General features: G+C 68.8%; 50 protein-coding genes (1 of these 50 running past the window's edge). 22 read left to right on the top strand and 28 right to left on the bottom strand.

All coding sequences use genetic code 11. The features are described from left to right. Positions 1-107 precede the first annotated feature (107 nt). From V6M51_RS09280 to V6M51_RS09270, 3 genes are all read left to right on the top strand, one after another. Complete coding sequence (locus V6M51_RS09280) at positions 108-878, top strand: MOSC domain-containing protein (protein WP_332766555.1); 771 nt, start codon at positions 108-110, stop codon at positions 876-878. Further along, positions 875-1,744, top strand: a complete 870-nt coding sequence (gene prmC / locus V6M51_RS09275) for a peptide chain release factor N(5)-glutamine methyltransferase (RefSeq protein WP_332766554.1) — start codon at positions 875-877, stop codon at positions 1,742-1,744. The genes V6M51_RS09280 and prmC overlap by 4 nt, the downstream gene beginning before the upstream one ends. A 241-nt stretch (positions 1,745-1,985) precedes the next feature. Next, positions 1,986-3,059 (top strand): DUF4167 domain-containing protein, encoded by a 1,074-nt coding sequence (locus V6M51_RS09270; protein ID WP_332766553.1) that lies wholly within the window; start codon positions 1,986-1,988, stop codon positions 3,057-3,059. 143 nt (positions 3,060-3,202) lie between these two features. Here the strand turns inward: V6M51_RS09270 and V6M51_RS09265 are convergent, their stop codons facing one another. Next, on the bottom strand, positions 3,203-5,185 hold the full coding sequence (locus tag V6M51_RS09265; RefSeq protein ID WP_332766551.1) for a TonB-dependent receptor: 1,983 nt from the start codon (positions 5,183-5,185) through the stop codon (positions 3,203-3,205). 127 nt (positions 5,186-5,312) lie between these two features. Here V6M51_RS09265 and V6M51_RS09260 point away from each other — a divergent pair, with 127 nt between their 5' ends. Beyond that, positions 5,313-5,798, top strand: a complete 486-nt coding sequence (locus V6M51_RS09260; protein ID WP_442957695.1) for a Fur family transcriptional regulator — start codon at positions 5,313-5,315, stop codon at positions 5,796-5,798. 147 nt (positions 5,799-5,945) lie between these two features. On the opposite strand, the gene V6M51_RS09255 is transcribed toward V6M51_RS09260, so the two are convergent. After that, entirely contained in the window at positions 5,946-6,440 is a 495-nt protein-coding gene (locus V6M51_RS09255; RefSeq protein ID WP_332766549.1) for a GNAT family N-acetyltransferase, read from the bottom strand. Positions 6,441-6,645: 205 nt separating this feature from the next. Here V6M51_RS09255 and arfB point away from each other — a divergent pair, with 205 nt between their 5' ends. The 3 genes from arfB (at position 6,646) to V6M51_RS09240 (ending at position 8,137) form a co-directional block, all read left to right on the top strand. After that, the gene (gene arfB / locus V6M51_RS09250; protein WP_332766548.1) at positions 6,646-7,071 is read left to right on the top strand and encodes an alternative ribosome rescue aminoacyl-tRNA hydrolase ArfB; all 426 of its coding nucleotides are present in this window, start codon (positions 6,646-6,648) and stop codon (positions 7,069-7,071) included. Positions 7,072-7,123: 52 nt separating this feature from the next. Beyond that, positions 7,124-7,669 carry a hypothetical protein gene (locus tag V6M51_RS09245; protein ID WP_332766546.1) on the top strand — a complete coding sequence of 182 codons (546 nt, stop codon included), beginning with the start codon at positions 7,124-7,126 and terminating at the stop codon, positions 7,667-7,669. Between the two features lie 72 nt (positions 7,670-7,741). Next, positions 7,742-8,137, top strand: a complete 396-nt coding sequence (locus V6M51_RS09240) for a hypothetical protein (RefSeq protein WP_332766544.1) — start codon at positions 7,742-7,744, stop codon at positions 8,135-8,137. Between the two features lie 58 nt (positions 8,138-8,195). Here the strand turns inward: V6M51_RS09240 and clpB are convergent, their stop codons facing one another. The 8 genes from clpB to V6M51_RS09200 form a co-directional block, all read right to left on the bottom strand. Continuing rightward, complete coding sequence (clpB, locus tag V6M51_RS09235) at positions 8,196-10,778, bottom strand: ATP-dependent chaperone ClpB (RefSeq protein ID WP_332766542.1); 2,583 nt, start codon at positions 10,776-10,778, stop codon at positions 8,196-8,198. 108 nt (positions 10,779-10,886) lie between these two features. Continuing rightward, positions 10,887-12,794, bottom strand: coding sequence for an alpha/beta hydrolase family protein (locus V6M51_RS09230; RefSeq protein ID WP_332766540.1), 1,908 nt, complete (start codon positions 12,792-12,794; stop codon positions 10,887-10,889). Positions 12,795-12,861: 67 nt separating this feature from the next. Continuing rightward, positions 12,862-15,087 carry a sulfatase-like hydrolase/transferase gene (locus tag V6M51_RS09225; protein ID WP_332766538.1) on the bottom strand — a complete coding sequence of 742 codons (2,226 nt, stop codon included), beginning with the start codon at positions 15,085-15,087 and terminating at the stop codon, positions 12,862-12,864. Positions 15,088-15,098: 11 nt separating this feature from the next. Further along, positions 15,099-16,508, bottom strand: coding sequence for a M20/M25/M40 family metallo-hydrolase (locus V6M51_RS09220; RefSeq protein WP_332766536.1), 1,410 nt, complete (start codon positions 16,506-16,508; stop codon positions 15,099-15,101). Positions 16,509-16,676: 168 nt separating this feature from the next. Continuing rightward, a complete protein-coding gene (locus tag V6M51_RS09215) occupies positions 16,677-17,105 on the bottom strand; it encodes a DUF1178 family protein (protein ID WP_332766534.1) in 429 nt (142 codons plus the stop codon). Further along, positions 17,102-17,935, bottom strand: coding sequence for a carbon-nitrogen hydrolase family protein (locus tag V6M51_RS09210; RefSeq protein ID WP_332766532.1), 834 nt, complete (start codon positions 17,933-17,935; stop codon positions 17,102-17,104). The genes V6M51_RS09215 and V6M51_RS09210 overlap by 4 nt, the downstream gene beginning before the upstream one ends. A gap of 38 nt (positions 17,936-17,973) precedes the next feature. Continuing rightward, positions 17,974-18,231, bottom strand: a complete 258-nt coding sequence (grxC, locus tag V6M51_RS09205) for a glutaredoxin 3 (RefSeq protein ID WP_332766530.1) — start codon at positions 18,229-18,231, stop codon at positions 17,974-17,976. Between the two features lie 32 nt (positions 18,232-18,263). Continuing rightward, entirely contained in the window at positions 18,264-19,049 is a 786-nt protein-coding gene (locus V6M51_RS09200; RefSeq protein WP_442957847.1) for a ComF family protein, read from the bottom strand. Between V6M51_RS09200 and V6M51_RS09195 the strand changes: the two genes are divergently transcribed. Beyond that, on the top strand, positions 19,049-19,960 hold the full coding sequence (locus V6M51_RS09195; RefSeq protein WP_332766529.1) for a methyltransferase domain-containing protein: 912 nt from the start codon (positions 19,049-19,051) through the stop codon (positions 19,958-19,960). The genes V6M51_RS09200 and V6M51_RS09195 overlap by 1 nt on opposite strands. Here V6M51_RS09195 and V6M51_RS09190 read toward each other — a convergent pair. After that, positions 19,957-20,568, bottom strand: a complete 612-nt coding sequence (locus V6M51_RS09190) for a TetR/AcrR family transcriptional regulator (protein ID WP_332766528.1) — start codon at positions 20,566-20,568, stop codon at positions 19,957-19,959. The genes V6M51_RS09195 and V6M51_RS09190 overlap by 4 nt on opposite strands. Before the next feature lie 75 nt (positions 20,569-20,643). Here V6M51_RS09190 and V6M51_RS09185 point away from each other — a divergent pair, with 75 nt between their 5' ends. Together V6M51_RS09185 and V6M51_RS09180 are read left to right on the top strand one after the other, a co-directional pair. Next, positions 20,644-21,873 (top strand): serine hydrolase domain-containing protein, encoded by a 1,230-nt coding sequence (locus V6M51_RS09185; protein ID WP_332766527.1) that lies wholly within the window; start codon positions 20,644-20,646, stop codon positions 21,871-21,873. A 166-nt stretch (positions 21,874-22,039) separates the two neighbouring features. Beyond that, positions 22,040-22,414, top strand: a complete 375-nt coding sequence (locus V6M51_RS09180) for a DUF4168 domain-containing protein (protein WP_305676436.1) — start codon at positions 22,040-22,042, stop codon at positions 22,412-22,414. Positions 22,415-22,485: 71 nt separating this feature from the next. Here the strand turns inward: V6M51_RS09180 and V6M51_RS09175 are convergent, their stop codons facing one another. The 5 genes from V6M51_RS09175 to V6M51_RS09155 all read right to left on the bottom strand — a co-directional run bounded on the left by V6M51_RS09175 (position 22,486) and on the right by V6M51_RS09155 (position 26,824). After that, the gene (locus tag V6M51_RS09175) at positions 22,486-23,073 is read right to left on the bottom strand and encodes a hypothetical protein (protein ID WP_332766525.1); all 588 of its coding nucleotides are present in this window, start codon (positions 23,071-23,073) and stop codon (positions 22,486-22,488) included. Between the two features lie 2 nt (positions 23,074-23,075). Beyond that, positions 23,076-24,308, bottom strand: coding sequence for a M48 family metallopeptidase (locus tag V6M51_RS09170; protein WP_332766523.1), 1,233 nt, complete (start codon positions 24,306-24,308; stop codon positions 23,076-23,078). A 3-nt stretch (positions 24,309-24,311) separates the two neighbouring features. Beyond that, positions 24,312-24,989, bottom strand: coding sequence for a hypothetical protein (locus V6M51_RS09165; protein ID WP_332766522.1), 678 nt, complete (start codon positions 24,987-24,989; stop codon positions 24,312-24,314). 84 nt (positions 24,990-25,073) lie between these two features. Next, the gene (locus V6M51_RS09160) at positions 25,074-25,958 is read right to left on the bottom strand and encodes a kinase (RefSeq protein ID WP_332766521.1); all 885 of its coding nucleotides are present in this window, start codon (positions 25,956-25,958) and stop codon (positions 25,074-25,076) included. Beyond that, entirely contained in the window at positions 25,955-26,824 is an 870-nt protein-coding gene (locus V6M51_RS09155; RefSeq protein WP_332766520.1) for a LysR substrate-binding domain-containing protein, read from the bottom strand. The genes V6M51_RS09160 and V6M51_RS09155 overlap by 4 nt, the downstream gene beginning before the upstream one ends. 94 nt (positions 26,825-26,918) lie before the next feature. Between V6M51_RS09155 and V6M51_RS09150 the strand changes: the two genes are divergently transcribed. Further along, positions 26,919-28,373, top strand: a complete 1,455-nt coding sequence (locus V6M51_RS09150) for a catalase (protein ID WP_332766519.1) — start codon at positions 26,919-26,921, stop codon at positions 28,371-28,373. Between the two features lie 61 nt (positions 28,374-28,434). Here the strand turns inward: V6M51_RS09150 and V6M51_RS09145 are convergent, their stop codons facing one another. From V6M51_RS09145 to mutT, 4 genes are all read right to left on the bottom strand, one after another. Next, the gene (locus V6M51_RS09145) at positions 28,435-28,851 is read right to left on the bottom strand and encodes a secondary thiamine-phosphate synthase enzyme YjbQ (RefSeq protein ID WP_332766518.1); all 417 of its coding nucleotides are present in this window, start codon (positions 28,849-28,851) and stop codon (positions 28,435-28,437) included. A 20-nt stretch (positions 28,852-28,871) separates the two neighbouring features. Next, positions 28,872-29,951, bottom strand: a complete 1,080-nt coding sequence (gene rsgA / locus V6M51_RS09140) for a ribosome small subunit-dependent GTPase A (protein ID WP_332766517.1) — start codon at positions 29,949-29,951, stop codon at positions 28,872-28,874. 192 nt (positions 29,952-30,143) lie between these two features. Continuing rightward, on the bottom strand, positions 30,144-30,275 hold the full coding sequence (locus tag V6M51_RS09135) for a hypothetical protein (RefSeq protein ID WP_332766515.1): 132 nt from the start codon (positions 30,273-30,275) through the stop codon (positions 30,144-30,146). A 32-nt stretch (positions 30,276-30,307) separates the two neighbouring features. Next, positions 30,308-30,712, bottom strand: coding sequence for an 8-oxo-dGTP diphosphatase MutT (gene mutT, locus V6M51_RS09130; protein ID WP_332766513.1), 405 nt, complete (start codon positions 30,710-30,712; stop codon positions 30,308-30,310). Between the two features lie 324 nt (positions 30,713-31,036). Between mutT and V6M51_RS09125 the strand changes: the two genes are divergently transcribed. The 4 genes from V6M51_RS09125 to V6M51_RS09110 all read left to right on the top strand — a co-directional run bounded on the left by V6M51_RS09125 (position 31,037) and on the right by V6M51_RS09110 (position 37,353). Further along, positions 31,037-32,563 carry a M10 family metallopeptidase C-terminal domain-containing protein gene (locus tag V6M51_RS09125; RefSeq protein ID WP_332766512.1) on the top strand — a complete coding sequence of 509 codons (1,527 nt, stop codon included), beginning with the start codon at positions 31,037-31,039 and terminating at the stop codon, positions 32,561-32,563. Positions 32,564-32,857: 294 nt separating this feature from the next. Further along, positions 32,858-34,333, top strand: coding sequence for a DEAD/DEAH box helicase (locus tag V6M51_RS09120; protein ID WP_332766511.1), 1,476 nt, complete (start codon positions 32,858-32,860; stop codon positions 34,331-34,333). A gap of 247 nt (positions 34,334-34,580) precedes the next feature. Beyond that, positions 34,581-36,182: a hypothetical protein gene (locus tag V6M51_RS09115; protein WP_332766509.1), complete on the top strand. Its 1,602-nt coding sequence runs from the start codon at positions 34,581-34,583 to the stop codon at positions 36,180-36,182. 181 nt (positions 36,183-36,363) lie between these two features. Continuing rightward, entirely contained in the window at positions 36,364-37,353 is a 990-nt protein-coding gene (locus V6M51_RS09110; RefSeq protein ID WP_332766507.1) for an N-acetylmuramoyl-L-alanine amidase, read from the top strand. Positions 37,354-37,357: 4 nt separating this feature from the next. Here the strand turns inward: V6M51_RS09110 and V6M51_RS09105 are convergent, their stop codons facing one another. The 3 genes from V6M51_RS09105 to V6M51_RS09095 form a co-directional block, all read right to left on the bottom strand. Further along, complete coding sequence (locus V6M51_RS09105; protein WP_332766505.1) at positions 37,358-39,580, bottom strand: S9 family peptidase; 2,223 nt, start codon at positions 39,578-39,580, stop codon at positions 37,358-37,360. Positions 39,581-39,645: 65 nt separating this feature from the next. Then, on the bottom strand, positions 39,646-41,103 hold the full coding sequence (gene argJ / locus V6M51_RS09100; protein ID WP_332766503.1) for a bifunctional glutamate N-acetyltransferase/amino-acid acetyltransferase ArgJ: 1,458 nt from the start codon (positions 41,101-41,103) through the stop codon (positions 39,646-39,648). Beyond that, complete coding sequence (locus tag V6M51_RS09095) at positions 41,100-42,071, bottom strand: peptidylprolyl isomerase (RefSeq protein ID WP_442957846.1); 972 nt, start codon at positions 42,069-42,071, stop codon at positions 41,100-41,102. Before V6M51_RS09095 ends, argJ begins: the two co-directional genes overlap by 4 nt. Positions 42,072-42,224: 153 nt before the next feature. Here V6M51_RS09095 and V6M51_RS09090 point away from each other — a divergent pair, with 153 nt between their 5' ends. The 4 genes from V6M51_RS09090 (at position 42,225) to V6M51_RS09075 (ending at position 48,685) form a co-directional block, all read left to right on the top strand. Beyond that, complete coding sequence (locus V6M51_RS09090) at positions 42,225-43,400, top strand: acetyl-CoA C-acyltransferase (protein WP_332766501.1); 1,176 nt, start codon at positions 42,225-42,227, stop codon at positions 43,398-43,400. A 201-nt stretch (positions 43,401-43,601) separates the two neighbouring features. Beyond that, positions 43,602-46,361, top strand: coding sequence for a preprotein translocase subunit SecA (secA, locus tag V6M51_RS09085; RefSeq protein ID WP_332766500.1), 2,760 nt, complete (start codon positions 43,602-43,604; stop codon positions 46,359-46,361). Next, positions 46,362-47,159: a class I SAM-dependent methyltransferase gene (locus tag V6M51_RS09080; protein ID WP_332766499.1), complete on the top strand. Its 798-nt coding sequence runs from the start codon at positions 46,362-46,364 to the stop codon at positions 47,157-47,159. A gap of 29 nt (positions 47,160-47,188) precedes the next feature. Next, the gene (locus V6M51_RS09075; RefSeq protein WP_332766497.1) at positions 47,189-48,685 is read left to right on the top strand and encodes a serine hydrolase domain-containing protein; all 1,497 of its coding nucleotides are present in this window, start codon (positions 47,189-47,191) and stop codon (positions 48,683-48,685) included. Between the two features lie 6 nt (positions 48,686-48,691). Here the strand turns inward: V6M51_RS09075 and V6M51_RS09070 are convergent, their stop codons facing one another. Together V6M51_RS09070 and V6M51_RS09065 are read right to left on the bottom strand one after the other, a co-directional pair. Then, positions 48,692-49,156 carry a hypothetical protein gene (locus V6M51_RS09070; protein ID WP_332766495.1) on the bottom strand — a complete coding sequence of 155 codons (465 nt, stop codon included), beginning with the start codon at positions 49,154-49,156 and terminating at the stop codon, positions 48,692-48,694. An 8-nt stretch (positions 49,157-49,164) separates the two neighbouring features. Then, on the bottom strand, positions 49,165-49,965 hold the full coding sequence (locus V6M51_RS09065) for a DUF4198 domain-containing protein (RefSeq protein ID WP_332766494.1): 801 nt from the start codon (positions 49,963-49,965) through the stop codon (positions 49,165-49,167). Positions 49,966-50,128: 163 nt separating this feature from the next. Between V6M51_RS09065 and V6M51_RS09060 the strand changes: the two genes are divergently transcribed. Together V6M51_RS09060 and V6M51_RS09055 are read left to right on the top strand one after the other, a co-directional pair. Then, entirely contained in the window at positions 50,129-52,201 is a 2,073-nt protein-coding gene (locus tag V6M51_RS09060) for a TonB-dependent receptor domain-containing protein (protein WP_332766492.1), read from the top strand. Between the two features lie 2 nt (positions 52,202-52,203). Then, positions 52,204-52,872 carry an energy transducer TonB gene (locus V6M51_RS09055; protein ID WP_332766490.1) on the top strand — a complete coding sequence of 223 codons (669 nt, stop codon included), beginning with the start codon at positions 52,204-52,206 and terminating at the stop codon, positions 52,870-52,872. 41 nt (positions 52,873-52,913) lie between these two features. Here V6M51_RS09055 and V6M51_RS09050 read toward each other — a convergent pair whose 3' ends face one another. From V6M51_RS09050 to V6M51_RS09040, 3 genes are read right to left on the bottom strand one after another with little or no spacing between them, the layout of a single operon-like run. After that, positions 52,914-53,288 (bottom strand): nuclear transport factor 2 family protein, encoded by a 375-nt coding sequence (locus V6M51_RS09050; protein ID WP_332766488.1) that lies wholly within the window; start codon positions 53,286-53,288, stop codon positions 52,914-52,916. A 45-nt stretch (positions 53,289-53,333) separates the two neighbouring features. Continuing rightward, positions 53,334-54,722, bottom strand: a complete 1,389-nt coding sequence (locus V6M51_RS09045) for a carotenoid oxygenase family protein (RefSeq protein WP_332766486.1) — start codon at positions 54,720-54,722, stop codon at positions 53,334-53,336. Positions 54,723-54,747: 25 nt separating this feature from the next. After that, complete coding sequence (locus V6M51_RS09040; RefSeq protein WP_332766484.1) at positions 54,748-55,797, bottom strand: DUF2855 family protein; 1,050 nt, start codon at positions 55,795-55,797, stop codon at positions 54,748-54,750. Between the two features lie 90 nt (positions 55,798-55,887). On the opposite strand from V6M51_RS09040, the gene V6M51_RS09035 reads away from it, so the two are divergent. Further along, positions 55,888-56,096, top strand: the 5' end (the start) of a protein-coding gene (locus V6M51_RS09035; protein WP_305676735.1) for a TetR/AcrR family transcriptional regulator. 391 nt of this gene lie beyond the right edge of the window; the window shows 209 of its 600 coding nt (coding positions 1-209); the start codon lies at positions 55,888-55,890; its stop codon lies beyond the right edge, outside the window.

The raw sequence follows: 56,096 nt of genomic DNA, 5'->3' as shown, positions 1-56,096 counted from the left end.
CCAAGTTCCCGCGCCGTTCCTGGAGACTCAACGATCGGGGTTTGCAGAACCTGCCCGCCGCGCAGCTTGAACTTGTGGATCGGCCGGGATTGCGGCTACCAGGGGCCATGACCGGTCATATCGCCGCCCTCTACCGCCATCCCGTCAAGGGGTTCACCCCGGAGCGGTTGGACCACGCCGACCTGACCCTGGGCGGGCCGTTCCCCTGTGACCGGCTCTATGCCGTGGAGAACGGGCCGTCGGGCTTCGACCCCGCGGCGCCCGGCCATATCTCCAAGCAGAAGTTCACCGTCCTGGCGGCCATTCCCGAGGTCGCCAAGGCCCGCACCGCCTATGACGAGGCGACCCACACCCTGCGCGCCACCGCTCCGGGCCAGCCGGATTTCGCCGGCGCCATGTCGGACGCGGCGGGCCAAGCCGCCTTCACGGCCTGGCTGGGCGGACTGCTGGGCGAGGAGGCCCAAGGGCCGCTTCGCGTCGTCCAGGCGCCGGGCCACCGGTTCATGGACCACCCACTGGGCCATGTCTCGATCATCAATCTGGCCACGGTGCGCGACCTTGAGGCCAGGATCGGCCGGCCGGTCGATCCGCTGCGCTTCCGCGGCAATGTCTATGTGGAGGGCTGGCCCGCCTGGGTGGAGAACGAGTGGGCCGGCCGCGAATTGATGGTCGGCTTCGCCCGGGTGAAGGTGTTCAAACCCATCGTCCGCTGCGCGGCGACCCATGTGGATCCCACGACCGCCGAACGCGACATGGATGTGGTCAAGGCCCTGTTCGACAACTACGGCCACATGAACCTGGGCATCTATGTCCACGTGGCCGACGGCGGCCGTCTCACCGTGGGCGACGCCTGCACCGAGCCGGAGCCCGCGGCATGAGCCTGAACCTGCTCCAGGCCTGGCAGAGCGCCAAGGCGCGGCTGGAGGCCGCGGGGCTGCCCGGCCCGGTCATCGACGCGCGCCTGATGGTCGAGGCCGCCGCCGACGCCACCCGGGCCGACATCGTCTCCGATCCCTATCGGCCGCTCACCGAGGAGCAGGAGGCGACCCTGGCCGACTACCTGGCCCGCCGCGAACGTCGTGAGCCGGTCAGCCACATCCTGGGCCGCAAGGGCTTCTGGAAGATCATGCTGGCGGTGACCCCCGACGTGCTCACCCCGCGGCCTGACACCGAGGTGATCGTCGACTATGTGCTGAAGGGCTGGCCCGAGCAGATGGCCTTCAGCATCCTGGACCTGGGCGTGGGGTCAGGCGCGATCATCCTGTCGATCCTGGCCGAGCGGCCCGCCGCCAAGGGCCTGGGGGTCGATGTCTCCGCCGAGGCCCTGGCCGTGGCCAGGGAGAACGCCGCCAATCTGGGCCTGGCCTCACGCCTGGCCCTGCTACGCGGCGACTGGACCGCGGGTCTGGGCGACGCCAGCTTCGACGTGGTGGTCTCCAACCCGCCCTATATCGCCACCGATGTGATCGAAACCCTCGAGCCCGAGGTGAAGGACCACGAACCCCGGATCGCCCTGGACGGCGGGCCGGACGGCCTGGACCACTATCGCCGCCTCGCCCCGGAGATCCTGCGGGTGCTGAAGCCCGGCGGAATGTTCGCCGTGGAGATCGGCTACGACCAGAAAGACGCCGTCGAAGCCCTGTTCACGGAGGCCGGCGGAAGCGACGTCTGGACCATCAAGGACCTGTCGCTGCATGACCGCGTGGTGGTCGGTACGAAAAACCCCTTGGAAACTCGCGTTTGAATCGCTAAGTCTTTGTCCTGTCTCCACCCAATTCGCCGGGTTTCGGACGTTCTGAAAACCGGAACGGACAAACGCTTCGGCAGGCGCGCGAATTGCGTGTCACGCGCCTAGATGACAGGGCGGATGACGGGGAACACACACGTCTTCAACACGGATTTCGGACGATGGCGTCCGACCCAAGGCGAGAGGATAGACCGCGCGCCGCCGGCATAGCCGGGGCGCAGCGGGATGATCACAAAGAATGAGAGATTTCAAGGGTATGAAGCGCCAGCGCGGCCGCAATCGCGGCGGCGGCGGTGGTGGTGGCGGTAAGCCACAGCAGCAGAACGCCAACCGCGCCTTCGATTCGAACGGCCCGGAAGGCGCGAAGGTGCGCGGCAACGCCCAGCACGTTTTCGAGAAATACCAACAGCTCGCCCGCGACGCATCGTCAGCCGGCGACCGGGTGCTGGCGGAGAACTACCTGCAGCACGCCGAGCACTATTTCCGGGTGGTTCGGGCCATGCAGCCCACCCGCCCGGCCAGCGATATCCTGGGCCGCGACAGCATCACCTCCGGATTCGACATCGATTTCGAGGATGAGAGCGGCGCCCAGGCCGCCGCAGCCGCGGACGCCGCGGCCGCTGAGGCGGAAGGCGACAACCCCGAAGGCGGCGACAGCGAGGGCCAACAACCGCGCGGCGAACGCTGGCGCGACGAACGCCCCCGCGACGACCGTCAACGCGACGATCGGCCCCGGGATGACCGCCAGCGCGACGATCGGCCGCGCGCCGACCGCTTCGAAGGCCAGGGTCAAGGCCAGAACCGCGGCCGCGACCGTTGGCGTGACCGCGACGATCGCCCCCGCGGCGACGGCCAACCGCAACAACGCGACGACCGTCCGGCTCGCGCCGACGACCGGCCCCGGGATGACCGCCCGCGTGACGATCGTCCCCGGGATGATCGGCCGCGCGACGAACGTCCCCGCGAGGACCGGGCCGCCCAGGACGACCGTCCGCCGCGCCGCGAGCGTTTCGAACGCGACCGCGACCGCGCCGACCGTCCGGACCGCGATCCCCTGGCGGTGGTCGAGCCCAAGGCGTCGCCTCTGGTCGCGCGCGAAGAGCAGGCCTCTCCGGTCCTGCGCGACGACGATGGCGGTGAGAGCCACGCCCCGGCCTTCCTGAAGGCCCCCAAGCCGCCGCGGGCCGCCGCGCCCAAGGCGCCGGTGGAGGAGGTCGCCGCCGAGGACAAGCCCAAGGCCCGGCGTCGCCGCGCCCCGCGCAGCTTCGAGGGCGGCGAAGGCTCGGCCTCGAACGAGACTGAGGAAGCCTAGGGCTTCAAGGCGAGGCTCCTGGCCCTGCGAGACAATCAATCCCTCCCCGCCGGGGAGGGATTTTTTGTGTCGGCGAAGCGGCTTCTGAAACCACCTCGACGCCCCAGGCGCCGAGATCCCCGCGGCAAGCGCCGCCGTGCGCCCTAGAAGGTGTAGCCCGCACCGATCCGGAAGCTCCGTCCGGGCAGGGGCGCCAGGTCTTTCAGGAATGAGGCGTGCTCCCGCGCCTCGGCGTCATTGATGTTCCGCGCGTCGACGAAGACCTTCAGGCCCTTGTCGGCGAACGGCCGCATCACCAGCGAGGCGTTCAGCATCCGGTAGCTGTCGGTGGGAATCTCGAAGGCCGCCACGCGATCCTGCTCGCCGACCTGGCGCAGTTCCAGCTTGCCGGTCCACCAGCCGCCCTCGAACACCGCCCGGCCGGTCACCGACCAGGGCGGGATCCGCACGGCCGGTCCCAGGTCGGTCTCGCCGTGCACATAGTCGGCGGCGCCTTCCAGGCTGAAGTTGCGATCACCGTCTTCCCACAGCCGGTAGGAGGCCTCGAACTCGGTTCCGTAGAACTCCGCGTCGGTCTGCACGAAATTGTAGATTTGGAAGCCGGAATCCGGGTCGTCGACGCCCGTGGCCTCCAGGTCGATGAAGCCGTCGTACTTCACACCGAACAGGTGGGCGTCGACCGACCAGGGGCCGGCGGAATAATGGACCGTGGCGTCGAGGGCGTAGGAAATCTCCTTGGCCAGGGTGGCGTCGCCGACCTCGAACTGCTGGGTGGCGGGGTGAGCGCCTTCGGAAAACAGCTCTTCCTCGGTGGGCGCGCGGCTGGTTCGCGAGGCGCTGAGTCCAAGGAACCAGCCCTTCGCCGGCCGCACGAACAGCCCGGCCGAGGCCGATATGTTGGTGAAGTCGCGCTCGCCCGCGACGCTGTCGAGTTGGCGTCGGTCGAGCCGCAGTCCGCCCTCGACGCCCCAGCTGTCCCGGTCCAGCCGCTGCAGGGTGAAGACGCCCTGCTCGGTGATCTTGGTCTTGGGGATCAGGGCTTCTTCGCCGATGGCGTCGAAATTGCGCAGCAGGGCCTGGACGCCCACCGCGCCTTGCCAGCCGTTGCGCTCGGGCTGGACGAACTCGGCGCGGCCTTCCCAGCCATCGGAGAGGAAGGTGGTGCCCACCTCGTCGCCCTCGAATTCGGTGTGGGTGTAGTCGGCCCAGCCAGCCGACAGCTTGACCTTGTCGAAGGGGCCGAGGTCGATATCGATCTCGCCCTGCGCGTCGACGCGGGTCTGCTCCAGCCCGATCGTCACGTCTTCCTCGGCCGCGATGCCGTAGGTGGTGTCTGTCTTCTTGATCGACAGGCCGCCATATCCGCGCGAGCCCACATAGGAGACCCCCGCGCCATAGGCCGAGAGCTCGACGGCGCTGTTGACCACCTTGGTTCCTGACCGCTCGGGCTCGGGCAGCCCCTCGACGGCGGCGAGGCGGCGCGAGATCTGGCCCACCGGGATCTCGTAGTCCTCGCCGGTCTTGCGCAGGCCGTCGACGCTGAACACCCAGTCGCCGATCCCGGCCTTGAAGGCGGCCGAGGCGAGCTGGCCCTCATCGACGCTGGACGCCGAGGCCAGCATCCGGCCATGGACGCCGTCCACGACCTTGCTGGGAATGCGGTCGTCGATGATGTTGACGATGCCGCCGATCGCCGAGCCGCCATAGGCCAGGGCCGAAGGCCCGCGCAGCACCTCGATCCGCTCGGCTTCCTGCGGATCGGTGGCGACCTGGTGGTCTGGCGACAGGGCCGAGGCGTCGATCATGCCGACCCCATTGGTCAGGACCAGCACCCGCGGCCCCGCCAGGCCGCGGATCACCGGGCGGCTGGCGCCAGGGCCAAAGAAGGTGGAGCGCACGCCGGGCAGGCCCGACAGAACATCGCCCAAGCCGCCGGGAGCGGCGGTGTCCAGGTCGTCGCGCTTGACCACGTTGACGGCGGTGGTGGTGGAGTCCATCGAGACCACATAGGGCGCGCCGGTGACCACCACTTCGGAGACCTCGCGCGGCGCGGCGTCGGCCGCCAGGGCCGGGCCGGCGATCAGGGCGAGGACGCCGGCGGCGGCGAACAGGGCGGTCTTGGGCATGCGGCGATCCTGCAATCCAGGGCGGCGCTCCAGCGGCCCTGTTACGAAATAACATCCCCTGTTATGAGATAACATAACCTGCCGTCAAGCGGCCATGGTTGCGAACCAGCCAGGAGGTGGTTAGCTGATGAATATGGGAGCAGAGTGTCACCACGCCGACGGCGCGCATCCGGGTCTGAGAGGCCACGCGCTGAGCCATGCCCTGGGCGCGGCCGAGAGCCGCTGCGCCGCAACCCAGGAACGCCTCACCGCCCCGCGCCGTCGGGTGCTGGAGCTGCTGCTGGAATCGAATGCGCCGCAGAAGGCCTATGACCTGATCGCCGCCTTCGGCGCCCAGGGTGAGCCCGCCAAGCCGCCCACGGTCTATCGCGCGCTGGAGTTCCTGGAGCGTCTGGGCTTCGCCCACCGCATCGAGAGCCTGAACGCCTATGTCCCCTGCCGCATCGACGGCCAGAGCCATCGCGCGGCGTTCCTGATCTGCGACTGCTGCGGGGCGGCCGAGGAGTTCGAGCCGGACTTCACCGCCCAGCTCGCCGCGGCCCGGACCGCCGGCTACGAGGTCGCCAGCATCACCCTGGAAGCCCGCGGCCGCTGCGCCGCCTGCCGGACCTAAGGGCATTCTCAATTCCGCTCATCCCGGCGAAGGCCGGGACCCAGATCTCCTAGCGCCGACGTGGGCGGGACAAGCTCTCAGCCCATAGAATCCGCGTCAGACCATGCCACCTGGGTCCCGGCCTTCGCCGGGATGAGCGGTGTTTCATCAAGGCCGCAGCCGCCCCATCCACAAGGCGTCGATGTACTCCCCGTCCCGCCAGGCGTAGCTCCGCAGCACCCCTTCCCGCTCGAAGCCGAACCGCTCGTAGAGAGCGATGGCGCGGGTGTTGTCGACCCACACCGACAGCTCGATGCGCTTGAGGTTCAGCCACTTGTCGGCCTGGTCGACCGCCGCGGCCATCAAGGCGGTTCCGATCCCTCGCCCGGCATAGGCGTCGTGGACGGCCATGCCGATCGTGCCCACATGCGCGCGCCGTCCCTCCAGCCGGTTCATGCCCAGGGTTCCCACGACCTTGCCCTCGATCACGCCCACGAAATTGGTGTGGCCCGCCGGCAGGGCCGCCATCCGTTTTCGCCGCTCGTCCACGCTGGTGAACGGGGTCTGCAACGTGCCCCAGACCGCCTTGGGCTGATTCAGCAGTTCGGCGACGTCGGCGGCGTCCTCAGGCTCGCGGGCGCGGACCTCAATGTCCTGACTCATCTCGTCTCTCCTTGAAGCCGGGTGAGACGGAGCCAAAGAAAAAGCCCCGTCCGTCGCCGGCGGGGCTGGTGTTCGAAGGCGACGCTGGTCCTCAGCGCACGACGTCTCCCACCGGCCCGGCCTGGGTGGTGCAAAGCGTTACGTGCATGAAGATCGCGGCGCGCATGGGCTAAGCTTAGGTCGGAAAAGGGAATCGGAAAAGCCGGTGATCGAAGTCACCCCCACCATCAGCCTGTCGGACGACGAACTCATCGAGCGGTTCATCCGCGCGGCGGGCCCCGGCGGCCAGAACGTCAACAAGGTCTCCACCGCCGTGGAACTGCGCTTCGACGTGCGCGGTTCGCCGTCCCTGCCCAACGATGTGGCCATCCGGCTGATGAAGCTGGGCGGGCGCAAGGTGACCCAAGACGGGGTGCTGGTCCTGGTGGCCATGACCCACCGCACCCAGGAGCGCAACCGCGCCGACGCCCTGGCGCGCCTGCTGGAGCTGATCCGCAAGGCCGCAGAGCCGCCGCCGCCGCCGCGCAAGAAGACCAAGCCGACCAAGGCCTCCAAGATCCGCCGGGTGGACGCCAAGGTCCGGCGCGGCGGCATCAAGTCGAACCGCGGCCGGGTGACCGGCGAGGATTGATCGCGGAAGCCCCTTGGCGCGCAGCCCTCGGCTTGCCTATGGTGCGCCCGCCATGTTCCGACCTCTCGCCTCCGCCCTCGCCGCCCTCGTCCTGGTCGCCGCCTGCGCGCCCACCCTGGGTCCCCCGCCGCCCCCGCCGCCGCCTCGCGACAGGGCGCCGCCGCCGGCCGCCGGCGGCTTCCGGGCCGGCGACTTCTCCTGGTCGGCCGTGCCAGGCCCCGGCCGCGTCGATGGCCGGCTGACCTATCGCGCCGGCCCGGTCCGCTACAGCTGCGCTGGCGCGGGCGTGGTGCTGACCCCGGAGACCGCCTGGACCCGGCGCCGGATGAGTATCCTCTACCTGTCGCCCGATCGCGCGGCCCTGCCGGCGGCCGACGTGCGCGCCCGCACCCCTTCTGCGCCCAGCGGCGACTATTCGGCCTTCGTCAAGCGGACGGTCTGCGACGCGGGCAGCCGCTTCGCGTTCTCCGGCCTCGCCAACGGCGCCTGGTTCGTAATCACGGTCGCCAAGCCGATCGCGCCCGGCAAGGGGCCCGACATCGCCATCATGCGCCGCATCGAGATCCGCGGCGGCAAGCCGGTGGGCGTCGATCTGTAGTTTCGCGGAACCTCCACCACGGGCTCGCGCGTTAACCTTCCGAGGGACGCGCAAATCCGCACGGAGGCGAAGATGCGCAAATTTATCGCCACCGGCCTGGCGGTCCTGACCTTCGCCGGCGCCCTGGCCACGGGCGCGGACGCCGCCGACCGCCGCCGCTATCACCATGACAACGACGATGGCGCGGCCATAGCCGCCGGCATCGCCGGCCTGGCCATCGGGGCGGCCCTGGCGTCCGGCAGCCGTGACCGAGGGTACTATCGCAACGACTACTACTATCGCGATGGCTACTATGACCGACGCTACTACGATTGGGACTACTATCCGCGCGGCTACTATGAGCGGCGCTACTACCGCCCGCCCGTCTATGGCTACTATGCTCCGCGCTATCGGCGTTCGAGCTGCCGCACCTACTCGCAGTGGGACCCCTATTATGGCGGCTATGTGCGGGTGAGGCGCTGCTGGTAGCCGACAGCAAAACGCCCCGGAAGTGATCCCGGGGCGTTCGCCATTTCAGCGTGCGCGCCTAGTGCACCTTGGCCTTGCCGATCTCCAGGCCGTCGGCCGAGGCGCCGACCTGGATGACCGATCCGTCTTCCAGGTCTCCGGCCAGCAGCTTGCGGGCGATGGGGTCCACCAGATCCTTCTGGATCACGCGCTTCAGCGGACGGGCGCCATAGACCGGGTCGTAGCCCTTCTCGGCCAGCCAATGGGTTGCGGCGGCGTCCAGGGCGATGGACATCCGCCGGTCGGCCAGCAGCTTCTCCACCCGGGTGAGCTGGATCTTGACGATGTCGTCCATGGCGCCGCGGCCCAGGCGCTTGAACAGGATGATCTCGTCGATCCGGTTCAGGAACTCCGGCCGGAAGTGGCGGCGGACCACGTCCATGACCATCGGCCGGACCTCGTCGACGTCCTCGCCCTCGGCCTGGTTGGCCAGGAACTCGGAACCGAGGTTCGATGTCATGATCAGGATGGTGTTGCGGAAGTCGACCGTTCGGCCCTGGCCGTCGGTCAGGCGGCCGTCGTCCAGCACCTGCAGCAGGATGTTGAACACGTCGGGGTGAGCCTTCTCCACCTCGTCGAACAGCACCACCTGATAGGGCCTGCGGCGCACCGCCTCGGTCAGCGCCCCGCCCTCGTCGTAGCCGACATAGCCGGGGGGTGCGCCGATCATCCGGCTGACCGAGTGCTTCTCCATGTACTCGCTCATGTCCATGCGGGTGATGGCGGCCTCGTCGTCGAACATGAAGTCGGCCAGGGTCTTGGTGAGCTCGGTCTTGCCGACGCCAGTGGGACCCAGGAACAGGAACGAGCCGATGGGCCGGTTGGGATCCTGCAGCCCGGCGCGGGCGCGGCGCACGGCGTCGGAGACGGCGACCAGCGCCTCCTCCTGGCCGATCACGCGGCCGCGCAGGGCGTCCTCCATCTTGAGCAGCTTGTCGCGCTCGCCCTCCAGCATCTTCTCGACAGGGATGCCGGTCCAGCGGGAGACGACGGCCGCGATCTGCTCGGCGTCGACCACCTCGGGGCTGATCGGATCCTCGGCGGCGGCGGCCTCCTCGGTCTCGAGACGGCGCTCCAGGGCGGGGATTTCGCCATAGGCGATCTCCGACGCACGCTGCAGGTCGCCGCGGCGCTGGACGGTCACCAGTTCGGCGCGCAGCCGATCCAGGGCTTCGCGGGCCTGGGCGGCGGAGGAGACCTTCTCCTTTTCCGAGCGCCAGCGGGCGGTCATCTCGGCCGACTGGCCTTCCAGGTCGTCGAGCTCCTCTTCCAGCTTTTCAAGCCGGGCCTTGGAGGCCGCGTCGGTCTCTCGGGCCAGGGCCTCGCGCTCGATCTTCAGCTGCACGATGCGCCGGTCGATCTCGTCCAGCTCCTCGGGCTTGGAATCCACCGCCATGCGCACCCGGCTGCCGGCCTCGTCGATCAGGTCGATGGCCTTGTCGGGCAGGAAGCGGTCGGCGATGTAGCGGTGCGACAGGGTCGCGGCGGCCACGATGGCGGCGTCGGAGATGCGCACTCCGTGGTGGACCTCGTACTTCTCCTTCAGGCCGCGCAGGATCGAGACGGTGTCCTCCACCGTCGGCTCGGAGACGAACACCGGCTGGAAGCGGCGCGCCAGGGCGGCGTCCTTCTCCACGTGCTTGCGGTACTCGTCCAGCGTGGTGGCGCCGACGCAGTGCAGCTCGCCGCGCGCCAGGGCGGGCTTGAGCAGGTTTGAGGCGTCCATGGCCCCGTCCGACTTGCCCGCGCCGACCAGGGTGTGCATCTCGTCAATGAACAGGATGATCGAGCCCTCGGCGGCGGTGACCTCGTTCAGCACCGCTTTCAGCCGCTCCTCGAACTCGCCGCGGTACTTCGCGCCCGCGATCAGCGAGCCCATGTCCAGGGAGTGGAGCTGCTTCTCCTTCAGACTCTCGGGCACGTCGCCATTGACGATGCGCAGGGCCAGTCCCTCGACGATGGCGGTCTTGCCGACCCCGGGCTCGCCGATCAGCACCGGGTTGTTCTTGGTGCGGCGGCTCAGCACCTGGATGGTGCGGCGGATCTCCTCGTCGCGGCCGATGACCGGGTCGAGCTTGCCGTCGCGGGCGGCCTGGGTCAGGTCCCGCGCATAGCGCTTGAGCGCGTCATAGCCCTCCTCGGCCGAGGCCGAGTCGGCGGTCTTGCCCTTGCGCATGGCCGTGGCGGCCTCTTCCAGCGCCCCGGCCTTGACGCCGGACTCAGCCAGAACCTTGGCCGCGTCGCCGCCTTCCTTGGCGATGGCGATCAGCAGCCGTTCGGTGGTGACGAAGGCGTCGCCGGCGGCCTTCGCCCCGGCCTCGGCGTCGGCGAAGATGCGGGCGACTTCCGGCGTCATATAGAGCTGGCCCGACCCGCCCTCGACCTTGGGCCGCTTGGCCAGGAGGGTGTCGGCGGCCGTGTCGGCGGCTTCGGGCCGGCCGCCCGCGCTCTGGATCAGGGCGCGGCTCAGGCCGTCTTTTTCCTCAAGCAAAACCTTCAGCAGGTGCTCAGGCGCGAGCTGCTGATGGCGCCTCGCGAGCGCGAGGCTCTGCGCCGACTGGATCGCCTGCTTGGCGCGGTCTGAATAGAGATCGATGTTCATGGCGTCCCCTGGATAGGCGGATTTGCAGGCATCGCCTTGATCAAGCGCAACGCCGGCATGACCCGATGTAGTGTGGCCTCAACGCCACACAAGGGACCGCGATCCCGCCTAGTTGGGCGGATTGTGCTTCTCCAGGAAGGCGACGACGGCGTTCAGCATCGCAAGCCGTGTCTCGCCCCGCGAGAGCCAGTGGTCCTCCCCCGGCAGGGACACGAGTTGGACGGATTTCCCGGCCTTGATCAGAGCATCGTTCATTAGGCGGGATTGCTGGAACGGCACGACGGTGTCGTCGCGGCCGTGGATCAGCAGGATGGGGGTGTCGACCTTGGCCGCCTGGACGACGGGAGAGATCTCGGCCAGGCGGGGATCGTTGGTGTCCTTGGCCCCCATGAACCGCAGCCAGTAGCGGCGCGCGGCGACCCCGCTCTTGTCGCGTGACCATTCGACCATCGATTTCGGGTCGGCGACGCCACCAAAGGATGCGGCGCAGCGGTAGACGCCGGGGTCCAGGCTGGGACCGGCCAGGGCCGCATAGCCGCCATAGCTTCCCCCCACGATGCATACCCGTTTCGGATCGATGACACCCTGGCCCGCCAGGTGACGCACGCCGTCCGACAGGTCGGTCTGCATCTTACGGCCCCATTCGCCATAGCCGGCGGTCAGCAAGTCGGCGCCTAGACCATCGGATCCGCGAAAGTTGACCTGCAGCACCGCATAGCCCCGCGACGCCAAGGCCTGAGCCCACCAGTCGAAGACCGGGGTGTCTCGCGCCGCTGGACCGCCGTGCGGCAGCACGACCAGCGGAAGGCCCTTCGCCGGACGCCCGAGCGGCGTGGTCAGATAGCCCGACAGCTCCAGGCCGTCCTTGGCCTTGAACTTCAGCGGGCGGACCGGGGCGACGTCGCCCGCGCCAAGGTTTTCGTAGAGCCCGCCGATCCAGGTGGCCTTCTTCGCCCCCAGGTCCACCAGGGCGTAGTCCGGCCCCTCGGTCTTGGAGTCCACCAGCACGACGAGCTTCTTGCGGTCCGCCGACCAGGAGATCAGGTGCACGGCCTCGCCGGGATAGGCGGCTTCCACCGACCGCCAGGTCCGCTGGTCACGGGGATCGAAGAAGGTGTAGCGCAGGTCGTCGCCGACCCGCTCGCTATGGCCGATCAACTGGTGGGTGGCGGGATCGCGGACCGGCGTGGCGTCGCCCGGGATCAGCGGTTCGCTCCAGGTCCCGTCGCGGCGCAACTCGCGGACGAGGGCGAGGTCCTGGTCGTCCTGGGTGCCCACCAGCAAGGTGTCGGCGCCCCGCCCCAGGCCCATCAGAGACACACCGCCGTGCAGGGCGGTGCCGCCCGCCAGCTCACGCCATGCGGCGCCGTCCTTGATGCGGACCTGCCAGCGGCCGCTGGCGGGATCCTGGCCGCTCTCGGCCAAGGCCTCGCCGTCCTGCGCCACCAGCCAGTCGCGGGTGCCGGGAAACCCGCCGTGCACGACTTTGGATTCGCCGCGCTTCAGCTCGATACGGAACAGGGCGATGCGGCCCCGGTGCGTGCTGTCGAACCGCCAGCCCTCGGCAAAGACCAGCGGCTCATTGTCGACCATGCGCACACTGAACGATCCGGCCAGGACGTTCAGTCCATTGTCGGCGTCACGCAGCAGTTGCCGCATCTTCTGCGTCTTGACGTCGTACGAAAACAGCATGCGCCATTCACCCCGAGGGGCGATGACGTCCTGGATCCTCGCCGTGGTGGAGGTGGTGATGAGCAGGTGATCGGAGCTCGCCCAGCGCAAGTCGCGCACCTTGGCCTCGCCGACGATCATCCCGGTCACTTGACCGGTGGCGAGATCCTTCATCACGATCCGCCGCTGCTCGCCGTTGGTGGCGATCAAGGCCAGGCGCGCGCCGTCCGGCGATATCGTCACGTCCTCGATGGACGGCAGCTTTCCATAGACTTCCAGCGGCGCGGCGAAGGCCGGCGTCGCACATACGGCCAGGATGAAGGCCGCCAAACGTCGCGCGATCATGAACAGCTCCCCCGAGACATGCATGTTGGCCCAGGAGCGGTCGCCCAATCAACCACAAGTCGCGGCGCTATTGCCGGGCCATCTCCGCCTGGCCGACCGCTTCGCCGTCCAGGTCCTGCTCGCCGTCCATGGTCACGGTCACCTTGCGCAGCTTGCCGGTGAAGCTGAAGGGCGCAGGATAGTCCCCGACCGCGCTGCCGCGGTCGCGGCCGATGTCCAGGCCCGACCAGGAGATCAGGGTGGCGAAGCCCAGATAGGTATGGACCTGGCCGGCCGCCTGGTCGTCGACGGTCAGGGTGAAGGTCCGCCCATCGCCCTGCTTGCAGACGACGCCCAGCCTGCGCCAGCCGGCCGCCAGCGGCGCCTCGGAGCTGACCGTGGCCCGGCTTCCGCCGATATTGATCGTGTGGTGCAGACGCCCGTCGCGGACGAACAGGGAATAGCCGCAGGTGGCGTCGCCGTGGGCGATTAGCACGCCCTCGCAGCCGGGCTCGATCCTGGCCTCGGCGACGATGCGGTAGTCGCGCGAGCGCACGTCGGGGGCGCAGTCGGTGGGCAGGTGGCCCATGCCCTGGTGGAACACGAAGCGCTTGCGCGGGCCGGAATAGCGCGCGGCGTTCTCCGCAAAGCGTTGGGCGAAACGGTCGTCCAGCGGCAGGACCTTGCAGGCCTCGGCCTCCTTCCACCACAGCGCCTGAAGTTCGGCGAGCTTCTCAGGCTGCGCCTGGGCCAGGTCGTCGGTCTCGGAGAAGTCGGCGTCCAGGTGGAACAGTTCCCACCGGTCGTCGTCGAACGATAGGCCGGGCGGGTGGTAGGCCACCGCCTTCCAGCCGTCCTTCCAGAGGCCGCGGTGGCCGAACATCTCGAAATACTGCGCCCGGCGGCGGGCCGGGGCGGCGGGATCGGCGAGGGACGGGGCGAAGCTCACCCCCTCCATCGGCATCTGGGCCACGCCGTTGATGCTGTCCGGCGGGGTCAGGCCGAGCAGCTCGAGCAGGGTCGGGGTGAAGTCGCTGGCGTGGGCGAATTGGGGCCGCAGCTCTCCGCGCGCGGCTATGCCCTTGGGCCAGGAGATCACCAGCGGGTCACGGATGCCGCCCCCGTGGGTGTTCTGCTTGTAGCGCCGCAGCGGGGTGTTCGAGGCCATGGCCCAGCCGTGCGGGAAGTTCGAGTGGCTGTCGGGCCCGCCGATCAGGTCGATCCGCGCCAGCTTCTCGGCCACCGGCTCGGGCTTCATGTTGTAGGGGCCCATGGCGTTGACGAAGCCGAAGGGACCGCCCTCCTGGCTCGCCCCATTGTCCGACAGCACCAGGATCAGGGTGTCGTCGCGCAGGTTCGCTTCGTCGAGGAAGGCGACCAACCGCGCCAGGTGGCGGTCGGCGTGGTCCAGCATGCCGGCGAAGGCGCTCTGCAGCCGGGTGAATATCCGCTGTTCGTCGGGGCTGTGGTCGGCCCAGGCCTTCACCCCGTCGTTGCGGTCGGGAAGCCGCGTGTCCGGGGGCACGATCCCTAGGGCCTTCTGCCGCGCCAGGCGGCGTTCGCGCTCCAGGTCCCAGCCGCCCTCGAAGACCGCGTCATAGCTCTCGATGATCTCCTTGGGCGCCTGGTGTGGGGCGTGGCAGGCCCCAAAGGCCAGCCACAGCAGCCAGGGCTTGTCGGGCGCATCGGCCACGTGGTCGGCCACATAGCGGATCGACTGGTCCACCAGGTCGGCGGTCAGGTGATAGCCCTCGGGATAGGTGGCCGGTGGATCGATCGGCGTGTTGTCGCGCACCAGCTCGGGCGAATACTGGTCCGTCTCGGCGTCCATGAAGCCGTAGTAGCGGTCGAAGCCCCGGCCCAGCGGCCAGCCGTCGAAGGGCCCCGCCGACCCGGTTTCGGTCAGCGGCGTCGCGTGCCACTTGCCGACCATGTAGGTCCCATAGCCGTTGGCCCGCAGCATCTCCTGCAGGGTCCCGGCCTCCTTGGCGATCTTGCCGCGGTAGCCGGGGAAGCCTGAATCGAAGTTGGCGAGGCAGCCCATGCCCACCGAGTGGTGGTTGCGCCCGGTCAGCAGGGCCGCCCGCGTGGTGGAGCACATGGCCGTGGTGTGGAAGCCGGTGTAGCGCAGCCCCTGCCCGGCGATGGCGTCGATGGTCGGCGTCCTGATCGGCGAGCCGTAGCAGCCGAAATCCGAGAAACCGACATCGTCGAACAGCACCACCAGGATGTTGGGCGCGCCCTTCGGCGGCGAGGGCCGCTCAGGCCAATGCGGGGTCGAGTCCGCGAGCGTCCGACCGATCTTCGCCACCATCTTGGTCTCGCCTACTTCTGGTTGGCGTAAAGCTTGACCACCTCGAAGAGGAAGTCGCGGCCTTCATAGAGGGAGCGCACCCGCATCTTTTCATTCAAGCCGTGGGCGCCATTGCCCTCCGGCTCGCCGAACAGGCCCGACAGGCCGTAGGTCGGGATGCCCACCGCGTTCAGGAACCGTCCGTCGGTGGCGCCGGTGGCCATGACCGGGACCAGGGGCACGCCCGGCCACATCTTCTTGGACACCTGCTCCACCGGACCGGTGATGTTCTTGCCCAGGCTGGGGGGCGGCGAGACGGGGCTCGGCACGCCCACCGTGGTCACCTTGATGGCGTCGTCGGCCAGCACCTTGACCAGGGTCTGACGCACATCCTCAACGCCCTCGCCCGGCAGGATGCGGCAGTTCACATTCGCCCGCGCCCGCTGCGGCAGGGCGTTGGGCGCGTGGCCGGCGGTGACCATGGTGGCCACGCAGGTGGTGCGCATCATCGAGTTGCGGCCGGGATCCTGGGCTACCTTCGCCACGGCAGCGACGTCGGCCGGGTTCTTGGCCACCGCGGCCATGGCCGCGCCGGACTCCCCGCCCTCGATCACCGCCATGCGTTCGAAATTGCCGCGCACGGCGTCGTTGAGCTTCACCGGGAAATCATGGACGCCCAGCCGCGCGAGGCCGGAGGACAGGTGGTAGATGGCGTTGTCGCGGACCGGCACGGACGAGTGGCCGCCCTTGTTGGTCACTTCCAGGGTGTAGTCCTGGTAGACCTTCTCGCCGGCTTGGATGCCCAGGGAGACGCGGGCGCCGTCCTTGTCCAGCCGTCCGCCGGCGCCCTCGTTCAGCACGAACTCGGCGTCCATCAGGTCCTTGTGGTTGGCGATCAGGTACTGGACGCCGTTGAAGGTGTCCGGGGTCTCCTCGCCGCAGGTCAGCGCCATCCTGAGGGTCCGGCGGGGTTTGAAGCCCTCCTTTTTGTAGCGCGCCAGGCTGTCGGTCCAGATCGCCGCCTGGGCTTTGTCGTCGCCGGCGCCGCGGGCGTAGAAGAAGCCGCCCTCCTCCACCAGCTTGAACGGGTCGCGCTCCCAATCGGCGCGATTGGCCTCGACCACGTCGATATGGGCGAGCAGCAGAATCGGCTTGGCCTTGGCGTCGGTTCCCTTCAGCGTGGCGATCAAAGCGCCGTCCTTGGGGCGTTCGGGCGGGGCGACGATCTTCAGGTCCTCGTCGGCGAAGCCGGCGGCCTTCAGGCGGCTGGCCATGGCTTCGGCCGCGGCGGTGCAGCTCCCCGAGGAGAGCGTCGTATTGATCTCGATCAGCTCCTTGTAGAGGTCGCGGAAAGCGAGCTGGTCGGGGCGGGCGGTTTGGGCCGCGGCCGGGCCGGCCAGCGCCAACGCCGCGAACGCCGCGGCGGAAAACAGACGGATCATGAAGCACTCCAAGCGAGGTGGAGCGACCCTATGGGGCGGCCGTTTCAACCGCAACGGCCATGGTGAGGCTTCGTCCGCGAGCCGCAGCACGCCGACTATCGGCTCCTCTCCCCGCGGAAGACGGGTGGAGAGGAGAACTCGTCCGGCCGCGCAGCGATTCCGGTCAGGTCAGTTCATTTCCGACTTCTTCGGCGCGGCGGGCGGAAGCGGGGCGATCCTCACCCCGTCCTCGGTGAGCGCCTTGACCTCGGCGGGGGTGGCCTCGCCATAGATGCCGCGGTCCTCCGAGCGCCCCTCGTGGATGGCGCGGGCCTCGCCGGCGAAGGCGTCGCCCACATAGTCGAAGTTCTCCTCGACGTGCCGGCGCACCTGGCCCATGGCCTCCATCACCATGGAGCGCATCGGCGAGGGCAGGTCGGGGGTGTTCTTCTTCGTGCCGGCCACGTTGGGAGCCATGATCTGCTTGGCCACCGCCTTGGAGTCGCAGATCGGGCAGGCCACCAGGCCGCGGGCCAGCTGATCGTCGAAATCGTCCGACGACCCGAACCAGCCCTCGAACTCATGGGCGGCCTCGCAGGCCAGGGCGTAGCGGATCATAGGATAGATATAGGGGCTTCAAAGGCCATCGCATTGGCCAGCGCCGGGATCGCCGCGCGGGCCTTGGCCACAGCGGTCAGATCCAGGTCGACCACCAGGACCCCGGGCTCGTCGTGATCCAGCTTGCCCAACACTTCGCCCCACGGGCCGACGGCCAGGGTTCGACCGTAGGTGCCGCGGCCGTCCTCATGGAAGCCGCCCTGGGCCGGGGCCAGGACGAAGCTGCCGGTCTCGATGGCCCGGGCGCGCAGCAGGATCTCCCAGTGGGCTTCGCCGGTCGGCCGGGTGAAGGCCGCGGGGGTCACGATCACCTCGGCGCCGGCGAGCGCCAGGGCGCGGTAGAGGGCCGGGAAGCGGACGTCGTAGCAGACGGTGAGGCCGAGCTTCATTTCGCCGGCCTGCACCGCCACCGCCCGGTCGCCGGGTTCGTAGACCGCACTCTCCCGCGCCGTCTCCCCGGTGGGCAAATCAACATCAAACATATGGATTTTGTCATATGTCGCAGTGATTTCACCGCGCGGTGAAATCAGCGCCGATCGGTTGGCCACTTTGCCGTCCTCGCGTTTGACCAGGGCCGAGCCGATCAACACACCTATCGAAAGTTCGTGCGCAAGCGCCTGGAGGCCGGCGACCACCGGATCGTCTTCCAGTAGCGTCAGTTGCGGCAGCAGGGCCGCCTTGTCCCGCTGCAGGATGTTGGTCCCCTCGGGGGTGGCGACGAAGGTCGCGCCCTGGGCCGCGGCCTCGCGCACCAGAGGCGCCACATGGGCCAGGGCCGCGGCGTGGGTCGCGGGGGTGCGGGTCTGGATCAGTCCGACGCGGAGGCTCATGGCATGAGCGTTAGGTCAGACGCGCGCCGGGCTCAAGCTCAGGCGGCGAGGAGCGCGTCCAGCTTGCCGTCATATTCCAGGGCCATCATGTCGTCGCAGCCGCCGATGTGGCGCTCGTCGATGAAGATCTGCGGGAAGGTCGCCCGGCCGCCGGAGCGCTGGATCATTTCCTGGCGCTTGGCGGGATCGAAGGCGGCCTCGATCTCGGTGAAGGGCGCGCCCTTCTTCTCCAGCAGCGAAACCGCGCGGATGCAGTAGGGGCAGTACGGCTTTGTGTAGATGGTGATCTGGGCCATGGCTCAATGAACGCAGAGGAATCTTAAGGGCTTCATATGGAGCGGTTCGCGGATTCTTTCACCCTCGCGATGACCGCCACATCGACGCAGGCGGCTCCGGCGGCCAGCAAGGCCCGCGAACAGCCTTCCAAAGTGGCGCCCGTGGTCATGACGTCATCGATCAGTAGGACGCGCTTGCCCGCCACCTGGGACGCGCGGCGCGCCGGCACGCCGAAGGCCGCGGCCACGTTGCGCCGCCGGCCGGAGCCGGACTTGCCGCCCTGGGTCCCGGTGGCCCGCAGCCGCACCAGGGCGTCCGGCAGATAGGCCACGCCCGCCAGGCGGCTGAGCGGCCGGGCGATCTCGGCGGCCTGGTTATAGCGCCGGCCCAGCAGGCGGCTCGGATGCAGCGGCACAGGCGCGATGGCCTCGGCCTCGGCCAGCAGGTCGCGGGCCGCCCGCGACAGCCAACGGGCGAACAGCGGCGCCAGGTCGGTGCGGTCGGCGTGCTTCAGTTGCAGGATCGGGCCGCGCGAGGCGTCGTCATAGAGGCAGGCGGCGCGGGCGCGGGCGAAGGCCCTTGGCTTGGCCAGGCAGTCGGCGCAACGCACCCCCTTCCCCTGATCGTATTCGAACGGCGTCCCGCAGCCGTCGCACAGCGGGCCGTCGATGAAGCTGATCCGGCTCCAGGCCTCGGCGGAAAAGCCCGGCGACTGCGGCAGCGGCCCGGCGTCGAGGGATTGCGGTGGGAAAATGAGGTCCAGCGCGGTACGAACCGCGGCCTCCACACGCAGGCCCGGTTTCCATCGGCCCTCCGCGTCATCATCTTGCAGAGACAATGTCCGTTCCGCCCCGCCTCTTCGACCGCGCCCTGCTGCGCACCCGCCTCGATCGCGCCGCGTCGGCCTATCCGACCGCGGACTTCCTGAAGCGCCGGGCCGCCGAGGACGCCGTGGTCCGCCTCGAGGCGATCATGCGCGAGTTCCCGCGCGCCGTCGACCTTGGGTCGAGGACGGGCGCCTTCCGCGAGGCCCTGGCCCAGAGCGACGCCCAGGCGCGCGTGGGCCTGCTGATCGAGGCCGACCTGTCGGCCAAGATGCTGGCCGGCCGGACCGGACCGCGGCTGGTGGCCGACGAGGAGCGCCTGCCCTTCGCCTTCGGCAGCCTCGACCTGGTGGTCTCGACGCTGGCCCTGCACTGGACCAATGATGTGGTCGGCGCGCTTATCCAGGTTCGCCGGGCGCTGAAGCCGGACGGCCTGTTCATCGGCTCCATGCTGGGCGGGGCGACGCTCACCGAACTGCGCCGCTGCCTGCTGGACTCCGAGGCCGAGCTGACCGGCGGGGCCGGGCCGCGGGTCTCGCCCTTCGCCGATGCCTATGACGCCGCGGGCCTGCTGCAGCGGGCGGGCTTCGCCCTGCCGGTGGCCGATGTCGACCGGGTCACGGTCCGCTACGCCCATCCCCTGAAGCTACTGGCCGACCTGCGGGCCATGGGCGAGACCAGCGTCCTGGCCGAACGCCACCCCAAACCGCTGACCCGCGCGGTGCTGGCGCGCGCCTTCGAGCTCTATGTCGAGCGCTTCGCCGAGCCCGATGGCCGGATCCCGGCCACCTTCGAGATCCTCACCCTGACCGGCTGGTCGCCCGATCCCAGCCAGCAGAAGCCGCTAAAGCCCGGCTCGGCCAAGATGCGCCTGGCCGACGCCCTGGGCGTGGTCGAGACCCCCCTGCCCCGCGAGGAGAGCTAGGCGGTCCGTTCGCCCGCCAGGGCGGCGAAGGCGGCGTGGATCACCTGGTCGGGCACCAGTTCGGGGGTCAGGAACCGCTGGAACAACAGGCCCTCGGTCAGGGCGTTGATGACCCGGACCAAGGTGTCCGCCGGCATCGGCAGCTCGGTCTCGTCGAACTCGGTCCTTAGCCAGCCGGCGCCGGAGTCGTAGCCCTTGGCCATGGCGTCGCGGAACTGGACCCGGACCTCCTCGTGGGTCAGGGCGTAGGCCCGGAACCGCAACGCCCCGGGCGCCGCCACGCGCCGTTCGGGAAGGGCGGCGATGACCGCCTCGGCCATGGCGGCCATCAGTTCGGCGAAGCTGGAGCCCGGCTTGAAGGCCGGCCGGATGGGCGCCCACTGCCGCTCGGCCGTGGCCATGAACAGCTCGTCGCGGTTCTTGAAGTTGCCGTAGATCGCCCCGGTGGTCATGCCGGCCCGCGCCGCCACATCCTCCAGGGTCGTGCGCTCGAAGCCCTTCTCGCGGGTCAGGTCGCGGGCGGCGTCGATGAGCCTGGCCCGGGTGCGGGCGCGCTTGTCGCCCTTGGGCCGCCCGCGGGCCGTCTCGCTTGGGGCGTCGGTTGCCATCGAATCGAAAACTAGGCCATTGCATATTTTATAGGAAGTCTATTTTATAATTTTCCTATCTTTTGTGAGGCCGTGATGAGTGCGCAGGACCCGATCGCCGCCGCCATCGGCGCCTATGTGGACGCCGACGAGCTGGCTGGAGCCGCGACCCTGGTCTGGCGCGACGGCAAGGTCGTCCAGGCCGCCGCCGTCGGCTGGCGGGACATGGAGGCCACGGAGCTGCTCGAGCGCGACGCGATCTTCCGCATCGCCTCGATGACCAAGCCGATCACCTCGACGGCGGCGATGATGCTGTTCGAGGAAGGCGCCTTCACCCTCGACGACCCCATCTCCCGCTGGGCGCCGGAGTTCGCGCAGATGCGCGTCCTGCGCACGCCCGACGGGCCGCTGGACGAGACCGATCCGGCGGAGCGGGAGATCACCTTCGACGACCTGCTGACCCACCGCTCGGGCCTGACCTATGGCGACTTCCACGCCGGTCCGATCGCCAAGGCCTATTTCGCCGCGCTCGGCAGCGACATCGACAGCCACCTGGCGCCCGACGATTGGATCGCCGCCCTGGCCGCCCTGCCCCTGGTCGACCAGCCCGGCGCGGGCTTCCACTACGGCCACTCCACCCACCTGCTCGGCCTGCTGATCGCGCGCATCGAGGGCGCGCCGCTGGACGAGGTGCTCCAGCGCCGGATCTTCGCGCCCCTGGGCATGAAGGACACCGGCTTCACCGTCCCGGCCGCCAAGCATTCACGGCGCGCGCAGATGTACGGCTTCGACGCGGCGGGCCGCCTGTTCCCCCGCCCGCTGGGGACCAAGGACGCCGGCGCCCTGCTGGCCGAGCGGCCGGCCGACATGGCCAATGTCTCCGGCGGCGGGGGGCTGTGGTCGACCCTGGACGACTATCTCGCCTTCGCGCGGATGTTCGTAGGCCAGGGCGCCGTGGACGGCGTGCGGCTGTTGGCGCCGGAGACCCTGGCCCTCATGACCTCGAACCGCCTGACCGACGACCAGCGCGCCAGGGCGGAGAACTTCGGCCTGCCGCTCTTCACCGCCCACGGATTCGGCCTGGGCGTCGCCGTGGTGATGGACCCTGAAAACGCCGCGGTGACCCGGTGCAAGGGCGGTGTCGGCACGGTCGGCTGGCCAGGCGCCTATGGCGGCTGGTGGCAGGCCGATCCCACCGACGGCTCGGTGATGATCTTCCTGGCGCACAACATCTTCGAGCTGGAGCAGCTCGCCCAGGGGATCGGCCTTGGCGTCTATGGCGCGATCACTGAGTTCCACGCGCTGGCGTCGAGGATGCTCCGCTAAACTTGTCTCGCGGCCGGCTTCCCGCGAGGCTTGCGGTTCGGCTGCGGCGCCCTGCCTAAGACCTGGGCTATTCGCCGCACTGTCATGGATCGGGACCACATTCGGGTCGCATTTTGACCGCGGGTGGGTTTTATCCACACCGACCCAAACCAAGGAGCATTCATCGATGCGGACTTCCATCTTGGCCGCCGGCCTCTTCGCGGCGCTCGCCTGCGCCTCCATCGCCCAGGCCCAGACGCCCGCCCCGGCGCCGGCCGCGGCTCCGGCCGTCGGCGGGTTCACCGACGACGAGCTGAAGGCCTTCGGCGGCGCCATGACCGAGGTCTCCAAGCTCAACGCCGAGTACAGCCCCAAGATGGTCGGCGCCGACGGCCCCACCAAGGTCGCCGTCCAGAAGGAAATGATCGCCAAGATGGGCGCCGCGGTCCAGGCCAGCGGCCTGACCCCGCAGAAGTACAACGAGATCTCGGCCGCGGTTCAGAAGGACCCGGCCCTGCGCCAGCATCTGACCGAAGTGCTGAACGCCCAACCGGCGGCCTAGGGCCCCTGACGAGCCGACGCCGCGGACGACCCGTCCGCGGCGTTTCCAGGTCGGGCCGGCGTCCTACCGGATCATCCCACCCGCGCCGAGGCCATGACCGCCTCGGCTTCCGGCAGCGTCGCGGCGAAGTAGTGTTCGGCGGGCGCGAGGTAGAGGATGACGTAGATCTTGCCGCCGGTCTCCGCCACGGCGGCGACGCCCTTGATCTCCAGCCCTTCGGCGGTCTGAGCGCTGACATCGAACCGGACGCCGGACGCCTCGCCCAGCTTGGCCGGTCGCGGCTTCGCCAGCGTCACCCGCTGGTAGTCCATGGCGCTGATGCTGTCGGTCACGAACTCCATGCGCTCGGTCGCAGATATGTCGGCGCGGACCAACGGCGTGGGGCGCTCCTTGGCCAGCGGCTTGATCAGATAGTCGCCCGGCGCAAGACCATCGGTCAGATAGAGGCGGTTCAGCAGCGGGCCGTCGATGGACAGCACGCGCACCTTCTTGTGCCGACCTGGCATGACCAGGCTGATATCCGACCACTGGCGGCCCAGGGTGACATTGGCCCCCGACCCGACCTTCAGCGGCCCGGCGGGGGCCGGCGTGATCGTCGCGCAGGCGGCGAGCGACAGGACGGCGAGCGCCGGCAGGACGGCGCGCAGGGCGTTCCGCATGATCATGATCCTTTGTCGAGGCTGGTGAGGCTGTCCTGCACCAGCCAGGCGTCCTCGGCCTGGGGCGCCTTGGCCAGATAGGTTTCGTAGGCCGCCCGCGCGCCGGCGGCGTCGCCGTCGCGCTTGCGGGTGTCGCCGAGCTCGCGCCAGGCGGCCAGCGGCGTGTCGGGCTGGGCGGCCGCCGCCAGATAGGCGTCGCGGGCCCGTCCCAGGTCGCCGTCGCCGCGCCTCAGCCGGTAGGCCTCGCCACGGTAGTAGTTCAGCACGCCGAGGTCCTCGCCGCCCGCCGCCAGGCGATCGATGAGGTGCAGGGTCTGGCCGAAATCCCGGCGGCGAAGATCGTCGCGCAGCCAGGCGCTCAGGTGCGGCCGGATCGCCGCGCGATAGCGTTCGCGGCCACGGTCGCTGGAGGCCGGCAGACTGGGGGCCTGCTTGTCCAGCGCGGCGATACGCTCCGCCTCGAGGGGATGGCTTTCGAAGACACTCGTCCGCGACCGGCTCTCGCGAACCCGCTTGAAGTCCGACGCCTGGGTCTCGGCCATGACGCTGCGCCAGGATTGAGCCGCCGAGCGCGCGTCATAGCCTGCGATCGCCGCGCGCTTCTGGCCTAGCAGGTCGGCCTCCGCCTCCTGCTCACGCGAGAAACGGAAGAAGGCCGCGATCTCGGCCAGATAGACAACGTCGATAAGGTTGCCCGTCGCGTCCATGATCGACTGGGCCTCGCTGGCCGTCGTCGCGCCCGAGGCGGCCGCGACACCCACCACGGCGATGGCGACCTTGGCGGCCAGGGCGATATTGGCGCGGCTCTTGGCGGCGTTATACGCCACCAGGGTGTGGTTCTGGGCGAAGTGGCTGAACTCGTGGCCCAGGACGTACGCGAACTCGGCCTCGTCGGTCGAGCGAAGCATCAGGCCCGACCAGACCTCGACATAACCGTTCGGCGCCACCAGGGCGTTGAAGGCCGGCCGGTCCAGGACATAGACCCGCAAGTCGGGGCAGTGGTCGGCGGCGACCTTGCATGTGACGCCGCGCACGTAGGCGTTCAGCGCCGGGTCGTGGTTGACGTCGGCCTTGGTCCTGGCCGCCGCCTCGGCCTTGTCGGCCGAGCCCCAGATCCCGCCCTCCAGCGACGTCGAGTCGGGGCGCAGCCCGGCGGCCCGCTGGGCCTGGGCGGCTTGCGGCAGGACGGCGAGCGCCGCCGCGGCGGCGATGAGGGCTAGACGACTCCCACGCATGGTCTAGAGCGGCGCGTCCTTGAGCAGCGCCTTCACCAGAGCGCTCGCGCCGGCGGTTTCGCGCATGTCGGCGTTGGGGCCGGCGATCGTGAAATTCGCCCAGACCACGCGGCCGGTCTTCAGGTCCACCAGGGTCACGAAGCATTGCTGGCTGCCGAGCGGCACGCTGACCCCCAGCATCGCCATGCCGACGGCGGTGGCCACACGCCCTCCGCTGGCATAGGACCCGACCCCGCGCACGAAGAGCGCATAGTCGGCGCTCTGGGCGGCGCCAAGCGCCTGCGCCCCCTCGCCCAGGGTCCAGTCGAAGGCGCCCTTCTTGGTGGGCAAGGCGTAGCCGTAGCCCTGGATCGAGGCGCTGACCGCGCCGTGCAGGCGCATCAGCTGGCCCGAGCGGCCGGCCATGGCGTCATCGGGATCGAGCAGGCGGTAGGCGTAGGCGCGGGCTTTCATCTCGCTCTCGAGCTGGGCGGCGATATTGGCGCGCGCCTGCTCGGTCCAGTCGGCCTTGGGCTCGGTCATGCCCGACGCCGTCAGCAGGCCCAATTGGATGTCCGGGTCGACCACCAGGATCCGCGCGCCCGCCGCGGGCTTCACGGGATTGGCCATGACCTGGGTATGGGTGGTGGTGCACGCGCTGATCAACATGCAGGCGACCAGCGTCGCGATAAGCCGTTTCATGAACTCCCCCCGGAGCGGCGCAACTGCGCGCCGAGCAAGCCAAAGCCTACGCGATCCCGACTAAACCTGTCGATGCAACTTCGCTCATGGCGCAAGTGAAAATTGCATGGCGCCGACCCGCCGATCGGCATCCATCGCCAGGACGATGTCGGCGCGCGCCGGCATTTCGACCAGGATCCAGCGCGTGAGCCGTTCGTAGTGGGCGATGAAACGGCTGACCTGCGCGTCATCCATCGCCCGACCGCCGCCACCCTCCCGCACCAGGCGCGCCCGCAGCTTGGCCTCCTGCTCGCGACGCCAGGCCAACACCGCATCGAAGCCGGGCGCCGCCAGCAGGATCAGCAGGTCGATCCGCGCGAACAGCTCCTGATATGGTCCGGCGAGGGCCGCGTTCGCGTGGCGCCGCCATACGCCGTCCGGGTCGTCGTCGCGTTCCAGGGCGTTGAGCGGCTCGACCAAGGCCTCGTCGGCTTGGGCGCGGGCTCCGACGCACCAGCCCTCGAACAGGACCACGTCGGCCGGGCCTTCGAAGATCGGCCAGTCCTCCGGCGCCCTGCGGTCGTCGGCGGCCTTGTCGAAGGCTGGGATGGCGACGCGCCCAGGCCGGGCGAGAGCGTCCAGGGTCGCGAGCCCCAGCGCCGCATCGTGGGTCCCCGGCGGGCCCCGCACGCCGAACAACGGATGGACGTCCCGCGCCATGCCCAGGCGTTCGAGCCGGGTCAGGTAGAGATCGTCCAGGGACAGGGCCGCGACGTTCAGGCCGCGCTCTTCCAGCATGCGACGCACGATGGCCGTCAAGGTCGACTTCCCACTGCCCTGCGCCCCGCACAGGCCGACGACGTACGGACGTCCAGCGACCCGCTTGCCGACAATGGCCTCGGCCAGGGGCGCACAGACCCGCGCCGCGACCTCGCCAAAGGCGGGCGGCAGCGCCTCGCGGGCGATGAAATCGGCCAGCCAGTCGCTCATGTGGCGGCCTGCTCGACGATGCGCGCGGCCAGGCCCTTGAGCTGGCGCTTGCGCGGCGAGGCCGTGCGCCAGGCGAGCGCGATGGTGCGGCTGGGCTGGGGGTCGGAAAAGCGCGACAGGGCGATGCGCGGGTCGGCCAGGTCGTCGGCGGCCATGGCCGGCAGCAGGGTCACGCCCTGGCCGTGGGCCACCAGCTGGACCAGGGTGGTGAGCGAGGTCGCCCCGAACGTGGAGAGGTCGCTGAGCTCGCAGGCGCCCAGGGCCTGGTCCCGCAGGCAGTGGCCCTCCTCCAGCAGCAGCAGGCGATCGGGCGGCAGGTCGCGCGGCGAGGTCGCCGCGACCGGATCGTCCGCGGGGCTGGCCAGCAGGAAGGCGTCGTCGAACAGGCCCACCGCCTCGATCCCGTCGCCGGCCAGAGGCAGGGCCGCGATCACGGCGTCCAGCTCCCCGCCCGCCAGCTCGGCCATCAGCACCGCCGTCTGGGTCTCGCGGACCTTAAGGTCCAGGCCGGGGATGGCCGCCTGCAGCAGGGGCAGCAGCCGCGGCAGCAGATAGGGGGCGACCGAGGGGATGATCCCGAGCGCCAGGCGCTGGGCGCGGTCGCCGCGCCGCTCGCGGGCGAAGTCCTCCAGGTCCTTCACCCCGGCATTGAGGGCCCTCGCCCGCTCGGCCAGTTCGACGCCTTCCTCGGTGAGCACCGCCCCGGCCCGGCCGCGCTCCACCAGCGGCAGGTCGAGCTCGGCCTCCAGCTCCTTGATCTGCATGGAGAGCGCCGGCTGCGTCACGTGGCAGGCGGCGGCGGCGCGCCCGAAATGGCCGTGTTCGGCCAGGGCCGCGAGGTAGCGGAGCTGTCGCAGAGTGGGCATGGCGATAAGCTAGCCTGATCTCCAAGGCTTGTGAACTGATTGGACCTGATGAGGCGCGAGGCAGACCCTGGCCTTCACTTCAGGAGGAATTGCCATGACCGAGCGACTGACCACCACCGCGGGGGCCCCGGTTCCCGACAACCAGAACTCGCTTAGCGCCGGGTCGCGCGGCCCGCTCCTGATGCAGGACTACCAGCTGATCGAGAAGCTGGCGCACCAGAACCGCGAGCGCATCCCCGAGCGGGTGGTCCACGCCAAGGGCTCGGCCGCCTACGGGACCTTCCGGGTCACCCAGGACATCAGCCGCTACTCCAAGGCCAAGCTGTTCGGTGCGGTCGGCAAGGAGACCGAGGTGCTGCTGCGCTTTTCCACCGTGGCCGGCGAGCGGGGCGCGGCCGACGCCGAGCGCGACGTGCGCGGCTTCGCGCTGAAGTTCTACACCGAGGAAGGCAACTGGGACCTGGTGGGCAACAACACTCCGGTGTTCTTCATCCGCGACCCGATGAAGTTCCCCGACTTCATCCGCACCCAGAAGCGCCATCCGGTGAGCAACCTGCGCTCGCCGACCGCCATGTGGGACTTCTGGAGCCTCAGCCCGGAAAGCCTGCACCAGGTTACGATCCTGTTCTCCGACCGCGGCCAGCCGGACGGCTACCGGTTCATGCATGGCTTCGGCAGCCACACCTATTCGCTGCTCAACGCGGAGGGGGAACGCCACTGGGTCAAGTTCCACTTCAAGAACCTGGCCGGGATCCGCAATCTCACCAACGACCAGGCCTCGGCCACCATCGCCGCCGATCGCGAGAGCGCCCAGCGCGACCTGTTCGAGGCCATCGAGGGCGGCGACTATCCGCGCTGGAGGGTCTGCGTGCAGATCATGACGGAGGCGCAGGCCGAGCTGACCTCCTACGACCCCTTCGACCTGACTAAGGTTTGGCCGCACGCCGACTTCCCGCTCATCGAGGTCGGCCTCCTGGAGCTGAACCGCAATCCGGACAACTATTTCGCCGAGGTGGAACAGGCCTCGTTCAGCCCGTCCAACATCGTGCCGGGAATCGGCTTCTCGCCGGACAAGGTGCTGCAGGGCCGGCTGTTCGCCTATGCCGACGCCCACCGTTACCGGGTTGGGACCCACTATGAAGCCCTGCCGGTGAACCGCCCGAAGGCGCCGGTCGCCCACTACCACATGGACGGCGCCATGCGCTTCGACGCGCCCGGCCGCACGGACGCCTATTACGAGCCCAACTCGTTCGGCGGGCCGAAGGAGGACCCGAGCGTCGCTGAGCCGCCCCTGCGGATCGCCGGCGACGCCGACCGGTTCAACCACCGGACCGGCAATGACGACTACACCCAGCCGGGGAACCTGTTCCGCCTGATGAGCCCGGAACAGCAGGCGCTGCTGATGGACAACATCGCCGCCGCCATGGCCCCGGTCCCCGAAGCGATCCAGCGCCGCCAGGTCGAGCATTTCCGCCGGGCCGATCCCGCCTATGGCGCGGGCGTCGCCCAGCGGCTGGGCCTGTCGGAAGACGTCATCGCCGCCGAATAGGCCGACGGGGAAGGTCGGTCCGAGAGGCCCGTGGCGTGCTCCCGACGCCGCGGGCCTCTTGCTATTCGCCGATCAGGTGCAGCAGGACCTGGCGCCGCTGCGGCGCGCGGCGGTGCTCGAACACATAGATCGCCTGGCCCTTGCCCAGGGCCAGCCTGCCGCCGACCACCGGGACCGCGATCTGGGTCTGGGTGAGCGCCGCACGGATGTGGGCCGGCATGTCGTCCGGCCCATCCGTAAGGTGGGTGTAGAGGCCCTCCCCCTCCGGCGCGAGGCGGACGAAGAAGGCCTCCAGATCGGCCTTCATGTCGGCGTCGACCCCCTGGATGACCAGCGAGGCCGAGGTATGCCGGCAGAACACCGTCAGCAGGCCCGCGGCCATCCTTTGCGCCTCGACCCAGGCGGCGACGCCCGGCGTGATGTCGGTGAGGCCGGCGCCCGAGGTGGGCGCGTCGAGGGTGTGCAGGGCCTGGCGCATGACCCCAGGCTGCCGGGAGTCTATTCGTCCGTCTCGCGGTGTTTGGCCCGTTGGCGCATGGACTTCTCCCGCTGGATCCAGACCTTGCGGGCCTGGGAGGCGGCGGCGGGGTTCTCCTTGCGGTCGAGGTGGGCCAGTTCGCGCTGCAGCTTGCCGTAGGCCTCCCAGCGCTCCGCATCGAGTTCACCGCTCTCGAGGGCGGCGCGGACGGCGCAGCCCGGTTCCGCGCCGTGTCCGCAATCGCGGAACTTGCAGTGCGCCGCGAGCGCCTGGACCTCCGTCTCCAGGTCGCCGAAGGTGGCGGCGAGCCCCGCGTCGGCGTTCCAGAGGCCGAGTTCGCGCATGCCCGGCGTGTCCAGGACCAGGGCTCCGCTGGGCAGCAGGACCAGCTCCCGGTGGGTGGTGGTATGGCGACCGCGCGCGTCGTCCTCGCGGATTTCCCGGGTGACCATCAGCTCCCGCCCCGCCAGCGCATTGACCAGGGTCGACTTGCCCACCCCGGAGGAGCCGAGCAGCACGGCGGTCTCACCTGGCTTCAGCAGGGCGGCCAGGGCGGCGATCCCCTGCCCGGTCACCGCTGAGACCACATGGACCTCGACGCCGTGAGCGACCGCCTTGATTTCCTCGATCAGCGGTCCGGCGTCCTGGCAGGTGTCGGCCTTGGTGAGCACCACCACCGGCCGGGCGCCGCTTTCCCAGGCGGTGGCGAGATAGCGCTCGATCCGCCGCGGATTGAGGTCGGCGTTGAGCGAGGCGACCAGCAGGGCCAGATCGATATTGGCGGCCACCACCTGGGCTCGCCCGCCGTTGGCCTCCCGGCGGATGAAGCTGGTGGAGCGCGGCAGCAGGGCCTGGATCATCACCGGGCCCTCGTCGACGGGCGGAGTAACGGCCACCCAGTCGCCGGCCACGGGATAGCCCGTGGCCTCGGCCTCGAAGTGGAAACGGCCGGACAGTTCGCCGACGACGTCGCCGGTTTCGATGGCGAGACCGTAGTGGCCGCGCTGTTGGACCGTGACGCGGCCCGGGATCAGTCCGCGGGCGGCATGGTCATGAAAGAGTCGCTGGAGGGCGTCGCTCCAGCCGTAAGTGTCGAGCAATGCTGGACATCCTTGGATCGGAAAGCCTGGTCAGGCGACCGCCGGAGGAGCCTGGATATCAGGCGAGCCCATGGGCGGCGCGGCGAGGGGCGCGGACGAAGACACTCATGTCGAAACCCCTCCTTTCCGGTCATTGGGACGGTGGAAGGCTAGGCGCGGTCGGACCGGGCGTCAAGGAAACGCCCGGCAGGCCTAGCCGCCCAGGAAGGCGCGGGCCGCGTCCGAGGCGGTGAGCACCATGTCGGTGATCTCGCCGTCATAGGCGCCGAAGGCGCTGAGCGCGCCCATCGAGACCAGGCCGGCCACGACCGCGTAGATCACCATGGTGGCGCCGCGGGTGTCGGTGAGCAGGAATTTCAGATCAAGTCGCGCAACCAGGCCACCAAAGGCGCGTCGGCCGGCGGCATCGGGTAGTCGGCGAGTTTCGCGGGTTTCACCCATGCGACGGCCTCGTGTTCCCTGGCCGTCACAAAGCCTTCCCAGCGACGGACGAGGTAGAGTGGCATCATCAGGTGAAAGCTTTCGTAACCGTGGCTGGCGAACACGAAGGGCGCCAGGCAGGCGTGGGTGACCTTGATCCCCAGCTCCTCGTCCAGCTCGCGGATCAGGCATTCCTCGGGGGTCTCGCCGGGCTCGACCTTGCCGCCGGGAAACTCCCAGAGGCCGGCAAGCTGCTTGCCCTGCGGCCTCTGACAGATCAGCACCCGGCCCTCGGAATCCACGAGGGCGGCGGCGGCGACGAACAGCATGGGTTTGGCCATGCCGCTTCCTCGCCGCCTCGCGCGCGAAATGCAACCGGCATAGCGCGGGCTTTGAGAGCCGGCGCGTGGTGAAGCTGGAGGTCAGGCATCCCTCGGATCGCGCCCGCGACGCAATTGTGGATCACACTCCGAAACTTCGCTGAACAATCTTGCCCGAATGAAAGACCCATGCGCTGATGACTCACCAATGGTCTGCAACTACGGAAGCTTTACCGTAGAGATGGGGCATTAAATCTAACAGTTCTTAATAATACAACCGGCGAGAACTGTATAACCCATCCGAGATGCCGACCTGTCCTCGTGAGCTTTTGATAGGGCTGTAAAATGGCAAAACCGACGACCCCGCGAACGGCGGTCACCCTGGAATCCGACCACCCGCTCGAAACCGACCTCCGTTATGAAGCCTCGGCCGACCCCCTGGCGGGCGGCACGCTTCGCGACCTACCGATCTTCACGCCGGAACAGGTCGCCGCTCAGATCACCCGCTCGGGCTTCTCCTGGGACGTGAAGGCCACCGCCGACGGCGTGCTGACCTATGGCTTCTACAGCGGTCCGACCACCACGGGCGTCTACAACAACCCGCACGGCGCGGCCGAGAAGTACGGCTACGCGCCGATGACCGCCGCCCAACAGGAAGGCACCCGCGAGGCGCTGGCCTATTGGGACGACCTGATCCCTCTGAGGTTCCAGGAAGACGCCAAGGGCGCCGGCGGCTGGGACATGTCCTTCGCCACCACGACCACGGGACCGGGCCAGGCTTGGGCCTACCTCCCGCACGGCACGAACTACGGCGCCCAGTACCAGCACATCCAGGGCGACGTCTGGATCAATCCGGGACCGGTCAGCGGCGTGCAGTTGCTGGACGGCTTCTACGGCATGCAGACCCTGACCCACGAGATCGGGCACGCCCTGGGCCTGTCCCATCCGGGCGACTACGACGCCGGAGACGGCGTGCCGCTGAGCTACGAGCTGGCGGACTATTATCAGGACAGCCGGCAGTACAGCGTCATGTCCTATTGGGACGCCTATGAGACCGGCGCCCAGCACATCGACTGGTCGCTGATGCGGTTCGCCTATTCCACCACGCCCGGCGTCCACGACATCCTGGCGATCCAGAAGCTCTACGGCGTCGACACCACCACCCGGACCGGCGACACGACCTACGGCTTCAACTGGAGCTCGGACCTGGACAACCGCACGGCTTTCCAGATCGCCGAAAACAAGATCGCTCCGATCTTCACGATCTGGGACGCCGGCGGTGAGGACACCCTGGACCTGTCGGGTTACGACACCCCGTCCTTCATCGACCTCAATCCGGGCTCGTTCAGTAGCGCGGGCGGCATCGAGGAATTCCTGACGCTGGCGGAAATCAACGCCAACAACGCCGCCGCGGGCCTGCCCGCGCGCTCGGCTCTGCTCTTCGAAATCTACAACAACGGCGTGGAGGGCATCAACGGCGGCGAGAGCTGGATCGAGATCGCCGGGGTCACCAGCCCGCTGATGAAGGACAACATCAGCATCGCCTACGGCGCCACCATCGAGAACGCCAAGGGCGGCGGCGGAACCGACACCATCGTCGGCAACTCGGCTGACAACGTCCTGACCGGCAACGGCGGGAACGACGTCTTCGTGCTCTCGGCCGACGCCGGGAACGACACGATCGCCGACTTCGAAGGCGGTGCAGGCGCGGGCGACCGCATCGACCTGAGCTCGGTGGCCGGCCTGACCTTCGCCACCCTGACCATCACCGAGGTGGACGGCGAAGCCGTCATCACGCTTGGGACGGGATCTGTGACCCTGACCGGGGTCTCGGCCGCCAGCCTGGATGCTGACGACTTCATCTTCGCCTAGACGAAGGGCGCGGCGGGAGCGGCCCCCGGGCTGCTCCCGCCAAGCTCTATCCGTGGTTTTGCTTGACTTTCGAGGCCACAACCGGCATCCCCCCGCTGCACCGCAACATTCGCGGCGCTATCGGCGCTCCAGTCGCGTGATGGGTTCTAAGTCGAACCTAGCCTGTCGAGCGCCCTGAAGAGATCGCATAGATCGCCCCGCCACGCGGGGGCTTTCCCCAAACTGACCCGCGACCCCGCGACCCTTGGCAAAGCCGAGAGGCCGCGATTGGCGCATACGTGAAAGATTATCGTTTTGACCAAGTTCACCGACCTCGGCCTGGACAAATCCCTCCTGAAGGCCCTGGCCGACGAAGGCTATACGGTTCCCACCCCGATCCAGGCGCAAGCCATCCCGGGCGTGATGAGCGGCCGCGACCTGCTGGGCATCGCCCAGACCGGCACCGGCAAGACCGCCGCCTTCGCCCTTCCCATCCTGCATCGCCTCGCCGCCGACCGTAAGCCCGCGCCCCGCCGCGGCTGCCGCGTGCTGGTGCTCTCCCCCACCCGCGAACTCGCCACCCAGATCGGCGAAAGCTTCAAGACCTACGGCAAGCATATGGGCGTCTCTGTCGCCGTGGTGTTCGGCGGCGTGAAGTACGGCGGCCAGATGCGCGCCTTGGCCGGCGGCGTCGACGTGCTGGTGGCCACCCCCGGCCGCCTGATCGACCACCTGGGCGAGAAGACCATCACGCTCGGCGGCGTGGAGATCTTCGTCCTCGACGAGGCCGACCAGATGCTGGACATGGGCTTCATCCTGCCCATCCGCCGCATCGTGAAGTACCTGCCGAAGGATCGGCAGAACCTGTTCTTCTCCGCCACCATGCCGACCGAGATCGGCAAACTGGCCGGCGAACTGCTGAACCCCAATCCGCACAAGGTCGCCGTGGCGCCGGAATCGACCACGGTCGAGCGCGTGAAGCAGAAGGTGATCTTCGTGGAGACGGCGCGGAAGCGCGCCTTGCTCTGCGAGCTGTTCGCCGAACAGAAGTTCAAGCGCGTCATCGTCTTCACCCGCACCAAGCGCGGCGCCGACCGGGTGGCCAAGTCCCTGGAAGCCGCCGGCGTCGAGGCCGCGGCCATCCACGGCGACAAGAGCCAGGGCCAGCGCGAACGTTCGTTGGCCTCGTTCAAGGCCGGTGAAGTCCGCGCCCTGGTGGCCACGGACATCGCCGCCCGCGGCATCGACATCGACGCGGTCAGCCACGTGGTCCAGTACGAACTGCCCAACGTGCCGGAATCCTACGTCCACCGGATCGGGCGGACCGCCCGGGCCGGCGCCGACGGCACGGCCGTGGCCTTCTGCGCCGACGACGAACGCAACCTGCTGCGCGACATCCAGAAGGTCACGCGCCAGACCATCCCGGCCGAGGACCGCCGCAACGACCGGGGCCTGCACGTCATGACCCAGGCCATGCCCGAGGTCGCCGCCGAGCGCGCCGAGGCCGGCCGCAAGAACAACGGCGACCGCGGCCAGCGCAAGCCGCAGGGCCGCAGCGACCTGCCGGGCGGCCTGCGCGCCCAGCGCAACCGGCCCAACGGCGGTGGCGGTGGCCAGCGTCAGGGCCAGGGCGGCGGCGGCGGCGGCGGCGGTAATAGCGATCGCCACCCGCACAATGTCCGCAAGAGCGGCGAACGGGCCTCCACCACGCCCATCAGCCAGGCGGCCTTCAAGGGCCCCAAGCGCGACGGCGGCTCGGCCCCGGCCAAGCGCTGGACCCCGCTGGACTAGTAAGGATCGGCACAACAAACGCCCCCGCCTTGATCGTCATCCCCGGCCGCGCGACGCGCGTGTCGGGGATCCATACGCGCCGAGCCTGCCAGCAAATCGGCTGACTCGGAGATCATGGATGGCCGGGACTTGCGCCCGGCCATGACGAACCTGGGAGTGGGTGTCGTGGCGATAGCCTTAGGCACGCTTGCTCCGCCCCGCGCTGAGGGCCAATCTCGTCCCCAACAACAAGACGGGGGCGGGACGGATGGGCTTTCTCAAGGGCGTGGCGCTGCTGGCCGGCCTGGCCGCGGCGAACGGGGCCTCGGCGCAGGACGCCAAGGTGACCCGGCTGGTTCCGGGCTCCGACTTCCACGGCGTGCACGGCCTGCGCTTCAGCCCCAAGGGCGAGCTCTATGCCGGCAGCGTCGCCGGCCAAAGCCTCTACAGCGTCGACCTCGCCACGGGTAAGGCCAAGGTCCTGGTGGGCCCGCCGCAGGGCATGGCCGACGACATGGCGTTCGGACCAGGCGACCAGGTGGTCTGGACCGCGATCTCCGACAACATCGTCTACAGCCGCCGCGGCGACGGCCCCGTGGAGGTGCTGGAGAAGGATCTCGTCAGCATCAACTCCATCACCTTCAGCCGCGACGGCAAGCGGCTGTTCGCCGCCCAGGTGTTCGGCGGCGACGCCCTGTGGGAGCTGGACCCCGCCGGCAAGGCGCCGCGGCGGATGATCCGGGAAGGCATGGGCGGCTTCAACAGCTTCGCCGCCGGCCCCGACGGCTGGCTCTATGGGCCGCTGTGGTTCAAGGGCCAGGTGGTGAAGATCAATCCGGACACCGGCGACATGGTCGTGGTGGCCGACGGTCTCGACACCCCGGCCGCCGCCAAGTTCGACTCCAAGGACAACCTCTACGCCATCGACACCCACCTGGGCGAGCTGATCCGGATCGACATCAGGACCGGGGCCAAGACCAAGGTGGCGCAGCTTTCCACCGCCCTCGACAACTTCGCCATCGATGCGAAGGACCAGATCGTGGTCTCCAACATGGCCGACAACGGCCTGCAGATCGTCGACCCGGCCACCGGCGCGGTGCGCCAGGTGATGAAGGGCGCGCTCGCCTTCCCCGCCGACATCGCGGTGGCCAGCGACGGCGGCAAGGAGAGCCTGTTTGTCGCCGACGTCTTCTCCTATCGCGGAGTGGACGGCCAGAGCGGGGCGGTGCGCGACATCGCCCGGGTGCACACCAAGGGCAGCAAGCTGGAATATCCCACCGGGGTCAGCGTCGGCGCCGAACGAGTGCTGCTGGCTAGCGCCCCCACGGGCGCGGTGCTGGTCTATGACCGCCGCACCGGCGAGGCGCTCTCGGTGCTGCACGGCTTCAAGTCGCCCGCCGACGCCCTGGAGCTGGCCGACGGCTCGATCCTGGTGGCCGAGCTGGCCAGCGGCGACCTGGTCAAGGCCAAGGGCGACCAGCGCACGACCCTGGCTGGCGGGCTCGCGGCGCCGGCCAGCCTGGCCCTGGGGCCGGACGGCGGGGTCTATGTGGCCGAGGTGGCCGGCGGCCGCATCACCCGCGTCGACCTGGCCACCGGCGCCAAGACCGTGGTCGCCAGGGACCTCAACCTGCCCAAGGCGGTGGCCCTGGCGCCGGACGGGCGCCTGGCCGTGCTCGAGGTCGGCGCCAAACGCGTGGTCTCGATCGATCCCAAGACCGGCACGGTGAAGGTGGTGGCGAAGGACCTGCCGCTCGGCCTGGTCACCAAGCCCTTTCCCCTGGCGGGCGGGATCGCGGTTGGACCCTCCGGCGCGATCTATGTGACCTCGGACGTCGAGAACGCGATCTACAAGATCGAGGCCCGCTAGACCGTCCGCCATCGGATCGCTGAAAGCGACGGCGCTGTTCGTGCGTCGCACTGTGCTGCGCGCGCGTCACACACCCGCCAGCTGAACGAAATTGCCTTTAAGTTACGATGACAAAATGATCTGCTTGAGGTTGTATATCTCAAGCCATGGCGGACGCACGCCGGAAACGTGGAGCATGGGCATGCCCAATCCGAGCAAGAAACTGCTTGAACTCATCGAAATCTACAAAGGTAGGACGACCGAGTTCCCGAACCTGAAGGGCGTGACCCTGGCGAGCTGGATCCTCGAGTCCGGCTGGGGCGGCTCCGACCTGGCCACCAAGCACAACAACTTCGCCGGCATGAAATATCGCAAGGCGATGGAGCCCTTCGCGACCAAGATCAGCTACGCCGCCCACGATGGCGTTGACGACTATTGCGCCTTCGCCTCGCCCGAGAAGTTCATCGACGGATACTGGGCGTTTCTCGAGCGCGCGCCCTACAAGGGTTGGCGTTCAAAGGCGGGCGACGCCGAGGATTTCATCGAGTTCGTCGGGCCCATCTGGGCGCAGGACGGCGCCTATTCCGAGAAGGTCCTGAACCTGCTGAGCCAGGCCGAGGCCCTGCTGCAAAGCTCCTCGATCCCTGGCGCGCCGGATGATGTCTGCGGCGAATGCGGCGACGACGACGCGCCAAGCAAACCCAAGGTCGACCGCTGGGAGCCGACCTCGCACCAGTCGAGCCGCAACGGGACCGACATCGACCACATCGTCGTCCACTACACCACGTCCCGGAACATCGAGGGCACGATCAGCCACTTCAAGCACGGGACGCCGCGGACCTCGGCCCACTACATCATCGGCCGGGACGGGGCGCTGGTGCAGATGGTCAACGACAGCGATCGCGCCTGGCATGCCGGCTCGTCGGCGATGAACGCCCGGTCCATCGGGATCGAACACGTCGCCGCGCCGGGCGACAAGATCACCACGGCGCAGGGCGCAACCTCGGCGGCGCTGATCGCCTGGCTGATGCATGAGTACGAGGTGCCGCGGTCGCAGGTGATCCCCCACGTCTGCGTGAAGGCGACCAGCTGCTGCGGCGACCTGTTCGCCGACTTCGGCGGCAAGGCCGGCGGGTCGTGCGACGTCCAGACCAACGGCCTTCGGGGCTGGATGGCCTCGATGGGGATCTGAGTCCTCAGGGCGCGGGCGTCGGTTTCAGCTTGCGCTCGAAGAAGTCCAGGGTGGTCCGGGCGCGGTGCAGGCGGTTGGCCTGGGTCCAGCCGGCGCGGTGGCGCAGGCCTGGATAGGTCATCAGCTCGAAGGTTGTTCCCATCCCCTGCAGGGCCGCCATGGCCTTGGTGGAGTTGTCGAAGGTGACGTTGTCGTCGGCCATGCCGTGCATGATCATCAGCACCCCGGGCTTGAGCTTGCCGAGCCGCGCCGTGACCTCGGCATCGACGTAGCCGGCGGCGTTGTCGGCCGTCGTGCCCATGTAGCGCTCGGTGTAGTGGGTGTCGTAGAGCGACCAGTCGACCACCGGCGCCCCGGCCACCCCCGCCGCATAGGGCGAGTTCTCCGCCGTCAGGACCATCATCGTCATGTAGCCGCCGTTGGACCAGCCGGTGATCCCGATGCGGGCCGGATCGACATAGGGCAGCGAGGTCAGGTGAGCGACGCCGGCCAGCTGGTCCTCCACCTCGACCTTGCCCATCCGGCGGTCGATGGCGGTCTTGAAGGCCACGGAGCGGTTGGGGGTGCCGCGGTTGTCCAGGCTGAACAGGATGTAGCCGGCCTCCAGCAGCAGCTGGTCCTCGGGCGACTTCCAGACCTTCGAGACCAGGGCCCCTGCGGGACCGCCATAGACCTGGACGATCACCGGATAGCGCTTGGCCGGATCGAAGCCCGGCGGGGTGCGCATCGACCACCAGAGGTCCTGGCCGTCGGCGGCCTTGATGGTCCCGAAGCTCGGCTCGCGCAGGCGCGCGGCATAGGGCTGGTAGGGATGGCCGGCGGCGAGCCGGTTCTCCTCGATCCAGCGCACGCGGGTCCCGTCTGCCTTGTGGAAGCCGGTCTGGGGCGGGGTGCGCGGGTCCTGGTAGGTGGCGGCGAAGGCCTTGCCGGACTGGGCCACGTCGACCCGCCACCAGCCGCCGCCGGAGGTGAGCGCCTTGGGCTCGGCCGGCGCCTTGTAGGACACCTCATAGATTCGCCGCTCGACCGGCGAGTCCTTGCTGGCCCCGAAGATCGCCACGCCGCGCGCCTCGTCGACGCCCTCCAGCACGTCCACCGGCCAGGCGCCCTGGGTCACCTGGCGCAGCAGGGTCCCGTCGGCCTTGTAGAGGTAGAGGTGGCGGTTCCCGGACCGCTCCGAGGACCAGAGGAAGGTCCCGTCCTTCAGCGGCTTGAAGTCATCGGTGATATCGACCCAGTGCGGGCTGGTCTCGGTGAGGATGACCTTGGCCGCGCCGGTCGCCGGATCGACCGCCAGGATGTCCAGCTTCCGCTGGTCGCGGCTCTGGCGCTGGACATAGAGGGTCTTGCCGTCCTTGGCCCAATTGACGCGAGCCAGATAGATGTCGGTCTCCGCGCCCAGGTCGACCTTGGTCCGAGCCCCCGTGGCCACATCGGCGACATAGAGGTCCATCTTGGCGTTTGGCCGGCCCACCCGCGGATAGCGCTGGCGCACGACGGCGGCGCCCACGGCGTTGACGTCCAGCCGTTCGACCACGTCGACGCCGGTCTGGTCGACGAAGGTCAACGCGATCCTGGTCTCGTCCGGGCTCCACCAATAGCCGGTGGGGCGGCTCATCTCCTCCTGGGCGATGAACTCGGCGGTGGCCCAGCTCTTCAGCTCCTCGCCGCCGGTGGTCAGGGCCCGCTCGGCGCCGCCTGTGGAAGCCATGACGAAGAGGTTGTCGTCGCGCACGAAGGAGACGAACGACCCCTTGGGCGAGACCTTGGCGTCGATCTCGTCACCGGGGGTGGCGGTGAGCTGGGCCACCTGCCCGCCCTCCAGGCGGTAGAGGAAGAGGTCGCCCTCGACCGGGACCAGGATGAAGCGGCCCTGGTCGTCCCAGGCGTAGTCCACGACGCCGCGGGTCTGGACGCCCTGGCGTTCGCGGCGGCTCTTCTCGGCCTCCGAGAGCACCTTGTCCTTTGGGGCCAGGGTGCGGGCGTCGATCAGCAGACGCGGGTCACCGCCCTTGACGTCGGCGATCCACAGGTCGGTCATCCGCTGGTCGTCGGCCTTGGCCCGCAGATAGGTCACGGCCGAGCCATCGGGCGAGACCTTCACCCCGCGGGCGATGGGCCCCGACAGGTCGGGATCGGCGAACACCCGTTCCGGGGTCAGTTTTTCAGCTTGAGCCACGCCACACGCCATCAGGGCCACGATCAGGCCCCCCGCCACAAATTTCATGCCCGCTCCGATAAGCCTGGGGGGCGGAAGCTACCAGAGGGGGGCGCCCTGGCAAGCGCGCCGGTTCAGGAGCGGTAATCGCCGTTGATGGCCACGTACTGCTTGGTCAGGTCGCAGGTCCAGACCGTGGCCGAGCCCTTGCCGACGCCGACGTCGACGGCGACCTCCAGCTCCTGGTTCTTCATGTAGGCGCTCATCTTGGCCTCGTCATAGGTGGGCGAGATGAGGCCGTCCTGGGCGGCGACCAGGGGTCCGAACTTCACGCTGACCCGGTCGCGGTCGATGGGTTCGTCGGCCCGGCCCACCGCCATGACGATCCGCCCCCAGTTGGCGTCCTCGCCGGCGAAGGCGGTCTTGACCAAGGGGCTCTCGGCGATCGTGCGGGCGATCTTGCGGGCCGAGGCCGGGCTCTCGGCGCCGCTCACGGTGATCTTGACGAACTTGGAGGCCCCCTCCCCGTCGCGGACCAGCTGCAGGGCCAGGTCCAGCAGCACGGCCTCCAGCTTGTCGCGGAAGTCGGCCAGGCGCTTGTCGCCCGCGCGGGCGATGTTCGGAGCGCCGGACTGGCCGGTGGCGAACAGCAGCAGGGTGTCGTTGGTGGAGCGGTCGCCGTCGACCGTCACGCAGTTGAAGGTGGTCCGCGTATAGAGGCTGGCCAGGGTCTGCAGCGCCGTGGGCGAGATCGCCGCGTCGGTGGCCACGAAGGCCAGCATGGTGGCCATGTCCGGCGCGATCATGCCCGAGCCTTTGCAGATCCCGGCGATGCGTACCTTCTCGCCTTCGATCGTCGCCTCGGCATAGGCGCCCTTCGGGAAGGTGTCGGTGGTCATGATGGCGTTGGCCGCCCCGGCCCAGCCGTCGTCGGTCAGCCGGCTTTCCACCTCGGGCAGGCGGTGGGTGATCTTGCCGTCGTCCAGCAGCACCCCGATCACGCCGGTGGAGGCCACCATGACGTCGCGCTGGCGGCAGTCGAAGCGTTTTGCCGTCGCCGAGGCCACCCGGCGCACCGCGTCGGCGCCTGGCTTGCCGGTGAAGGAGTTGGCGCAGCCGGCGTTGACCACCAGGGCCCGGACGTCGGCGCCCTTGGTCATCTCCAGATGCTTCTTGCACCAGTCGACCGGGGCCGAGCCGATGCCGTGGCGGGTGAAGACCCCGGCCGCCGACGTACCCTTGGCGAACCGCATGACCAGCAGGTCCTCGCGGTCGTGCTTATAGAATCCCGCCCGTCCGGTGGCGAGCTGGACGCCCGGGATCGGCGGCATCTTGGGGAACGGCACGGCGAGCGGCGAAACCGGCAGGGCGCCCTTGGCGACGGGGACCTCGACCGCCGGCTTCTCGGTGAACTGGCTGGCCTGCTTGTCAGCCCGCTTCAGCGCCGCGCGCTTCAGCGCGCTGGTCAGCGGGTCGAGGGCGCGTTCGATGGTCTCGACCACCTCGGCAGGGATCGAGGCGCCGTCCCGCGCCTTGGCGGAGGGCTTCTTGGCCGTCTTGGCGGCGGACTTGCTCACGGGCTTACGGGTCATTTCGCGGCGGCCTTGGCGGGAGGAGCCTTGGGGGCGACGGAGGAGGCGGGCGCGGCCTTGGGCGCGTCGGCGGGCTCCTTGGGCTGGCCGGGCACGTCCTGCGGCGCGCGGATGAGGGTCTGGATCTTGGCGCGGCTGCGCAGCTTCTCCAGCAGGTCGCGCACCTGGTCATAGGTCAGAAAGCGGACGATCTGCGGCCGGGCGGACTCGAGCGTGATCGGCTGCTCCAGCCGGCGGTCCTCGACCTTCACCACCGCGAAGCCGCCATCGACGGCGAACGGACCGACCACCTCGCCGGTCTTGGCGGTCTTCAGATTGGCCTCATAGGCCTCGGGCATGACGTCGGTGGTGAAATAGCCCAGGTCGCCGCCGTTGAAGCGCGTGGCCGCGTCGGTCGAGCGCTCCATGGCCAGGGCCTCGAACGAGGCGCCGGTGGTCAGCAATTTCTTGATCGCCTCGGCGTCCACCTGGGTCGCCACCAAGATCTGCCGGGCGCGGATCTCCTCCGACTGCTTGGCCAGCTTCAGCTGCTCCTGGTAGAGGCCGCGGATGGCGTTGTCGTTGACCGCGTCGGAGACCACGCTTTCCACCAGCATGTCGCCCAGGATGCGCTCGCGCGCCGCGGCCAGCCGCTTCTGGGCGATGGGATCCTTGTCCAGCTTGCGCTTCAGCGCCTCGGCGGCCAGCAGCTTCTGGTCGACCACCTCGTCCAGCACCCGGCGGAACAGGTCGGAGGAGGCGTCCAGCGGCTCGCCCTCGCCGATCAGGCCCTGGGCGACGGCCTCGCGCTTGACGTCGGAGGTCCACACGGTCTTGCCGTCGACCTTGGCCACCGCCGCGTCGCCGGGCTCAGGCGGTCGCTCGGCCCCGGTCTGGCTGGTGCAGGCCGCCAGCATGAAGCTGGCGATCAACATGACCGCGAGGGCGCTGAGCGTGTGCTGAGCGCGACGGGTGGCCGGGTGCGCCATGGGGACCATACCTCGAATGCAAAAACCGGACTGGAGGGCCCGCCCGTCCCTAGCCATTTCATGCCCGGGATGCAAAGGTCGCCGCCGATCCATGATGGCGCCAAACCCCATGACGAACGTCGGGGGCTCTACATTTTCAGGGAGGATATTTCCATGACGCGTGAAGCCGTAGTCGTTTCCTATGCCCGTACGGGCCTGGCCAAGTCCGGCCGTGGCGGGTTCAACATGACGCCGACCATGTCGATGGGCGCTCATGCGGTGAAGCACGCGGTCGAGCGCTCCGGCCTCGACAAGGCGTCGGTTGAAGACGTGGTCATGGGCAATGTGGCCCACGGCGCGGGCAACCTGGGCCGCCAGGTGGGCCTGCTGGCCGGCCTGCCGATCACCACCTCTGGCGTGACCATCAACCGCTTCTGCTCGTCGGGCCTGAACACCATCGCCACGGCGGCCAACTATATCCGCAACGACGGCGCCGACGTGGTGGTGGCCGGCGGCGTGGAGTCGATCAGCATCCCCGGCGGCGGCGCCGGCAAGGACAATGTCGATCCTCGCCTGGTCTCGGAATATCCGGCCATCTTCATGCCGATGATCGACACCGCCGACATCGTGGCCGAGCGCTACAAGGTCAGCCGCGAGGCCCAGGACGAGTACAGCCTGGAAAGCCAGCGCCGCATGGCCGCGGCCCAGCAGGGCGGCAAATTCGCCAATGAAATCGTCCCGATGAAATCCAAGATGAAGGTCGTCAACAAGGAGACGAAGGAAGAAAGCGTCGTCGACTACGTGGTCGATCGCGACGAATGCAATCGCGTCGACACCACCCTGGAAGGCCTTCAGAAGCTCCAGCCGGTGCGCGGCGAGGGCAAGTTCATCACCGCCGGCAACGCCAGCCAGCTCTCCGACGGCGCCGCCGCCGTGGTGTTGATGGACTCCAAGGCCGCCGAGAAGGCCGGCCTGTCGCCCCTGGGCGCCTTCAAGGGCTGGGCCGTCGCCGGCTGTGAGCCTGACGAGATGGGCATCGGCCCGGTCTTCGCCATTCCGCGCCTGCTGGAGCGCCACGGCCTGAAGGTCTCCGACATCGACCTGTGGGAGCTGAACGAGGCCTTCGCCTCGCAGTGCCTCTACGCCCGCGATTTCCTGGGCATCGACCCGGAGAAGTACAACGTCAACGGCGGCTCCATCGCCATCGGCCACCCCTTCGGCATGACCGGCGCGCGCCTGGCGGGCCACGTCCTGCAGGAAGGCCAGCGCCGCAAGGCCAAGTGGGCCGTGGTCTCGATGTGCATCGGCGGCGGCATGGGTGCGGCCGGCCTGTTCGAGGTCTATAACTAAGCTCTTCAGCCTCGCTGATCGGATCGGCCCTCCCCTCACCGGGAGGGCTTTTTCGTGTTCGCGTGTGAGCAGTCGCCGCGTTGACACTTGGGGGGGCGCTGCTTAAGTCTCGCGCGCCCTGAAAAGAGCGGAATCTCCGGGCAGGCGAAGGGCTTAAAGAGCCGCGCCGGGCCCCTCCCGCATTATCCGGAATATTTTCCCTTGAGCATCTTCCAACGGTTCTTCGGCTCCAGCAACGACCGCAAGGTCAAGGCGATGGCGGCGCGCGTCGCCAAGATCAACGCCCTGGAACCCGCGATCCACGCCCTTTCCGACGCGCAACTGCGCGGCAAGACCCAGGAATTCCGTGATCGCCTGGCCAAGGGCGAGACCCTGGACCAGCTGCTGGAAGAGTCCTTCGCCGTGGTGCGCGAGGCCGCGCGCCGGGTGCTGGGCCAGCGCCATTTCGACGTCCAGCTGGTCGGCGGCATCGTCCTGCACGAGGGCGGCATCTCGGAAATGCGGACCGGCGAGGGCAAGACCCTGGTCGCCACCGCGCCGGTCTATCTGAACGCCCTGCCCGGCAAGGGCGTCCACGTCATCACCGTCAACGACTACCTGGCCCAGCTGCACGGCGACTGGATGGGCCAGGTCTACCGGTTCCTGGGCCTCTCGGTGGGCACCATCGTCCACGGCCTGAGCCAGGGGCAGCGCAAGGCCGCCTACAACTCCGACATCACCTACGGGACCAACAACGAGTTCGGTTTCGACTACCTGCGCGACAACCTGGTCTACGAGGCCGAGGAGATGGTCCAGCGCGGCCATAACTTCGTGATCGTCGACGAGGTGGACTCCATCCTCATCGACGAAGCGCGCACGCCCTTGATCATCTCGGGCCCCACCGAAGACCGGTCCGAGTTCTACAAGACCATCGACGTCCTGGTGAAGGAGCTCATCAAGGACCCAACCACCTACGACTTCGACGAGAAGCAGCGGCAGGTCATCCTCACCGAGGAAGGCGCCGAGAAGATCGAGGAGATCCTCCTGGCCGGCGGCCATCTGGAGGAAGAGACCACCGGCCTCTACGACGCGGCCAACGTCTCGGTGGTGCACCACGTCAACCAGGCCCTGCGCGCCAACGTGATCTATTCGCGCGAGAAGGACTACATCGTCCGCGACGGCGAGGTGATCCTGATCGACGAGTTCACCGGCCGCATGATGCAGGGCCGCCGCCTGTCCGAGGGCCTGCACCAGGCCATTGAGGCCAAGGAAGGCGCCCATATCCAACCCGAGAACCAGACCCTGGCCTCGGTCACCATCCAGAACTACTTCCGCCTCTACGCCAAGCTGTCGGGCATGACCGGCACGGCGTCGACCGAGGCGCAGGAATTCGGCGACATCTACAAGATGGACGTCATGGAGATCCCGACCAACCGCCCGGTGGCGCGGAAGGACGACGACGACGAGGTCTATCGCACCGCCCGCGAGAAGAACGACGCCATCCTCAAGCAGATCGAGGACTGTCACACCCGTGGCCAGCCGATCCTGGTGGGCACCGTCTCCATCGAGAAGTCGGAACAACTCTCCGAACTGCTGAAGGCCCACAAGTTCGAGCAGAACGGCAAGACCATCAAAGGCATTCCGCACAACGTGCTGAACGCCCGCTACCATGAGCAGGAAGCCCTGATCGTGGCCGACGCCGGCATCCCCGGCGCGGTGACCATCGCCACCAACATGGCCGGCCGCGGCACCGACATCCAGCTCGGCGGCAATATCGATATGCGCGTCCTGAAGTGGCAGGAGGAACAGCGCGGCCTCGGCATCGAGGTGACCCCAGAAGCCGCCATCGCCCGCAAGAGCGAGATCGAGGCCGAGATCGCGGGCCTGAAGGAACAGGCGCTGGCGGCCGGCGGGCTGTTCGTGCTGGGCACCGAGCGCCACGAGAGCCGGCGGATCGACAACCAGCTTCGCGGCCGGACCGGCCGTCAGGGCGACCCGGGCCACTCGAAGTTCTTCCTCTCCTGCGAGGACGACCTGCTGCGCATCTTCGCCGGCGACCGGCTGGACTCGATCATGCGCACCTTCGGCGTCCAGGAAGGCGAGGCGATCACCCACAAGTGGCTGAACGGCGCCATCGCCACGGCCCAGAAGCGCGTCGAGCAGCGCAACTACGAGATCCGCAAGAACCTGCTGAAGTACGACGACGTCGTGAACGACCAGCGCAAGGCGGTGTTCGAGCAGCGCGCCGAGTTCATGACCGCCGTCGACCTCTCCGAGATCATCGGCGAGATGCGGCAGGACACCATCGAGGACCTGGTGGAACGCCACCTGCCGCCAAAGGCCTATGCCGAGCAGTGGGACGTGGTCGGGCTGGAAGAACGCGCCCGCGAACTGCTGGGCCTGGACCTTCCGATCGCCGCCTGGGCGGCCGAGGACGGCATCGCCAACGAGGAGATCCAGGAGCGCCTGACCAAGGCCGCCGACGCCCGCGCCGCCGAGCGCGAGCAGATGCTCGGCCCCGACCAGATGCGCAACATCGAGAAGAGCTTCCTGCTGCAGATGATCGACATGCAGTGGCGCGAGCACCTCATGCACCTGGACCACCTGCGCAACGTCATCGGGCTGCGCGGCTACGGCCAGCGCGATCCGCTGAACGAGTACAAGACCGAGGCCTTCTCCCTGTTCGAGAAGCTGCTGGTCGACCTGCGCCAGAACGTCACCCGCTGGCTGATGACCGTGGAGTTCCAGTTCGCCGAACCGGAGCCCGCCCAGCTCACCGGCCTGACCGAGGTGCACCTGGATCCGCTCACCGGCGAGAACGCGGCCATGATGGGCGCCCTGCCCGACGGGCTGTCGGCCGACCAGCGCCAGGCCCTGCCCGTCTCGGCCCTGCCGGACGGCTGGGAGCAGACCGGCCGCAACCAGGCCTGTCCCTGCGGGTCGGGCAAGAAGTTCAAGCACTGCCACGGCGCGCTGATCTAGATGGCGGACAAGGACGGCTACGTCCTGAGGGTCGAGGGGTTTTGCCCGGTCTGCGAGCAGGCCTCGACCTTCGCCTCTCGGGACGAATGGCTGCGTGACCACTATCTCTGCCTGAACTGTAACGCCCAGCCGCGTGAGCGGGCGCTGTTCTCCGTCCTGACGGAGCTGCGGCCCAACTGGCGTGAGCTGGCGATCCACGAGAGTTCGCCCTGCACGGCGGCCAGCCGCCGCCTGGCCGAGGCGCCGGGCTATGTGGCCAGCCAGTACGACCCGACGATCCCCTGGGGATCCGGCCCGCCCGAGGGCGGCTGGACGTCTCAGGATCTGGAAGCCCAGACCTTCACCGACGAGAGCTTCGACCTGGTGGTCACCCAGGACGTCCTGGAGCACGTCTTCGCCCCCGACCGCGCCCTCGCCGAGATCGCCCGCACCCTCAAGCCCGGCGGGCTGCACATCTGCACGGTGCCGATCGTGAACAAGCAGAAGCCCTCGGTCCGCCGCGCGGGGCGCAAGGCCGACGGGACCGTGCAGCACCTGCTGGAGCCCGTCTTCCACGGCAATCCGATGGATCCGAACGGCTCGCTGGTCACCGTCGACTGGGGCTACGACATCGCCGCCTACTGGGACCGCGCCAGCGGCCTCTCCACCACCATCTGGACCATCGACGACGCCTCCCGCGGCATCCAGGCCGAGTACATCGAGGTGCTGGTCTCCAGGAAGCTGGGCGTGCCCGACCTCTCCGGCGACACGCCGCCCCGTCCGCCGAAACGCGGTTTCCTCCGCAAGTTGTTCGGCTAGTCTCACCGCTTCGGGCGGAGGACTTGAGAATGCGCGCGCTGCTGACGGGACTGTTCATGGCGGCGGTTCTGGCCACGCCCGCGGCCGCCCAGTCGGCGCCGGACCGCGCGGCGGCGTTCGCCCAGCTCGATCCGATCTTCCAGGCGTTCGCCGCCGAGCGGCATGTGCCGGGCCTGGTGTTCGGCGTCGTGGTCGACGGCCAGTTGGCCTATGTGAAATCCATGGGGGTGCAGGACACGGTCGCCAAGCGGCCGGTCACGCCCGACAGCGTCTTCCGCATCGCCAGCATGTCCAAGAACTTCACGGCGCTGGCCGTGCTGAAGCTGCGCGATGAGGACAAGCTCTCCCTGGACGCCCCGGCCGAGACCCTGGTCCCGGAACTGAAGGGCCTGAAATACCCCACCACCGACAGCCCGAAGATCCGCGTCCGCGACCTGCTGAACCACACCGGCGGCTTCGTCACCGACGACCCCTGGGGCGACCGTCAGCTCCCCATGAGCGAGACCGACTTCTCCCGCTTCCTGAAGGCCGGCGTACCGTTCTCCCGGCCTCCAGCCATGGCGATGGAATATTCCAACTTCGGCTATGCGCTCGCCGGCCGGGTGGTCACCAATGTCTCGCGGCAACCCTATGACGCCTATATCCAGGCGCGGATCCTGCGGCCGCTGGGCATGACCGCCTCGACCTACGATGTTGGCAAGGTCCCCGTTGAACGCCTGGCCGTCGGCTATCGCTGGGAGGACGAGGCCTGGGTAGAGGAGCCGACCCTCGGTCCCGGCGTGTTCGGCGCCATGGGCGGGCTGGCGGTCAGCGCCAACGACTATGCGAAATACGTCGCCTGGGTGCTCAGCGCCTGGCCGCCACGCGATGGGGCGGAGGATGCGATCCTGAAGCGCGGCTCGGTGCGCGAGATCGTCCAGGGCTCGAACTTCCCGGCCCTGGTCCCTCGCTCGGACAAGACCGACCCCGCCGCCTGCGACCGGGCGCGGGTCTATGGGATGGGGATGATCGTCCTGGCCGACTGCGTGCTGGGGCCGCACTTCACCCATTCCGGCGGCCTGCCGGGCTATGGATCGAACGTCCTGTTCCTGCCCGAGCGCGGGGTGGGGGTCTTCGCCTTCGCCAACCGCACCTATGCCGGCGCCTCGCCCGCAGTGCGCGACGCCGCGATCCTGCTGGTCAAGTCCGGGGCCTTCCCGGCGCGGATGACGCCGCCGAGCCCGGCGCTGACCCAAGCCGCCGCGATCGTCGCGAAGATCTACGCGGTCGGCGATGTGATGGCCGCCAGGGAGGGGCTCGCCATGAACCTCCTGCTGGACAGCGACGCGCCCCATCGCAACGCCGAGCTCGGCCAGCTCAAGGCCGAACTTGGCGCCTGCCAACCGGCCCCGGACATCGCGGCCGAGACCGCGATGTCCGGGAGGATCAGCTATGCTTGCGAGAGGGGCCGCCTGCAGGCCCAGGTGCTGCTGGCGCCGACCACGCCGGCCAGCCTGCAGGTCTACACATTGGCGGCGGCGAAATAGGCGCGGCTAGGCGCCGGCCTTCTTCTCGCCGGCGGTGATCACCCCGTCCTTGTCACCGTCCTGTTCTGCGAAGGCGCGGCCGCCCGAGGCGGCGTATTCCGCGGCAGAGACTTTCGCGTCCTTGTCCTTGTCGAGCACGCCGAAGCGGACATGGGCCTGGCGCATCTGGCGGACCCGCTCCTCGGCCTTGCGCTCGGCGCTCTCGGTGGAGGCGGCGAGTTGGGCGTTGAGCCGGCCCTCGTATTCGCCGACATACTCGGCCTCGTCGAGGCCGCCGTCCTTGGAGACGTCCATGGCGGCGAAGCGCTTATCGCGGACGGTCTTGAACTCGGCGGCGGTGACCTTGCCGTCCTTGTCCAGGTCATAGTCGGCGATGAAGGCCGAGTGCTCGTGCGGCGCGGCCTGGGCGGAGGTGGCGGCCAGGGCCAGCAGGGCCGCGGTCATGGCGAGGGGAAGGCGCAGGGCGGTCATGGGTCGTCCTATTCGGTGGCTTCGAAGGTGAGGGTGTAGCTGTAGCTGCGGTAGGGGGTCTCGGCCCCGGCCGGGGCCGTGGTGCGATGGCGGATCAGGGCCAGATAGGTCCCGGCGTCCGGCGGCGTGAGCGCGAAGCCGCCCTTGGCGTCGGTCCGGATCACGCCGTCCAGCTTCTTGCGGCCGTCATAGGTCCCGGCGCTCCGATAGACCTCGACATCGGCGCCGGAGACCGGCTTGCCGTCGAAGCTAAGTTCGAACCGAGCCGGTTGGCCCGCGAAGATCGCGCTGGGATGGGTGATGGGTTTCAGTTCCAGGCCCTTGCCGGTCACCGCCAGCGCCTCGCTGGTCGGCGCGCCGCGGCTCACATAGACCTCGGCCAGGGTCATGCTCTGGACGTCGACCAGTTCGACGCCCGCGGGACGCTCGGCGCCCTCGCCGGTCATCTCCCATCGGCCATTGGCCGCCTTGAACATCTTGCCCTTACGTCCGAACCGTTCGCCCGAGGAGATGCGGAAGGTCCCCTTGGCCGGGATCGCGGCCTCGAACACCGCCAGGTCGCGCAGGTAGGTCACCGCCGTGATCGGCGTCCGCCCGTTCGCGCCCAGGACGTGGAAGGCCTCGGACTTCATCACCACCTCGGGGACGAAGGGCTCCTCGGTGAAGCTCGCCTGCACCGTCACGTGGTCGCGCTCGACCGTGTCGAACAGGTTAGGCAGCAGATACGGCATGTGGGCCAGCGCCGCCCCCGGCGCGGCCAGGGCCAGCAGGCCCACCCCGGCGATCCAGCCCATCCTTCGTCGGTTCATCGGTCGCATTCCCTGTTCCATTGATGGAGTCGATTAGTGCAATTGCGACTCACTTGCAATTGTCTTTGCAATGGGTCATTCACCCCTTCGCCGGTCGCCTTGGGGGCGTCATGCGCATGATATGCGATTGACTCGCATTTGCACTCACTTTTGGAGAGACCAGATGGGCGGATCGGTTTGGCGACACAGGGCGGCGCTGCTGGCGGGGACGGCATGCCTGCTGGCGGCCGGCGCGGTCGAGGCCCAGCCGACCCATCCCAAGCCCCTGACCGAAGGCGGGGCCGCCGCCCAGCTCTCCCTCGGCCGCATCGTGGTCTCGGCGGGCGCCGAGAAGGTCGCCATCGACACGCCCCAGGCCGTGACGGCCCTGGATCAAGACGACATCGACCAGGCCCAGGCCACCACAGTCGGCGACCTGCTGGAGGCCATCCCAGGGGTTAGCGCCGTGGGCGGGGTCAGCGCGCTGGGCCAGGGCTTCAACATCCGCGGCCTGGGCACCGGCCTAGCCGATTCCGACAGCCGCATCCTCACCCAGATCGACGGGGTGACGAAGTTCTACGAGCAGTACCGGATGGGCGCCCTGTTCACCGAGCCTGAGCTCTACAAGCGCGTCGAGGTCCTGCGCGGACCTGCCTCCTCCACCCTCTACGGGGCGGGCGCCCTGGCCGGGGTGATCAACTTCACCACCAAGGACGCCTCGGACTTCCTCACCGAAGGCGACCGGTTCGCGCTGCGCCTGCGCGGCGGCTACGAGACCAATTCCAACGGCCGGTTCGGCTCGGCCATCGCGGCCGTGAAGCCGGCCGGGAACCTCGACCTGCTGGCCGTCTACACCACCCGTCGGGCCGACCACTATGAGAGCGGCGACGGCAGGACCGTAATCCCCTCCAACGCCACGTCCGACTCGTATCTGGTGAAGGGCCGCTACAACTTCGGCGGCGACAAGGGCCACAGCCTCTGGGCCTCCTACCAGAACTGGCTCTCCGACAGCGTCCAGATCTACGACCAGGCCGAGGCCTTCGGGACCACGCCGGTGCGCCGCAAGGTCGACGACGTCACCTCGGTGATCGGCTACGAGAACGACTTCGGCGGCAGCAAGCTCTTCGATCTCAAGGCCCAGATCTCGTTCGCCAATTCCAAGGTCGAGCAGCGCGAGACCACCTTCCTGCCGGGCGTCACCTATTCGGAGTTCTCCTACAAGACCCGCCAGGCGCGGATCGAGAACACCTCCCGCTTCGATATCGGTCCGGACTGGACGGGCTTCCTGTTCGTCGGCCTGCAGGCCTACCAGCAGGAGCGGCGCAATCCGCGCACCACCGCGGCGGGGACGATCACGCCGGGCGCGGCCACCCATCCCGAAGGCGACATGGACAAGTACGGCGCCTTCGCCCAGGCCGAGCTGATCTGGTCGGACAAGCTGACCATCATTCCCGGCGTCCGCGTCGACAAGACCAGGTTGAAGCCCGGCGCCGGCGTCACCACCCGCACGGTGGTCGAGGACACCGCCGCCTCGCCCAAGCTCGCGGTCATGTACGCCATCACCGACCAGGTCTCGGTGTTCGGATCGGTGGCGCGCACGGTGCGGATGCCGGTGCTGGACGAGATCTACAGCCGCACCAGCGCCGCAGCCTCGAACTTCAACCTGAACCTCAAGCCCGAGGAGTCCGACAATTTCGAGGTCGGGGCGACCCTCTCGCTGGACGGCGTCTTCACCCCGCGCGACGCCGTCCGGGTCAAGGCCACGGCCTTCCGCAACGACGTCTCCAACCTGATCACTCGCGGCACGGCCGGCGCGCCCTATTTCGTCAATGTCGGGGAATCGCGGTTCGGCGGCATCGAGATCGAGGCCGAATACGCCTCCCGGGGCCTCTTCGCCCGCGCCGGCCTGGCGATGATCGACGGCGACAACCAGATCACCGGCCTGCCGCTCAACACCATCCCAGCCGACGAACTGGACCTCACCGTGGGCTACCGCCTCGCCGAGCGCGGGATCACGCTCGGCTGGCGCGGCGAGTTCGCCGCCGACCAGGAAGAGGTCGCCACGCCGTCCCTGCGCACCGGCGGCTACGGGGTGCACAACCTGTTCCTGACCTGGAAGGCCCAGGAGGGGACGCTGGAAGGCCTGGAGGTGCGGCTGGCGGTCGACAACCTGCTCGACAAGCAGTTCCGCCGTCACCTGTCGTCGCTGGACGCCGAGGGCCGGACCTTCAAGGTCAGCCTAGCCCGGACCTTCTGACCGTGACCTCCGCCCGCATCCGGCTCCTGGCGGGCCTGGCCTCCACGGCGTTCAACCTGGCGCTCATCGCCCTGGTGATGCGCACGGGCGCGCAGGCCCCGCCGATGCGCGAGGAGCTGATCATGACCGCCGAACTGGTCGCGGTCCGAGGTGGCGACACCCCGACCCCGGCCCCCTCGGCGCGGGCCGAGAGCCTCCCCAGGCGGCCCGCGCCGAGCCTTCCCGTACCTGAGATGGCGCCGGCCCCGCCAGCCCAGGAGTCGGAGCCGCCGCCGGCGGCTCCGCCCAGCCCAGCCCAAGCCGCGCCTGCGCATCGGCCCGCCCCGGTCGCCCAGCGGGTCGGGACCCGCGAGGGCCTCGACCTCGACGCGCCGCGCGGCGAGAGCCTGAACTACGCCGCCCAGCTCCGCGCTTGGCTGGAGGCGCACAAGACCTATCCGAAGCGCGCGCGGATGCGGCGGGAGGAAGGGATCGTCGAGGTGGCCTTCGCTGTCGACCGCCAGGGGCGTCTGCTCACGGGCGACGTGGTGCGCAGCTCCGGCCACGCCAGCCTCGACGCCGAGGCCATGGCCATGCTGGACCGTTCCAATCCCTTCCCCGGCGCCCCGCACTCGGTGCGCGGCGAGCGGATCGAAGTCTCCACGCCAGTTGAGTTCTCGCTGCAGCGCTGACGGATCTCCCCTTCGCCGGGATGAGCGGAATTGGAGCAGCGCTAGATGAGCGTGACGAAGGTCTCGCTCTCGATCACCCACTGGCCGACCGACTTCTTCCAGACCGCCAGATAGGTTCCGGAGGAGCCCGCGTCCTTCCAGGTGGCGACCCAGTCGCCCGCCTCGGCGGCGCGAACGCCCTCGGCGTCGAGCGTCACGTCACGGGTGGTCCGCACATAGGTGACGAAGCTCGGATCCCTGAACTGGGCGGCGAAGGCCTGCAGCACGGCGTCCACCCCGATCAGTAGCCCGCCCTCGCCCGAGATCAGGTTCATGTCGGGCGCCAGGAATGGGCGCAGGCGCGCGGCGTCGTGCGCGGCGATCAGCTTGTTGGTCAGCTTGCGGCGCGCGCGGATGGCGTCCTGGGGCGTGGTCATGGCGCGACCATCGTGTCCCAGGACGCTCCGGGCAAGGGGTGGAGCCTAGCCGGCCACCCAGTTGCCGTGGAAGCCGAAGGGCACCCGGCGGGGCAGCTTGGCGACGGCGATCGGGCCCTTGGCGATGTCCTGGGCCTCGAACACCAGGAAATCGCTGCGATCCTCGCCGGCCCGCCAGACCACCGCGGTCACCCAGCCGTCGCCCTCGGGCGCGTCGGCCGAGCGCGGGGTGAACACCGGCTCGGAGGTCATGTCGCCGCCGTTCAGCGCGTAGACTTGGCGCTTGCCGGTCTTGAGGTCCAGGTGGGCGATAGCGGTCTGCTTGATGGTCTTGGCGTTGGTCGGATCGGCGGCATACCAGCCGTGGCGATAGCCCAACCCCGACAGCCGCTCGTCGAACCGCGGGAACTCGCCGTCGAGGTCGTCCAGGGCCTCTTCCTTGATCGCGTCGCTGCCGCCGTCGAGGTCGAGGGTCCAGCGCACCAGGCGCGCGGCGGTCTTCCGTCCGGGCGACCCATCGGCCAGGGGGAAGAGCGGGGCGCTGTCGTAGCGCATGACGTCGGCGATGATCTTTCCGTCCAGCTCGAAGGCGTTCATCGGGTGGAAGACGTAGCAGGCCTCGACATTGAACCAGCGGATCGAGGCGACGTCGCCATCACGGCGCATGACGCCCACGCGCCCGCCCTTCTCCGGTTCCCACGCGAAGGCCGGCTTGCCGCTCATGGCCCGCTCCAGGCTGGCGGTGAGCGGCAGGATCGGGAACAGGACGTAGTTCTCCGTCACCATGAAGTCGTGGACCATGGCGGCGAACGGCGCCTGGAAGTCGTCGCGGCGGATCACCTTGCCCGCGGCGTCGGTGACCCCGTAGCTCATCCCCGCCGACAACGGCATCTCGCCGACGCCATAGCCGAACCAGATCATCTCGCCGGTCTTAGGGTCGACCTTGGGGTGGGCCGTGACCTTGCCGCGATAGTCGGCCACGTATCCCTTGGACTCCAGGGTGCGTTCGGCCATCTCGAAGGGCATGTGGCCCTCCTCCAGCGCCAGCAGCCGCCCCGCATAGTGGACGATATTGGTGTTGGCCACGCCGCTGTCCTTGCCCATGGCCATGGGGTCGGTGGTCATCGGATTGCCGAACGACCCGAACAGCGACCGGCCCTGGCTGTTCTCGAGCTCCCACTTGGGCGTGCGGACATAGCGGTTGCGATAGGTCACCTTGCCGTCTTCCACGTGGAAGGCGTGGATCATCCCGTCGCCGCTGAACCAGTGATAGTCGCCGCGCGGGTCGAACTGCGGGTTGGGGCCGGTGCGATAGAGCGTACCCTTCAGGCCGGCGGGGATCTCGCCCACCACCTCCAGGTCGAAGTCGTCCTCGCTGCGGACCGGGGCGAAATTGCCCGACAGATAGGGATTGATGCGAACGTCGCCGTCCATGGTGCGTCTCCCGCTTTTGGCCGGCCTAGACCGGTCGAATGATGTGGCCCTCGTCGGGCCGCGCGCGGCCCTCGAGGACATCGGCATAGGCCGCCATCAGGGCGTCCGGGCCGGTGTGATGGGTGAGGCTCAGCCAGTCGGCCTCGGCCACGAAGCCGCGCAAGGCCGTGTCGAACCGGGCGTCCAGTTCGCCGGCGCCCCATTCGGCGGCGCGCTTGCGGATCTGGTCGGGCGCGAAGAACAGGGTCGGCGTCGGGCCCGGCAGATCGCCCGCCGCCCCGCCGTCCTGCCAATGGGTGACGCCGACGATCAGGCTGCGGGTCAGTCCATCACCCAGCGCGGTGTGCACCGCGCGGGTCACCTGCGGATTTCCCGCGAAGTCGACATAGGAGGCCGGCGCCTTGGCCGACAGTCCATCGAGCTGGTCATAGGTCACGACCCGGTCGTAGAGACCGAACCCCGCGAGCTTATCAGCATTGCCGGGCGAGGTCAGGCCGACAACCTCCACCCCGCGCTTCCGCGCCAGGCTGGCCAGGCCCATGGCGGTCTTGCTGGAGGCGCTGGAGAGCACCAGGGAGGCCATGTCCGCATCCTCCGACAGGAGGTCGTCCAGCAGCCAGGAGGTCATGAACAGCGGCCGCAGCAAGGCTCGATGGTCGTCCAGGGCGTCGGCGGGCGCCTCGGCATAGGCGTTGTAGGTGGGCGGCAGCTCGGCGCGGTGGGCCGCGGCGTCGACATAGCCGTGCCGCCCCTTGGTCAACCGGGCCGTGAAGTGGGTCGACATGGGCAGGTAGCCGAACAGGCGCAGGCCGACCGGGACCTCGGCGACCCTGGACTCCACGACCTTGGCGAAGCCCCAGACCGGGATGCGACCCAGCCCGTCCGCCGCCGGGAAGAACTTCCAGTAGCCGAAGCTGTCGCCGATGATGCCGTATGTGATGTTGTTGGCGGTGAGCGCGAACCGCTCGACCTCCAGCCGCGCCTCGCCCTCGCCGAGTGGCGCGGGATCGGGCGCCGGACGCATTTCGATGCGGCGAAGATCCTTGCGATCGACCAGGATGTCCCAGGCAGCCATCGTGTCGCGCTCCATCTCGCCTTTTTACGTTGTAAATTTATTACGTAAGAGCTAGGCCTGAGCAAGCGATTTCTTTGCCTGAGTCCATAAATGCCCCGCGTCCTGTCCGAGTCCGATGTCGCCGACTTCCGCGAACGCCTTTGCCAGGTGGCCGAGAAGCTGTTCGCCGAGAAGGGGCCGGACGCCGTGACCATGCGCCAGCTGGCCGCCGAGCTGGGGGTCAGCCCCATGACCCCCTACCGCTACTTCGCCGACAAGGAAGACATCCTGGCCGCCGTGCGGACCAATGGCTTCAACCG

The organism is Phenylobacterium sp. (genome assembly GCF_036677185.1).
GTDB lineage: Bacteria > Pseudomonadota > Alphaproteobacteria > Caulobacterales > Caulobacteraceae > Phenylobacterium.
This window is presented reverse-complemented; position numbering and strand designations above follow the sequence as displayed.

Excerpts from the sequence above, each read along its gene's own strand:
- V6M51_RS09280 (WP_332766555.1), top strand. The coding sequence starts at position 108 with ATGACCGGTCATATCGCCGCCCTCTACCGCCATCCCGTCAAGGGGTTC.
- prmC (WP_332766554.1), top strand. The coding sequence starts at position 875 with ATGAGCCTGAACCTGCTCCAGGCCTGGCAGAGCGCCAAGGCGCGGCTG.
- V6M51_RS09270 (WP_332766553.1), top strand. The coding sequence starts at position 1,986 with ATGAGAGATTTCAAGGGTATGAAGCGCCAGCGCGGCCGCAATCGCGGC.
- V6M51_RS09265 (WP_332766551.1), bottom strand. The coding sequence starts at position 5,185 with ATGCCCAAGACCGCCCTGTTCGCCGCCGCCGGCGTCCTCGCCCTGATC.
- V6M51_RS09260 (WP_442957695.1), top strand. The coding sequence starts at position 5,313 with ATGAATATGGGAGCAGAGTGTCACCACGCCGACGGCGCGCATCCGGGT.
- V6M51_RS09255 (WP_332766549.1), bottom strand. The coding sequence starts at position 6,440 with ATGAGTCAGGACATTGAGGTCCGCGCCCGCGAGCCTGAGGACGCCGCC.
- V6M51_RS09245 (WP_332766546.1), top strand. The coding sequence starts at position 7,124 with ATGTTCCGACCTCTCGCCTCCGCCCTCGCCGCCCTCGTCCTGGTCGCC.
- V6M51_RS09240 (WP_332766544.1), top strand. The coding sequence starts at position 7,742 with ATGCGCAAATTTATCGCCACCGGCCTGGCGGTCCTGACCTTCGCCGGC.
- clpB (WP_332766542.1), bottom strand. The coding sequence starts at position 10,778 with ATGAACATCGATCTCTATTCAGACCGCGCCAAGCAGGCGATCCAGTCG.
- V6M51_RS09230 (WP_332766540.1), bottom strand. The coding sequence starts at position 12,794 with ATGATCGCGCGACGTTTGGCGGCCTTCATCCTGGCCGTATGTGCGACG.
- V6M51_RS09225 (WP_332766538.1), bottom strand. The coding sequence starts at position 15,087 with ATGGTGGCGAAGATCGGTCGGACGCTCGCGGACTCGACCCCGCATTGG.
- V6M51_RS09220 (WP_332766536.1), bottom strand. The coding sequence starts at position 16,508 with ATGATCCGTCTGTTTTCCGCCGCGGCGTTCGCGGCGTTGGCGCTGGCC.
- V6M51_RS09215 (WP_332766534.1), bottom strand. The coding sequence starts at position 17,105 with ATGATCCGCTACGCCCTGGCCTGCGAGGCCGCCCATGAGTTCGAGGGC.
- V6M51_RS09210 (WP_332766532.1), bottom strand. The coding sequence starts at position 17,935 with ATGAGCCTCCGCGTCGGACTGATCCAGACCCGCACCCCCGCGACCCAC.
- grxC (WP_332766530.1), bottom strand. The coding sequence starts at position 18,231 with ATGGCCCAGATCACCATCTACACAAAGCCGTACTGCCCCTACTGCATC.
- V6M51_RS09195 (WP_332766529.1), top strand. The coding sequence starts at position 19,049 with ATGTCCGTTCCGCCCCGCCTCTTCGACCGCGCCCTGCTGCGCACCCGC.
- V6M51_RS09190 (WP_332766528.1), bottom strand. The coding sequence starts at position 20,568 with ATGGCAACCGACGCCCCAAGCGAGACGGCCCGCGGGCGGCCCAAGGGC.
- V6M51_RS09185 (WP_332766527.1), top strand. The coding sequence starts at position 20,644 with ATGAGTGCGCAGGACCCGATCGCCGCCGCCATCGGCGCCTATGTGGAC.
- V6M51_RS09180 (WP_305676436.1), top strand. The coding sequence starts at position 22,040 with ATGCGGACTTCCATCTTGGCCGCCGGCCTCTTCGCGGCGCTCGCCTGC.
- V6M51_RS09175 (WP_332766525.1), bottom strand. The coding sequence starts at position 23,073 with ATGCGGAACGCCCTGCGCGCCGTCCTGCCGGCGCTCGCCGTCCTGTCG.
- V6M51_RS09170 (WP_332766523.1), bottom strand. The coding sequence starts at position 24,308 with ATGCGTGGGAGTCGTCTAGCCCTCATCGCCGCCGCGGCGGCGCTCGCC.
- V6M51_RS09165 (WP_332766522.1), bottom strand. The coding sequence starts at position 24,989 with ATGAAACGGCTTATCGCGACGCTGGTCGCCTGCATGTTGATCAGCGCG.
- V6M51_RS09160 (WP_332766521.1), bottom strand. The coding sequence starts at position 25,958 with ATGAGCGACTGGCTGGCCGATTTCATCGCCCGCGAGGCGCTGCCGCCC.
- V6M51_RS09155 (WP_332766520.1), bottom strand. The coding sequence starts at position 26,824 with ATGCCCACTCTGCGACAGCTCCGCTACCTCGCGGCCCTGGCCGAACAC.
- V6M51_RS09150 (WP_332766519.1), top strand. The coding sequence starts at position 26,919 with ATGACCGAGCGACTGACCACCACCGCGGGGGCCCCGGTTCCCGACAAC.
- V6M51_RS09145 (WP_332766518.1), bottom strand. The coding sequence starts at position 28,851 with ATGCGCCAGGCCCTGCACACCCTCGACGCGCCCACCTCGGGCGCCGGC.
- V6M51_RS09135 (WP_332766515.1), bottom strand. The coding sequence starts at position 30,275 with ATGGTGATCTACGCGGTCGTGGCCGGCCTGGTCTCGATGGGCGCGCTC.
- mutT (WP_332766513.1), bottom strand. The coding sequence starts at position 30,712 with ATGGCCAAACCCATGCTGTTCGTCGCCGCCGCCGCCCTCGTGGATTCC.
- V6M51_RS09125 (WP_332766512.1), top strand. The coding sequence starts at position 31,037 with ATGGCAAAACCGACGACCCCGCGAACGGCGGTCACCCTGGAATCCGAC.
- V6M51_RS09115 (WP_332766509.1), top strand. The coding sequence starts at position 34,581 with ATGGGCTTTCTCAAGGGCGTGGCGCTGCTGGCCGGCCTGGCCGCGGCG.
- V6M51_RS09110 (WP_332766507.1), top strand. The coding sequence starts at position 36,364 with ATGCCCAATCCGAGCAAGAAACTGCTTGAACTCATCGAAATCTACAAA.
- V6M51_RS09105 (WP_332766505.1), bottom strand. The coding sequence starts at position 39,580 with ATGAAATTTGTGGCGGGGGGCCTGATCGTGGCCCTGATGGCGTGTGGC.
- argJ (WP_332766503.1), bottom strand. The coding sequence starts at position 41,103 with ATGACCCGTAAGCCCGTGAGCAAGTCCGCCGCCAAGACGGCCAAGAAG.
- V6M51_RS09095 (WP_442957846.1), bottom strand. The coding sequence starts at position 42,071 with ATGGCGCACCCGGCCACCCGTCGCGCTCAGCACACGCTCAGCGCCCTC.
- V6M51_RS09090 (WP_332766501.1), top strand. The coding sequence starts at position 42,225 with ATGACGCGTGAAGCCGTAGTCGTTTCCTATGCCCGTACGGGCCTGGCC.
- V6M51_RS09080 (WP_332766499.1), top strand. The coding sequence starts at position 46,362 with ATGGCGGACAAGGACGGCTACGTCCTGAGGGTCGAGGGGTTTTGCCCG.
- V6M51_RS09075 (WP_332766497.1), top strand. The coding sequence starts at position 47,189 with ATGCGCGCGCTGCTGACGGGACTGTTCATGGCGGCGGTTCTGGCCACG.
- V6M51_RS09070 (WP_332766495.1), bottom strand. The coding sequence starts at position 49,156 with ATGACCGCCCTGCGCCTTCCCCTCGCCATGACCGCGGCCCTGCTGGCC.
- V6M51_RS09065 (WP_332766494.1), bottom strand. The coding sequence starts at position 49,965 with ATGAACCGACGAAGGATGGGCTGGATCGCCGGGGTGGGCCTGCTGGCC.
- V6M51_RS09060 (WP_332766492.1), top strand. The coding sequence starts at position 50,129 with ATGGGCGGATCGGTTTGGCGACACAGGGCGGCGCTGCTGGCGGGGACG.
- V6M51_RS09050 (WP_332766488.1), bottom strand. The coding sequence starts at position 53,288 with ATGACCACGCCCCAGGACGCCATCCGCGCGCGCCGCAAGCTGACCAAC.
- V6M51_RS09045 (WP_332766486.1), bottom strand. The coding sequence starts at position 54,722 with ATGGACGGCGACGTTCGCATCAATCCCTATCTGTCGGGCAATTTCGCC.
- V6M51_RS09040 (WP_332766484.1), bottom strand. The coding sequence starts at position 55,797 with ATGGCTGCCTGGGACATCCTGGTCGATCGCAAGGATCTTCGCCGCATC.